The sequence below is a fragment of the Longitalea luteola genome, from assembly GCF_017356035.1.
GTDB classification, from domain to species: domain Bacteria; phylum Bacteroidota; class Bacteroidia; order Chitinophagales; family Chitinophagaceae; genus Niastella; species Niastella luteola.
Genome location: NZ_JAFIQX010000018.1, coordinates 1 through 57,181, shown reverse-complemented (window position 1 = coordinate 57,181; position 57,181 = coordinate 1). Strand labels below are relative to the sequence as shown.

At 42.8% G+C, this 57,181-nt stretch carries 46 protein-coding genes; 18 read left to right on the top strand and 28 right to left on the bottom strand.

What is annotated here, in order from left to right; genetic code table 11:
* Positions 1–258 (top strand): hypothetical protein (locus JUB15_RS27515; protein WP_207515887.1); only part of this gene is annotated, 258 nt, incomplete at its 5' end.
* A 324-nt stretch (positions 259–582) separates the two neighbouring features.
* On the opposite strand, the gene JUB15_RS27510 is transcribed toward JUB15_RS27515, so the two are convergent.
* The gene (locus tag JUB15_RS27510) at positions 583–1,734 is read right to left on the bottom strand and encodes a hypothetical protein (protein ID WP_207515885.1); all 1,152 of its coding nucleotides are present in this window, start codon (positions 1,732–1,734) and stop codon (positions 583–585) included.
* A gap of 107 nt (positions 1,735–1,841) precedes the next feature.
* A complete protein-coding gene (locus JUB15_RS27505) occupies positions 1,842–2,336 on the bottom strand; it encodes a hypothetical protein (protein ID WP_207515883.1) in 495 nt (164 codons plus the stop codon).
* Positions 2,337–3,009: 673 nt separating this feature from the next.
* Between JUB15_RS27505 and JUB15_RS27500 the strand changes: the two genes are divergently transcribed.
* Positions 3,010–5,952 carry an SBBP repeat-containing protein gene (locus JUB15_RS27500; RefSeq protein WP_207515882.1) on the top strand — a complete coding sequence of 981 codons (2,943 nt, stop codon included), beginning with the start codon at positions 3,010–3,012 and terminating at the stop codon, positions 5,950–5,952.
* A gap of 95 nt (positions 5,953–6,047) precedes the next feature.
* On the opposite strand, the gene JUB15_RS27495 is transcribed toward JUB15_RS27500, so the two are convergent.
* Positions 6,048–8,510: an ABC transporter permease gene (locus JUB15_RS27495; RefSeq protein ID WP_207515881.1), complete on the bottom strand. Its 2,463-nt coding sequence runs from the start codon at positions 8,508–8,510 to the stop codon at positions 6,048–6,050.
* Positions 8,511–8,953: 443 nt separating this feature from the next.
* Between JUB15_RS27495 and JUB15_RS27490 the strand changes: the two genes are divergently transcribed.
* The 3 genes from JUB15_RS27490 (at position 8,954) to JUB15_RS27480 (ending at position 10,936) form a co-directional block, all read left to right on the top strand.
* Positions 8,954–9,538 carry a hypothetical protein gene (locus JUB15_RS27490; RefSeq protein ID WP_207515880.1) on the top strand — a complete coding sequence of 195 codons (585 nt, stop codon included), beginning with the start codon at positions 8,954–8,956 and terminating at the stop codon, positions 9,536–9,538.
* A gap of 367 nt (positions 9,539–9,905) precedes the next feature.
* Entirely contained in the window at positions 9,906–10,145 is a 240-nt protein-coding gene (locus tag JUB15_RS27485) for a hypothetical protein (protein WP_207515879.1), read from the top strand.
* Positions 10,146–10,429: 284 nt separating this feature from the next.
* Positions 10,430–10,936 carry a hypothetical protein gene (locus tag JUB15_RS27480; RefSeq protein ID WP_207515878.1) on the top strand — a complete coding sequence of 169 codons (507 nt, stop codon included), beginning with the start codon at positions 10,430–10,432 and terminating at the stop codon, positions 10,934–10,936.
* A gap of 44 nt (positions 10,937–10,980) precedes the next feature.
* Here the strand turns inward: JUB15_RS27480 and JUB15_RS27475 are convergent, their stop codons facing one another.
* The 3 genes from JUB15_RS27475 to JUB15_RS27465 form a co-directional block, all read right to left on the bottom strand.
* Entirely contained in the window at positions 10,981–11,769 is a 789-nt protein-coding gene (locus JUB15_RS27475; protein ID WP_207515877.1) for a sterol desaturase family protein, read from the bottom strand.
* 93 nt (positions 11,770–11,862) lie between these two features.
* Complete coding sequence (locus tag JUB15_RS27470) at positions 11,863–12,666, bottom strand: DUF72 domain-containing protein (protein ID WP_207515876.1); 804 nt, start codon at positions 12,664–12,666, stop codon at positions 11,863–11,865.
* 125 nt (positions 12,667–12,791) lie between these two features.
* Positions 12,792–14,039 (bottom strand): PQQ-dependent sugar dehydrogenase, encoded by a 1,248-nt coding sequence (locus JUB15_RS27465; RefSeq protein ID WP_207515875.1) that lies wholly within the window; start codon positions 14,037–14,039, stop codon positions 12,792–12,794.
* Positions 14,040–14,333: 294 nt separating this feature from the next.
* On the opposite strand from JUB15_RS27465, the gene JUB15_RS27460 reads away from it, so the two are divergent.
* Together JUB15_RS27460 and JUB15_RS27455 are read left to right on the top strand one after the other, a co-directional pair.
* A complete protein-coding gene (locus tag JUB15_RS27460; RefSeq protein ID WP_207515874.1) occupies positions 14,334–16,715 on the top strand; it encodes an ABC transporter permease in 2,382 nt (793 codons plus the stop codon).
* Between the two features lie 62 nt (positions 16,716–16,777).
* Positions 16,778–17,158, top strand: a complete 381-nt coding sequence (locus JUB15_RS27455) for a response regulator (protein WP_207515873.1) — start codon at positions 16,778–16,780, stop codon at positions 17,156–17,158.
* A 20-nt stretch (positions 17,159–17,178) separates the two neighbouring features.
* Here the strand turns inward: JUB15_RS27455 and JUB15_RS27450 are convergent, their stop codons facing one another.
* Together JUB15_RS27450 and JUB15_RS27445 are read right to left on the bottom strand one after the other, a co-directional pair.
* A complete protein-coding gene (locus tag JUB15_RS27450; protein WP_207515872.1) occupies positions 17,179–17,391 on the bottom strand; it encodes a YwbE family protein in 213 nt (70 codons plus the stop codon).
* Positions 17,392–17,435: 44 nt separating this feature from the next.
* Positions 17,436–18,338: an arginase family protein gene (locus JUB15_RS27445; RefSeq protein ID WP_207515871.1), complete on the bottom strand. Its 903-nt coding sequence runs from the start codon at positions 18,336–18,338 to the stop codon at positions 17,436–17,438.
* A gap of 125 nt (positions 18,339–18,463) precedes the next feature.
* Between JUB15_RS27445 and JUB15_RS27440 the strand changes: the two genes are divergently transcribed.
* On the top strand, positions 18,464–19,006 hold the full coding sequence (locus JUB15_RS27440; protein WP_207515870.1) for a GNAT family N-acetyltransferase: 543 nt from the start codon (positions 18,464–18,466) through the stop codon (positions 19,004–19,006).
* Positions 19,007–19,141: 135 nt separating this feature from the next.
* Here the strand turns inward: JUB15_RS27440 and JUB15_RS27435 are convergent, their stop codons facing one another.
* The 5 genes from JUB15_RS27435 to JUB15_RS28850 all read right to left on the bottom strand — a co-directional run bounded on the left by JUB15_RS27435 (position 19,142) and on the right by JUB15_RS28850 (position 27,871).
* The gene (locus JUB15_RS27435; RefSeq protein ID WP_207515869.1) at positions 19,142–20,584 is read right to left on the bottom strand and encodes a RagB/SusD family nutrient uptake outer membrane protein; all 1,443 of its coding nucleotides are present in this window, start codon (positions 20,582–20,584) and stop codon (positions 19,142–19,144) included.
* Between the two features lie 31 nt (positions 20,585–20,615).
* Positions 20,616–23,822, bottom strand: coding sequence for a SusC/RagA family TonB-linked outer membrane protein (locus JUB15_RS27430; protein ID WP_207515868.1), 3,207 nt, complete (start codon positions 23,820–23,822; stop codon positions 20,616–20,618).
* A gap of 163 nt (positions 23,823–23,985) precedes the next feature.
* Complete coding sequence (locus JUB15_RS27425) at positions 23,986–25,116, bottom strand: FecR family protein (protein WP_207515867.1); 1,131 nt, start codon at positions 25,114–25,116, stop codon at positions 23,986–23,988.
* A 57-nt stretch (positions 25,117–25,173) separates the two neighbouring features.
* Positions 25,174–25,782, bottom strand: coding sequence for an RNA polymerase sigma-70 factor (locus JUB15_RS27420; protein ID WP_207515866.1), 609 nt, complete (start codon positions 25,780–25,782; stop codon positions 25,174–25,176).
* A gap of 478 nt (positions 25,783–26,260) precedes the next feature.
* On the bottom strand, positions 26,261–27,871 hold the full coding sequence (locus tag JUB15_RS28850) for an OmpA family protein (protein ID WP_207515865.1): 1,611 nt from the start codon (positions 27,869–27,871) through the stop codon (positions 26,261–26,263).
* Positions 27,872–28,127: 256 nt separating this feature from the next.
* Between JUB15_RS28850 and JUB15_RS27410 the strand changes: the two genes are divergently transcribed.
* The 3 genes from JUB15_RS27410 (at position 28,128) to JUB15_RS27400 (ending at position 34,638) form a co-directional block, all read left to right on the top strand.
* Positions 28,128–29,330: an acetyltransferase domain-containing protein gene (locus JUB15_RS27410; protein WP_207515864.1), complete on the top strand. Its 1,203-nt coding sequence runs from the start codon at positions 28,128–28,130 to the stop codon at positions 29,328–29,330.
* 479 nt (positions 29,331–29,809) lie between these two features.
* Complete coding sequence (locus JUB15_RS27405; protein ID WP_207515863.1) at positions 29,810–32,989, top strand: SusC/RagA family TonB-linked outer membrane protein; 3,180 nt, start codon at positions 29,810–29,812, stop codon at positions 32,987–32,989.
* A gap of 17 nt (positions 32,990–33,006) precedes the next feature.
* Positions 33,007–34,638, top strand: coding sequence for a RagB/SusD family nutrient uptake outer membrane protein (locus JUB15_RS27400; RefSeq protein ID WP_207515862.1), 1,632 nt, complete (start codon positions 33,007–33,009; stop codon positions 34,636–34,638).
* 156 nt (positions 34,639–34,794) lie between these two features.
* On the opposite strand, the gene JUB15_RS27395 is transcribed toward JUB15_RS27400, so the two are convergent.
* Positions 34,795–35,157 carry a response regulator gene (locus JUB15_RS27395; RefSeq protein WP_207515861.1) on the bottom strand — a complete coding sequence of 121 codons (363 nt, stop codon included), beginning with the start codon at positions 35,155–35,157 and terminating at the stop codon, positions 34,795–34,797.
* A 216-nt stretch (positions 35,158–35,373) separates the two neighbouring features.
* The gene (locus JUB15_RS27390) at positions 35,374–35,988 is read right to left on the bottom strand and encodes a hypothetical protein (protein ID WP_207515860.1); all 615 of its coding nucleotides are present in this window, start codon (positions 35,986–35,988) and stop codon (positions 35,374–35,376) included.
* Between the two features lie 155 nt (positions 35,989–36,143).
* Here JUB15_RS27390 and JUB15_RS27385 point away from each other — a divergent pair, with 155 nt between their 5' ends.
* Positions 36,144–36,350 carry a hypothetical protein gene (locus JUB15_RS27385; RefSeq protein ID WP_205512413.1) on the top strand — a complete coding sequence of 69 codons (207 nt, stop codon included), beginning with the start codon at positions 36,144–36,146 and terminating at the stop codon, positions 36,348–36,350.
* Between the two features lie 324 nt (positions 36,351–36,674).
* Here JUB15_RS27385 and JUB15_RS27380 read toward each other — a convergent pair whose 3' ends face one another.
* Positions 36,675–37,334 (bottom strand): LexA family transcriptional regulator, encoded by a 660-nt coding sequence (locus tag JUB15_RS27380; protein WP_207515859.1) that lies wholly within the window; start codon positions 37,332–37,334, stop codon positions 36,675–36,677.
* A 200-nt stretch (positions 37,335–37,534) separates the two neighbouring features.
* On the opposite strand from JUB15_RS27380, the gene JUB15_RS27375 reads away from it, so the two are divergent.
* The 4 genes from JUB15_RS27375 (at position 37,535) to JUB15_RS27365 (ending at position 40,271) form a co-directional block, all read left to right on the top strand.
* Positions 37,535–37,729, top strand: a complete 195-nt coding sequence (locus tag JUB15_RS27375) for a hypothetical protein (protein ID WP_207515858.1) — start codon at positions 37,535–37,537, stop codon at positions 37,727–37,729.
* 307 nt (positions 37,730–38,036) lie between these two features.
* Positions 38,037–38,414, top strand: coding sequence for a helix-turn-helix transcriptional regulator (locus JUB15_RS27370; protein ID WP_207515857.1), 378 nt, complete (start codon positions 38,037–38,039; stop codon positions 38,412–38,414).
* A 947-nt stretch (positions 38,415–39,361) separates the two neighbouring features.
* Positions 39,362–39,844 (top strand): MauE/DoxX family redox-associated membrane protein, encoded by a 483-nt coding sequence (locus JUB15_RS28845; protein WP_369411606.1) that lies wholly within the window; start codon positions 39,362–39,364, stop codon positions 39,842–39,844.
* Between the two features lie 121 nt (positions 39,845–39,965).
* Positions 39,966–40,271, top strand: coding sequence for a hypothetical protein (locus JUB15_RS27365; protein ID WP_207515856.1), 306 nt, complete (start codon positions 39,966–39,968; stop codon positions 40,269–40,271).
* 42 nt (positions 40,272–40,313) lie between these two features.
* On the opposite strand, the gene JUB15_RS27360 is transcribed toward JUB15_RS27365, so the two are convergent.
* The 8 genes from JUB15_RS27360 to JUB15_RS27325 all read right to left on the bottom strand — a co-directional run bounded on the left by JUB15_RS27360 (position 40,314) and on the right by JUB15_RS27325 (position 50,906).
* A complete protein-coding gene (locus tag JUB15_RS27360) occupies positions 40,314–41,630 on the bottom strand; it encodes a TlpA family protein disulfide reductase (RefSeq protein WP_207515855.1) in 1,317 nt (438 codons plus the stop codon).
* On the bottom strand, positions 41,617–43,041 hold the full coding sequence (locus JUB15_RS27355; protein ID WP_207515854.1) for a RagB/SusD family nutrient uptake outer membrane protein: 1,425 nt from the start codon (positions 43,039–43,041) through the stop codon (positions 41,617–41,619). The genes JUB15_RS27360 and JUB15_RS27355 overlap by 14 nt, the downstream gene beginning before the upstream one ends.
* Before the next feature lie 11 nt (positions 43,042–43,052).
* Positions 43,053–46,445 carry a SusC/RagA family TonB-linked outer membrane protein gene (locus JUB15_RS27350; RefSeq protein ID WP_207515853.1) on the bottom strand — a complete coding sequence of 1,131 codons (3,393 nt, stop codon included), beginning with the start codon at positions 46,443–46,445 and terminating at the stop codon, positions 43,053–43,055.
* A 793-nt stretch (positions 46,446–47,238) separates the two neighbouring features.
* Entirely contained in the window at positions 47,239–47,805 is a 567-nt protein-coding gene (locus JUB15_RS27345; protein WP_207515852.1) for an RNA polymerase sigma factor, read from the bottom strand.
* 51 nt (positions 47,806–47,856) lie between these two features.
* Positions 47,857–49,077, bottom strand: coding sequence for a FecR family protein (locus JUB15_RS27340; protein ID WP_207515851.1), 1,221 nt, complete (start codon positions 49,075–49,077; stop codon positions 47,857–47,859).
* A gap of 148 nt (positions 49,078–49,225) precedes the next feature.
* Positions 49,226–49,822: an RNA polymerase sigma factor gene (locus JUB15_RS27335; protein WP_207515850.1), complete on the bottom strand. Its 597-nt coding sequence runs from the start codon at positions 49,820–49,822 to the stop codon at positions 49,226–49,228.
* A gap of 484 nt (positions 49,823–50,306) precedes the next feature.
* The gene (locus tag JUB15_RS27330) at positions 50,307–50,525 is read right to left on the bottom strand and encodes a hypothetical protein (RefSeq protein ID WP_207515849.1); all 219 of its coding nucleotides are present in this window, start codon (positions 50,523–50,525) and stop codon (positions 50,307–50,309) included.
* Between the two features lie 15 nt (positions 50,526–50,540).
* Entirely contained in the window at positions 50,541–50,906 is a 366-nt protein-coding gene (locus JUB15_RS27325; protein WP_207515848.1) for a hypothetical protein, read from the bottom strand.
* A 512-nt stretch (positions 50,907–51,418) separates the two neighbouring features.
* Between JUB15_RS27325 and JUB15_RS27320 the strand changes: the two genes are divergently transcribed.
* Positions 51,419–51,859 carry a hypothetical protein gene (locus JUB15_RS27320; RefSeq protein WP_207515847.1) on the top strand — a complete coding sequence of 147 codons (441 nt, stop codon included), beginning with the start codon at positions 51,419–51,421 and terminating at the stop codon, positions 51,857–51,859.
* Between the two features lie 30 nt (positions 51,860–51,889).
* On the opposite strand, the gene JUB15_RS27315 is transcribed toward JUB15_RS27320, so the two are convergent.
* The 3 genes from JUB15_RS27315 to JUB15_RS27305 form a co-directional block, all read right to left on the bottom strand.
* On the bottom strand, positions 51,890–52,207 hold the full coding sequence (locus JUB15_RS27315) for a protease inhibitor I42 family protein (protein ID WP_207515846.1): 318 nt from the start codon (positions 52,205–52,207) through the stop codon (positions 51,890–51,892).
* Positions 52,208–52,435: 228 nt separating this feature from the next.
* Entirely contained in the window at positions 52,436–52,855 is a 420-nt protein-coding gene (locus JUB15_RS27310) for a hypothetical protein (RefSeq protein ID WP_207515845.1), read from the bottom strand.
* Positions 52,856–52,878: 23 nt separating this feature from the next.
* Positions 52,879–53,991, bottom strand: a complete 1,113-nt coding sequence (locus JUB15_RS27305; protein WP_207515844.1) for a C1 family peptidase — start codon at positions 53,989–53,991, stop codon at positions 52,879–52,881.
* A gap of 568 nt (positions 53,992–54,559) precedes the next feature.
* Here JUB15_RS27305 and JUB15_RS27300 point away from each other — a divergent pair.
* Positions 54,560–56,191 (top strand): coiled-coil domain-containing protein, encoded by a 1,632-nt coding sequence (locus tag JUB15_RS27300; protein ID WP_207515843.1) that lies wholly within the window; start codon positions 54,560–54,562, stop codon positions 56,189–56,191.
* Positions 56,192–56,410: 219 nt separating this feature from the next.
* Here the strand turns inward: JUB15_RS27300 and JUB15_RS27295 are convergent.
* Positions 56,411–57,181: IS256 family transposase (locus JUB15_RS27295; RefSeq protein WP_207515842.1), on the bottom strand; the 771-nt coding region annotated here is incomplete at its 5' end.

The following is a 57,181-nucleotide window of genomic DNA, read 5'->3' as shown; positions in this document are numbered from 1 at the left end:
AGGCTTCACGAAAGTGAGGCCTTTTTTATTTGGGGTGGGATTCATATCCGCCGGCTGGCGGACCCGGGTTCAACTCCCGATCCCGCTACTAGAAAAAGGCTTCACGAAAGTGAGGCCTTTTTTATTTGGAGTTGGATTCATATCCGTCGCCAGCCTTTTAAATGCCTGCTCTTTACAGGTGCAGTAACGGAAGATGTCGGCCAGTTTCATATACATATCATAAGCATTCCGCATTGCTGGATTACAGAGTTTTACTAACAAGAGCTAGACAGGGGTTAATCATCTTAGTTCCAAACGGTGACGATTTTGATGCAACAAGACCAAAAAGTCTTTATGACCAAACTTTTCAATATCTCAGGTCTTGCGGCATACCTGAAATCTAATGTATTGTAATACTAATTCAATTTTATAACTTACTTGGAAATCAACTTCAATAATGTTGTCTTTCAGAAGTAAGCATGATATTATTCAGTTGCTTTTTGAACGTTTTCAAGCGAGCCGACATCAAAAAAATACTCTGGTCGACTGCGTCGGAGACCTTGGACACCTGCAGTGGCAGAAAAATTGAACCTGATCCTATAATTACAAACTTAGCTTATTCATGTCCAACGCTATTGCAGATGGCGTGTAGCCTCGTACTTTAAACACCTGCCTGTTGGCGGGTAGGTAATTCGCTTCGCCACCCCGACGGGTATAAACTGCAATCGCGCCGCCACCACCAAAAGCACCAGTGAAAGGTGGGGGATACGCTTTTACAATTGCAATGTCTGTCATGGGTATATTGGCGATCTGTTGGGCGGACACCCTTACTTCATCCAGAAAGAATGTTACCCCACTGCCACGCCATGTGGCAGCACCTGTTGATGCTATTTGCAACCCCGCAACCCTGCCTTGCAAGTAGTTGAAAACATTGGGAAAACCGATCGCACTGGGATCATCCATAATACTAATCAACCGCTCGTCTCCTGACCGGAACAAGCCGCTGACATGTTCTTCATTAAATTGCTGCGCCCGGGTTTTGGCGGTACTCCTTACGATCACCGCCGGCAGCGTAGTACCGCGGTCTGCAAAAAGCGCTTCCGGGGTTTCAACAGGCTTGTTCAGGATTGGCCGCACCACTGCTGGCGGGTTACCTATGTAAAATGTCCTGCCTGCAACGGCCAGGGGTTCATAGCTGGAATCAAGTTGACTGCTGATGCTGATATTCAGCGGCTGGTTATTGTCTTTTGTTCGCTGGAAAGCTAACAATGCATTGTTTTCAAACAGCCAGTTACGGATAGCGAAGGTGCCGTCCGGCGCCACAGTTACTTTCTGCTCGTCCCAATCGCCAGTTTTGGTGAGAAGCATCGCTTGTATACTGCCGATGTTTCCGGCGTCTTTTATCTGGCCAATTACCTCGAAAAATCGTTGCTGCAAGCCCGCCAGCAACGTGTATTTGCCAAGGGGCAACGAATCGGGTAAGAAAATTTTACCAGAAGCTCGCCCTTCGATCACCGGCCAGCGGAGGCGGGTGCGCCGGCCCTCTTCGTTCTCAATCACCAGCTCCATTGTTGCCAGAGATTGGTTCAGTAGTTGGCCACCGCCATCTTTATAATCCACTGTTACAAGTAATGAATCGCCGGGTTGAAAGATGTTTTTGTTGAGTTTTATATCTAATCGGCCGGTCGCCTGCTGAGCCTGTACGGTAGCCGGCAGCAGCAAGGCGATAAGGGGCAATAAAAGGATGCTTTTCATACATATACCCAATCAATATTGAAGCCAGCAGCCCATATTAAAATAAAAAATAAAGATAAAATTGACGAGGTCTACGCTTAACCAATTGAAGCTTGCGAACCCAAGTATCAAATCTGGAAACGTCCTTTGTCTGCCAGTGTTGAATTAATCTCGTTTATATCTATCTCGATCTGGCCCCATAAACCTCTGTCGAATCTCCAGCCTGTGAACGCCTTGTTATTCAACAATTGCGTTTTATGATTGATCAGGGATGTTCTGATAGACGGAAGCAAATCCGATACAGGTATTTCAAACTTTAAGGCGCCTGCTTTAAATTGAAAAAGGTATGACTTAATCAGCCGGATGGTCCACCAACACCCTTCAGGACTGTTCAGGAGAATTAGTATGGCAGCATTTATTTGCATTTTTAGTACAGCAGGATCATGATTTAATACATATTGATTGAATCCCGAAATGAATATGGATGCAATATCTGTTGGCTCTTCCACAAATGGGTTGACGAATTTATAGGCACCCTCACCTATTAAATATCTATGCAGCTCATTTTTCTGCAAGGCCGTAATCAACCTGGTATAAGCACCATCAGCTATTTGACTATCCATAAAGAAGCGGTTTACTACCTTAAATTATTTATTCCTTGTAATTTATTACTCTATAAGTATTTTGACCTCCTGGAACCGATCCATTACATCAGCTCTGATGGTTGTGTTATGTCACCAAAAGACCGGAAAGCTTCCTTGTTTTCAAGATCGTAAATATAATCAATGCGTGTTGATTCACTATCGTTCATGTCCAGGCAATACAAAAGTTCTCCATTAGCGTTATACTCGAAGGCATACATTCACGGGTCGTCCAATTCCTGTGAAAAAGCTATTAAATCCTTAATTAGTTGGTTAGACTTTTTGCCCGAAGGTTATCATGAAAAGGTTTCTGAACAACCAGAGCTTTGGGGAATGGGCGACGATTGGATTATGTGGATTGACAGGGATTTTATTTGATCACACGAAAAGAAAACCAATTTTCCAAATTTTGAGCCGCAGCCGCTCGATCATACCCTGACTAACTCTCAATAGCAATCGAATATCAATTGCCTTAAAAGAAAAATCTCCAAAAGCCATTGGGATTATCAAATTTAGTGTAACTTAAAGTAAGTATTTAACAGCTTCTATTTCCTCCCTCCCCCTCTATCTAAATTCTCCAAATTTCCTATGTACTGAGTTTTTTAATACATAATTCTGAATTTGATTATTTAACACTCAAATACATACATAGGTTATGAAGAAAATGCTACTCTTCAGGAAATTACTATTTCTTGCCGGCTATCTTTTTACTACAACTGTAGGTTTTACCCAGGTTACTGAAAAATGGGTAAAACGTCAAAATGGAGACGCGAATGTTATGGACAAGGCAAATGGGTTGATAGTGGACGATAATGGGAATGTTATTGTAACCGGTCTTGGCGATGGCGATATCAAATCTTCCGGCACTAACTGGGCCACTATTAAATATGACGATAATGGTGATATACAATGGGTAAAAAGGTATAACGGCCCCGCTAATGGTAGCGATGTAGCAAAGGCCATAACAACAGACAGCAGTGGCAATATCTATATAACAGGCTGGAGTACAGGGATCGGAACTGACAAAGACATAACTACTATAAAATACGATGCTGACGGTAATCAGGAATGGGTAAACCGGTACAATGGGCCCGACAGTTCCATAGATGATGCATCTGCCATAACTGTTGATAAAAACGGAAATGTATATGTAACAGGATATAGCACCGGAAGCGGTACAGGCAGCGACATTACTATCATTAAATACGATAAAGATGGACTTACAAAATGGGTAAGAAGGTATAACGGCCCCGGGAACTCTTTCGATGAGGCAAATGCCATTGCAGTAGATAAAAACGAAAATGTATATGTAACAGGATCCAGTACAGGAATCGGAACACGTGGAGATTTTACTACCATTAAATACAACGCTGATGGTAATCAGGAATGGATAAACCGGTATAACGGGCCTGTAAATAGTTATGACGGGGGAAAAGCCGTGGCCCTCGATCATAGTGGTAATGTGTATGTAACAGGCATCGCTAACATTGGCGAATTTGACGAAACCGATGTCCTCACCATTAAATACAATCCATCGGGCCAGCAGCAATGGGCAGCGTTTTATAACCAGGCATGGTACGACGACGCAAATGCTTTTGCCTTAGATACTTCAGGTAATGTGTATATAACCGTGAAAAGCGGACCTCCTGATGATGATCCTGACAATGTCTATGTAACCATTAAATATAATACAGCAGGCATACTGCAGTGGGAATCCATATATGATGGCCCCGGCAATCCGCTGGGCGGAGCAGCCAGTGACCTTGTGGTAGACGCAGCCGGCAATGTATATATCACAGGCGGTATCTCCATGCGACGTTCACCATACCAGGATGAAATAGATTATGCTACCATCAAATACAATACAAACGGAGTGCAGCAATGGGTAGCAACCTACAACGACCCCGGAAACGGTTTAGACAGGGCAAGCGCCATAGGTGTAGATAAGAATGGCAACGTATATATCACCGGCATGAGCAAACTCGATGAGTCTGGTTATTATGATTATGCCACTATTAAGTACGACGCTGATGGCATGCAAAAATGGGTACAAAGATTTAACGGCGTAAACGACCAGATAAAAGGAGGCGCCGATGCCGCATATGCCCTTGCATTGGATACGGCCGGCAACGTGTATGTAACAGGTGGTATCTCCAGGCTCAATACCGGGCTGGATTATACCACTTATAAGTATGACGAAAATGCAAACAGGATCTGGAAAAAAACATTCAATGGTTTCAGCATTGGTCCCGACGTTGCCAGGGATATAGCAGTAGATACCAAAGGAAATGTGTATGTAACGGGAACCAGTGATGGGGGCGACTATGCCACCGTTAAATACGGCATAGATGGAGCCACGCAATGGGTAAAAAGGTATGATGGCCCCGGCCATTCTTTAGATGAGGCAACCGCCATTGCAGTAGATGAAAACGGTAATGTATATGTAACAGGCAGGAGTGTGAACACTCCTGGTGAATTTGAACCAACCGGCGATTACGCCACCATTAAGTACGATAAAGATGGAAATACAAAATGGGTGAAACGCTACAATGGTCCCGGTAACGGCGTTGACCGGCCAACAGCCATTGCCGTTGACAATGCTGGCAATGTATATGTAACAGGACAAAGTTTTGGTGGTGCAACAGGCGACGATTATGCAACTATTAAATACGATGCCAATGGAAATCAACTATGGGTGGTCAGGTACAACGGCCCGGGTAACGGTGCCGATCAGGCCCAGGCCATAGCTATAGATGCACGGGGTTATGTATATGTTACGGGCGCCGGCACTGGCAGCAACGGAGTAAAAGGCTTTACCACCATTAAATACAATCCTGTTGGTGCTAAGCAGTGGACAGCCAAATTCGAAGGAACCGGCTCACCCGCCAACGATATAGCCATAGATGCTTCCGGCAATGTGTTTATAACAGGGTCCAATGCGGGCAATTATGCTACGCTAAAGTACAATTCAGCGGGCGCACAACAGTGGGTGGCAACATACGACGGCGGTAACTTTGATGCAGCAAGTGCATTGGCACTCGATGCCCTGGGTAATGTGTATGTAACAGGAAACAGCAGTACCAGCATATCTCTCTTGGCAGACTTCGCCACCATTAAGTATAATGCAGCAGGTATACAGCAATGGCTGGCCAGGTACGACGGACCGGCTGCAGGAGCTGATGGAGCAACAGATATTGCTGTAGACAATGCCGGCAATGTGTATGTAACGGGAGTCAGCCAAGGCATCGGCAGCTCCAGCGATTACGCCACCATCAAATATGAACAAACACCTTCCATTATCACCATGTCTGCCATTCCTGCGGAGAAAACGCTTGTTACTACGGAACAAGGATCTGCTAAATTAAATGCGAAAGCTTTTCCAAACGCATTTACCCAATTCACCAACCTGCAATGGAATGGCACCGGTAAACCGGTTACAATTACGATTACGGATATACAGGGTAAACTGGTTGAAAAAGGAACTGGTCTTGCCTCCAGTGGCAATATAAAAATCGGCCATAACTTTAAGCCGGGTGTTTACTTTGCAGAAATAGTGCAGGGCGCTGAAAGAGTAATAGTGAAACTGATAAAAAATTAAGGACATTGCAAGAAGGGTCTCACGAAAGTGAGACCTTTTTTGTTTATACGGGTTCAACTCCCGATCCCGCTATCAATCGACCAGACAATTCTCTCCTACTCCACCCTCAAACTTTTCACCGGATTGGCCAACGCCGCTTTTATTGCCTGGAAACTTATGGTTGCCAGTGCAATCAGTATTGCCACAAGTCCGCCTGCGGCAAACACCCACCAACCAATATCAACGCGATAAGCATAGTTCTGCAACCATTGGTGCATATAATACCATGCAATGGGTGTTGCAATCATAAAAGCAATTGCGATCAGGATGATAAATTCTTTTGAAAACAAATAAACAATAATGCCTGACGTAGCACCAAGTACTTTACGAATACCAACTTCTTTTATTCGCTGCACTGCCATGAATGACGCCAAACCATACAATCCAAGACAACTAAGGAAGATCGCAATGGCCGCAAATATTTTATACAGCTGCGCTAACTGATTTTCCTGTTTGTAAAAACCCTCAATTTTATCATCAAGGAACCTGTATTCATACACAAAATCGGGAAATGTTTGCTCCCATACCTTTTTAACAGCCTGCATGGTGGAGGCAATGTTTGTCGTCGCCAGTTTTATTCCGATCTGGCGGTACATAGTTACGTTCGTGGTTATGATCAGTGGAGCAAGCCCATGGTGAAAAGATCTGTCATTAAAATCCTTCAATACGCCAACAACAGGTCCTTTCAATTTGTCGTTCCACATACTGATGTCTTTATTCAATATTTCTCCAGGATCCTTAATTCCCAAACTCCTAAGGAGCGATTCGTTTACTAAAAATTCCTTAACCATATCCGATGGCTGTAAATTTCTTCCTGCAACCAGTGATAATTTATAAGTCGGTGCATACTCATGGTCTGCGTATTTGAGAATAGCATCAAAATCTGTTTCTTTGGTTGCATTATTAAATCTGAATTTGCTCAACATATTATTATCATCATCAACCGGGGTGTTGGAACTGAAGCTTACTGCCTGCACCCCGTTGACCGACAGGAACTGTTGCCTTAAATAATCCGTCAGCTTACCACCCGTATTATACGGGCGGAAAGGAACATTTACTATAGCATCTTTATCAAAGCCTAAAGGCTGATCCATTAGATAATTCATTTGCTTTACAATGATGAGCGTTCCAATGATCAACGCCTGTGCAATGATGAACTGAAATATCACCAATCCTCTTCGTAATGAAAATCCCTTTGTAGTATTTACTGTGAGCTTGTTTTTTAAAGCATTTACAGGATTGAAACGCGACAAAACAATTGAAGGATAGAAACCGGCAAGGGCGGTTACTATAAATACTACTGTCACAAGAAATATAATGATCGAAGGATCGTTCAGCAGGCTGAATGTCAACGAAAGTTCTAAAAGTTGATTTATAAAAGGCAATGCAAGCGTTATAATAACAACGGAAAGCACGACAGCACCTGTTACTATCAAAAATGTTTCGATGATGAACTGGATCTGCAATTGAGCATTATTACTTCCCAAAACCTTTCTTACACCAACTTCCTTTGCCCGGTTAACAGCTTGTGCAGTGGATAGGTTAATAAAATTCACGCAGGCAATTGACAGAATGAATGCTGCAATCAGCCATAACACATTGAGCAGTTCCCGGCTGATCGTTTTGTGGCTGTAATTGCCTGTTTGCGTGTCATAATGCACCTCACTTAACGGTTGTACGATCTGGCAATCCTTATTGTCAGACGATGCCATCTTTCGGGAGTATGCCCGTAATTGTTGATTAAAATCGCCGGCAGGCATATTCGGCGGCAATAAAACATAACACCCAAAATCGGGTGATGACTGACCCCAATCAGGATTTTGTAAGCCGGTCAGTACATCGCCTGTAAAATCTGTTCCGAAAGCTACCACCAGTTTCAGCTGAAAATCTGTATTGGCCGGTATAGTGGCAAGAATGCCTGTAACTTTCAGCGCTATGGGTGGAAACTGAAACAATCCTGCATCTATTCTATAAGAACCTGTTAGTTTTATGGTTTTGCCCATAGCTGTTTTCCAGTCACCGAAATAAGTGTCTGCGATCTCTTTTGTAAGCAATACATTGTTCGGATCTTTTAAGGAGGCGTATGAACCTGCAAGCAGGGGAAAATCAAATATATTGAAGAAGGAAGGCGCAGTATAAAAGACACCATTCTGTTCTTTAAAATTCTTTACAGAGCTTCCGTTGTCATCAAGTACCTGTAATTCATCATTGTGGCTTGCATAGATCGGCGCTACCTGCTCTATTTGCGGAAAAGCCGTTTTCAGATTTGCAGGCATTGGAAAAGGAATGTCTTGCCCATAATGAACATTTGCTGCATCGGCATGATGATACTCGGTTAACACCCGATTGATTCGATCTTTCTTTGCGTGAAAATTATCAAAGCTTGTATGAAATTGTATAACAAAAAAGATCATCATACAAACGGCTATGCCAACTGATAACCCAGCAATGTTGAGCGCGGTGTAATTCCTGTTACGAAGTAAACTCCTGAACGCGGTTTTAAAATAATTTTTGATCATTGGAATTGATTTTATGAGCCACACAACAGCCCGGGAAACGGCGCAATGACAACTTGCAAAAATCAATGCAAATGCCGTTTAATTATTGACATTCAAATCAATGCGTTATAAAATCCAGGGAAAAGATATTGTACGCTTTTGATACACCAGCTGTTCATTTCCAGAACAGCGATCATAGATCCCAGATAACGCTTTCTTTAAAAATGTAATCAATTCCAATTTGCCAGGCACTCATATAACCATTAGTCTTCATTTGATGTACCTTATTACAAGTAAACCAAAGCAACGCTTCGATCTGCTTTTCTTACAGCTACTCTTCTCACCAGGTTGTATTTCAAATGAGGTAAATCTTTCGCATCGTCAAAGCCAGACCAGCATAGAGTTTTCATGATCCATTATAATGTTACGGGTATGATTTTTTTGGTTTGTATCTAAAATGGTCTATGAAAAAAATAATTACACTACTAATAGCTTTTCAGCTTGCTATTACTGGCACAAGAGCACAGATCCAACAAGGGAATATAATGGTGGGAGCTGATATCGCCGACTTTGATCTCAGCCTCAATGAAGGAGGCAATTTCGCCATATTCCTGAACCCAAAATTAGCCTATTTCTTTACCGACAATCTTGCGTTGGGCGGCTACCTGAACTTCGGATTGGTTACCTCAAAAGGTGGTGGCGAAAGTATTGATTACGGCCTTGGCTTATTGGGGCGTTACTACCTCAGCCGGGATATCAATGTTGTTCGCAATTCCCGCTTCTTCCTGGAAGCAACGGCAGGTATCGAAGGTACCAACCCAGCTTCCGGCGAAAATACAAACGGACTTGGACTGGGTTTTGGTCCCGGATGGACGTACTTCCTTACCTCAAATGTAGGTCTGGAAGCATTGCTGAAGTATAACGGTATTATCGGCTTTGGTGAAAGAGTTACCTCCAGTGACCTGCTCCTGTCTGTGGGATTCCAGATATACCTTCCTTCCGCCCAATTACAAAGACGTCTGAAATCTTCAGGTTCAGGAAATCAATGATGGCGTAATGTCCGAAGTATTGTGTAAAACGAAACTGTGCCGTGTTACATGAGCGACATGTGCATACTGCCCTGTTTGCCTGTTCTTCTTCAATCCTGAGGTAGTTTTGGAAATGCTCATTAAAATTGGCAAGGTCATTAAAGTCCGCCGCATTGCGGGCGCTGGCTACGCATACATACTTTTTTAGTAAGAGCTTGCACGAATAATGATGTGATGAAGGGCAAGGCCTTCGACTTTAATGGCCAGCCCGGCAAGAGCTCTAAACTAACGCTTTGGTTCATCCCGGGCAATGGATACCTAAGGACTGCCCCGTCACAGCGGCCGGCCTGGTCCCGCATTTGCATAATTGACTGTAAACTTACGTGCCATGATCGAGCATCATAAGATAAATGGAAAAGACGTTTGGGTAGAAGTGATTGAACAACCCGCCGGCCGGGAAAATCCCAATACCATTCCAACTGAATATTTTAAAGCGCGCTACTATCTTTCAGAGCCGCCGGAAGCCAATGCAGAATGGATCAATGATGAGGAAGGACAACCACAATTATTTGAATCGCCTGTTGCGGCCCTGACCTTTGCCACCAAAAAGTTAATGAACACGATTTAACGCCAAACAATCGCACTGCCTTTTAGACTGTCGGGGTTGCACCCACCATCCCAGGAGAGGACCTCTTAAATTAATGTTGCTAACACATTTTTTAATGGCGGAGTGCCAAAAATTAATTGGTTCCTATTTGCAACGCCGTTAACTTTAATTCAGCATTTAACTGACACCGCTCGCATAGATTATAACTGTTACACGCCTTTCTATAATAGCTTCAAACATCTATGGCTAATCAAACCTCTTTTGCAGAGGCTCCTGGTTGTTTTATTCACCTTTAAATAAACAGTATGGCACTAAAAAAATGTGTGACTTTAGGCATTGCTTTATCTGTATTCGCTGCAGCAAACGCACAGGTAACAGTAAAGACAGTTTCGCTTGATCAGGGCATTACCAATCCTTTTGCAAATCTGGATCCTGACAAAGGAGAAACCAGGATGAAAAAAAGCTTTGAGCGGGATGAAAACATGAACCCGGATAAACTTACATCAGTGTCAGTTCACTGGCAAAATGTTGCTCCCAAGTGGATAAACGTTAATTTCCATAACGTTGATCATGATTATAATTTTGATATCCCACCGGCACCAACGCACGCTAATTACACCTCAGGCACCTGGTATATTGAAGAGGGTTATTATGATATCACATTCAGTCCTTATAACACCAGTGATGGTTACCAGGATTATAATGTAGGTTGTGAAGAAGTGGCTTACGACGAATACGAACAGTATACTTTTTATAATGCGCACATTACTGATGAATGTAGCGACATCTTTATTGGTCATGGTCCCTGGTAAATAACCATGCAAGAGGTGCCGGCACCGGTACCTCTTTGCTTTTATCAGCTGTTTATTTTTTCTGTATTATGCTCGAACGTCTCTTCAAACAAAGGACTTTCGGTTTTCTTCCACTTGTCCCAGAAAGTAAAATATAACCCGAAATTGTATTTAAACTGTTTATGATGCAGTGCATGATGCGTTGCACCGATCAGCCATTTTCCCAATACATGTTTATGAAACCGGTGTGGATACACCTCTATATCAAGATGATTGATCACACTGCTGAAGGTCATAATGGTTAGCTGTAATAATATCATAACAGGATGCATGGGAAGGATGATAAGGATAACTGGCAGCGAAACAGACAATAGTAATCCTTCCAGGGGATGAAAAGAGAAAGCCGTCCAGGGAGAAGTTATGTTACTTTGATGATGTACCCTATGTATTAATTTAAACAGCTTTGGTTTATGCAGTTGCCTGTGGATCCAGTAATAATACGTTTCATCGAGCAGCATAGAGATGAGAAGACTTACCGGCAGCCACCACCATCCGAATTCACTGATACTGGTATAGATCTTTGTATATCCCTTTTGCCATAACAATATCATCGCGGTGCCGATAAACGCAAAGATCACAGCAGTGACCAAACTCTGGCTTATTTCTCTTTGTAATTGATTTCGTGAGAACTCCTTTTTACTGATCTTTCTTTGTTGCCATTTCGCGGGGAACCAGATGTAGAACACCAGATAAAACAAACCTGACACCAGAAAGTACCTGCCTGCAATGATGGCGAAGAACACGACAAGCGTTATCGTGAACCAGAATGGCTGCGATACGTCAGGAATGAACATAAAACAAAGATACGTATTACGGCTCATTGATATTACTGTGCTCAACTTACGGCACGCAGGCTTTTACTTCACCCTGAGAATACCCTGCCCTCGCTATTTTGACGCTCTTTTCGCACCTCTTTCCACTCTTTTGATGGCTGTTTTTTCTTTCTTTGGGGCCGCTAACTTACTTACCATTTCTTTTAAAGTAACAGCGTTAAATGCTGCATACCCATGCTGATCATTATCGAAGTATACATAAACGTTCTTTTTCTGGCTTTGCCATTCCAGGCATAACCTCGCCCATTTATTCAGCGTAGCTTTGCTGTAACTGTCCTGGTATTTGTTGGCGGAAGGTCCATGCAGCCGGACGTATACAAAATCTGCTGTGATCTGTAAAGGCGATAAATGGCCTCCCAGTTCATAAATGCAAAATGCACAGTTATGCGCCTCCAACAATTTATACACTTCCTCCTTGTACCAGGTGTCATTCCTGAATTCAAAAACATAACTGTAGCCCACCGGTAATGCTTTCAGAAATTCATGGAGCCGTTCGGCATTCACTTTCCATTTAGGAGGTAACTGAAATAATATGGGACCCAATTTTTCTTTCAACGGAAGAATACTGTTGAATAGCCTTGTCAATGGTTCTTGTGGCCTTGTTAATTTTAAGTTGTGCGTAATGAAACGGTTCGCTTTTATTACATAGAGAAACTTTTTGGGAGAATTTTGATACCATCCTTCAAAAACTTCCGGGGGCGGCAATTTGTAGAATGAATTATTTATTTCAACCGTGTCGAAAAACTTTGTGTAGTAATCAAACTGCTGCTTTGCCGTTGTGCCTGCGGGGTAAAACGTTCCCAGCCAATGTTTGTAATGCCATCCGGAAGTTCCTATAAATATTCTTGCCCTGGCCATACTAAAAAATGAAAAAAACTATGCCATGAGGGCCTGGCGTAGTTCTGGAACACCGCAAAAAAAACAGGCGATCACCGGTTTTGTAAGCCGGGTGATCGCCTGTTATGTATTCAGTGACCATTACATTACTTTTTTGCTATCCGGTACATTTTGCCGGCATCAGTAACGGCATACAGGGCGCCATTTTTTCCAACAGCCACATCTCTGAAGCGCTGGTTCTCCTGTTCCAATAAACGTTCTTCACCGGTCACTTTGTTGTTTTCAATAACCAGCCGAATAAGGTGCGGTTTATTCAGCGCAGCAATAAACAAATTGTTCTTCCACTCAGGCATGTTGTCGCCAGTGTAAAAAGTCATACCACTTGGCGATACTACGGGATCCCAATAATAAACCGGTTGTTCCAGTCCTTCTTTTTGCGTATTACCTTCACCCACTTTTCCGCCGCTGTACTCTTCGCCATAGCTGATCGTTGGCCAGCCGTAATTTTTGCCCGGACGAATAAGATTTACTTCATCGCCTCCCTGTGGACCGTATTCATTTTCCCACAGATCACCGGTTTCAGGATGCCAGGCCAGGCCTTGCACATTGCGGTGTCCGTAAGAATAAATTTCCGGCCGCACATTGCTTTGACCTGAAAACGGATTTCCGCTCGCAGGTTTTCCGTCGGGGGTTATACGAACCAGTTTGCCGAGGCCTGAATTTAAAGACTGCGCCTGGGGCCTCGTCTCTTTATCGGAGCGCTCGCCGGTGCTCACGATCAGGTTACCTGTTTTGTCGAAAAGAATTCTGCCACCGTAATGGAGGTTACCGTTGTACGCCGGTGTAGCCCGATATATGACGGTAGCATTTTCAATACGTTTTTCATCGCTCGACAGTTTGCCTTTTGCTACACTTGTGAGTGTGCCATTGTCAACATTTTCAGAAAACACCCAATACACCATTTTATTACTTGCAAACGACGGATCGAGTGTTAGTCCGAGCAAACCGCCCTGGCCCCGGCTGTTCACTGCCGGCAGGCCGGTAATAGGGCTGCTTACTTTACCCTCTGCAGTTACAATGCACATGGTGCCTTGCTTCTGGGTGATCAGGAAGCGGCCGTCGGGCAATACGGCTATCCCCCACGGGTTCTTAAGCTCGGAAGTGATCACAACAGCTTCATAGGGCGTTTTTGTTGTTACACGGCCGATCCGTGTCTGCCCCGGGAAAGCCGGTTTATAAGAAGTATTGGGAGCGCGCGTTTCCACCGAGTTTCCCGAAGTATCACCGGCGTTTTCGGCGGTTGCATCTGCTGCGCCCGCGGCAGCATGATTGCCGTCGTTACAGGCTATGAAAACGGTTGCAACATAAATCGTTATACTGAGTATCTTATTCATGGTAAATTGCTTATAGCGGTTATTACTTTAAAGTAACGAAATAATTACCATTTGCATGCCACCCACTTCCTTTACTTCCGTTTTGGCTACTATAAGCCCCGATCGGCAGCATAAGGTAATTGCAGAGCCGGACACTAACTGTACGAATCCGTACAGATATCGTATGAAGCAGCTGTCTTAACTTCCTGATTGGCAAATCATTTTAATTTTGGCATGTACGTTGGCCCTGTCATTCGTGGCCATACGTATGCCCATCGCTCGTGGTAACCGGTTGATCATACATACTAACATCCAATGTTAAAAAACTATCTATTGCTGGTGATAAAGCGTTGCAGGAAACAAAAAAGCTTTTCGCTGATCAATGTCCTGGGCTTAACCGGAGGCATTTTATGCTGCCTCATGATCTTTATTTTTGTACTGAACGAATTCAGTTACGACACCTTTCATAAAAATGGGGATAACATTTATCGCGTAATGCGCAGAAGCGAAAATGAAGGGGTTTTTAGAGATATCCCCTATGTTGCGCCTCCTTATGCAAAAGCGCTCCTGAATGATTATCCGGATGCTATACAAAAAACGGTCAGGGTATTTCCCGATAATGACCTTATAACATATAACAATAGCTCTTATAACGAGAAGAAGGTATTACTTGCAGACAGTAACTTTTTTCAGTTTTTCAGCTTCCGGCTGCTCAAGGGCAATCCCGCCACGGTGCTCGCTGATCCGCTAAGTATAGTGATGACAGCATCTACCGCCAAAAAATATTTTGGTAATGAAGATCCGATTGGCAAAGTAGTGGATTTTAATAAAAAGATGCAATTGAAGGTGACCGGTATTGCCGCAGATGTGCCTGCGAATTCGCATCTCGAATTCGACATAATTGTTCCTGTTGCCAACTGGGAAAAGGAACCTTTCTTCAATCAGTGGACTGCAAACGGCATAATGGTGTATGTGCAACTAAACCCAGCAGTTAAACCTGACCAATTAATGAAATTATTCCCGGCCTTTATGGAAAAGTACCTCGGGAACTACTACCGGAAAACCGGATTCAAAAGTCAATTGATCATCCGGTCGCTACGCCACATTTATTTTGAGTCACAAACACCACACGACGATGTAAAGCATGGCAATAAAAAGATGGTGTATATATTCATGAGTATTGCTATTCTGATACTCTTCATTGCCTGCATTAACTTCATGAACCTAGCTACAGCCCGGGCAACAGACCGCGCTAAAGAAGTAGGGCTGCGTAAAGTGCTGGGAGCTGTTCGGAAGCAGCTGGCCTGTCAATTCATTTTTGAATCCTTGCTGTTTGCCACTGTAGCCGCCATCAGCGCTTTGCTGCTGTTACAACTGATCATGCCGGCTTATTGCGGCTTCCTGGGCTATCAGTTGCCGTCATACTGGCTAAATCCCTGGATATATGTTTTTACCATTGGCGTTATTATTGTCGTGGGCTTACTGGCGGGCAGTTATCCGGCCTTTATGTTATCCTCGTTCACCCCTATTGAATCTTTGAAAGGAAAACTAAAGACTGGCAAACAAGGCTCCTTTTTCCGGAAAGCACTCGTGGTTTTCCAGTTTGGTATATCGGTGTTGCTCATCGTTTGTGTAGCCATTGTGATGAAGCAAATGAATTACGTGAGGAATACCGATATGGGATTCAACAAGGAGCAATCCATGATCGTACGGCTTGATAACGGTTCAATATGGAATAAAAAGATCCAGTTTAAAAATATTTTACAGGCAGATCCTGCAGTGGCATCGGTTTCATTAATGAGCGGCGAACCCGGTGGTTTTTATGATACCCATGGTTTTGAAACAGAAGGCCGACCCGGAGAAAAATTTATGTTCAATACCGAGTTTGCCGATTTCGAATATGTAAAAACACTGGGTCTTACGATTATTGCCGGCCGCGATTTCGATCCGGTATTCATTACTGATTCCGTCAATTCGGTATTGATCAACCGCACGGCTGCTACCCGGTTGGGCTATACACCCCGGCAGGCTGTTGGTAAATGGATCAAAAATTTGCATGATAGTCTGCCGCGTACTATCGTAGGTGTGGTAGAAGATTATCATTTCACTTCTTTGAAAAAAGCAATAGCCCCGTTGGTAATTTCAACAGACAGCTATGACCGGCGGCTGGCGTTGATACGGTTGAAAGCAGGTAATGTGCAGGCAGCCATCAATCGTATTAAAAAGATGTATAGTAATGCTGCGCCTGACTATCCGTTTGAATACGATTTTCTTGACGAACAGTTTAATAAATTGTACAGGGCCGAGATCAAACAGGAAACTTTATTAAGCGTTTTCTCCTGTATCGCCATCGGCATTGCCTGCCTTGGTTTATTCGGACTTGCATCTTATACGGCGGTAAAAAGAACAAAAGAAATTGGGGTCAGAAAAGTGCTGGGGTCATCGGTTGAAAATATTGTGCTGCTCTTATCAAAAGACCTGCTGAAACCGGTATTGATAGGCACCATGATGGCCCTTCCCGCCGGGTATTTCATTATGCAAAACTGGCTGCAGGAATTTGCTTACCGAACCAGCATTCAATGGTATTTATTTCTCGCTGCAGCCATGGTGGCCCTGCTCATTGCTTTGCTTACCGTAAGCGTTCAGGCAGTAAAAGCGGCCCTCGCCAACCCGGTAAAAAGTCTGAGAACAGAATAGCTTTTCTCATCAGCTATGTTGGCACGCTTTTTTAATAGCTGAAGCACAAAACACTTTTTTGCATGAAAGCTAAAGCCGCAAAGCCTGCTCCCAAAAAAGTATTGATCATAGAAGATGAGGGAGATCTCTGTTTATTGTTGAACATCTTATTAGAGGGAAAAGATATGGAAGTGGAGCATGTTCAAAGCCTCGCCAAAGCTGAGGAATACCTTCTACAGGAGCAACCCGCTTTAATTTTATTAGACAACCGTTTACCAGATGGTTTTGGTATAGACTTCATCAGCTTTATTAAAAAGCAACACCCTGCCACAAAAGTGATCATGATCACGGGTGTAGACGCTGCCGCATCAGACGTGGCTATTGAAAATGGCGCCGATGTCTTTCTCAAAAAACCGTTCACCAGAGCTGAATTGTTCAAATCTGTCAACGACGTATTGAATTAAATTATCAGATGGTAATACATCTATTCCCCTTCCGGGTCCACAACATCTATCTGCGCTACCCGGCCAACCTGCCCATCTTCTAACCGTACCTTTATGCCTCTTGAATGATAGGCAGCCGAAGTGAGCAGGTCTTTTACAATACCATAGGTAAGTTTGCCCGTGCGTTGGTCTTTCTTGAGGATAATAGCTACTTCCTGCCCGGGATAAATATCTTTTCTGTATTGACCATCCATAGATCTTTCTTTGATTACCGGCAAAAATATATCATTTCAAAATCTTATTTATCGAACACGCTGCCAATGCTTTCAACAATATTGCGGGCAATGCTTTTATCGGGGGCAAGCCTGGGATTGAAGCAGGTAACGCTGATGCCTGCAATGCTCACCGCTTGAAAGATGTTCCGTAAAACATATTCCACCTGCGCAAATGAAAGTCCGCCGGGTAACCGGTAATCCACGGCCGGATTTATTTCGTCAGCCAAAACATCCGTATCAAAATGTATCCAGCATGATTCAACGGATAATTCCAGGATGTAAGGCAAAGCTTCAGCCATTACCTGTTCTATTCCCCGGTCGTTTATTTCTACCATGCTGAAACACCTTATGTTTGACTTTCTTATATCGCGGCTGCCAAACTTAACGGTTTCTTCTATGTCCCTTTGCCCGAGGTGAACGACATTTTCATCTTTTACATACGGTTGCAGATCGTCTATATTTGTCAGGATGGCTGGCCCGCGCCCCGTTACAATGGCAAGGTCCATATCTGCAACTTCGCCGGTTGAAGATCTTTCAGGTTCATAAAAATCGGCATGCGCATCGAGAAAGATCAAACCATAGGAACCGCTGCGCTTAAGAGCCGACATTATTCCGATAAGAATACTGCAGTCGCCGCCTAAAACCATAGGGAAACGGCCCTCTTTTATTACGCTTATTATCACATTTCCTAATGTGATAGAAAAATCGCGGATCAGTTGCGGATTCAGGCAATGGGTTGCGGTATCTCTTACTTCATTGTACAAAGCATTAAGTGTTTCTACATGCCTTACAGGATGCCTTACCTGTAAGCGTTGCGCCAGCCCGGCTGCCAGCAGGCTGTCCGCAAGGTCCTGTACGCCCGACAGGGTTAATCCCAATATCGAGGGAGCTGCAATAATTTCTATGTCATTCCTTTTAACTGACATATAAAAAATTTTACATAACGTACGCAACAAGTGAGCCACTTAAAAGGCTAACGCAGCTTTACGACCGGCGCAAAGAACAACCTCCTCGCCCTTGCATAGTCAGTCGTTATATTTGCTGAACTATTATGAAAATATTCGCCGAAACAAACCGATTGATCTTACGAGAGATCCTTCCGACAGATGTTGACGGATACTTTGAGCTGGATGCTGACCCGGACGTTCACCGGTATTTAACCAGTCAACCTGTTCAAAGCAAACAGCAGGTTGCCGATTCCATACAGTTTATCAGACAACAGTATATTGATAACGGCATCGGTCGTTGGGCGGTGATCGACAAAAAAACAAATGTATTTATGGGTTGGGCAGGCTTAAAGCTCATTACCGAATCAATTAATGGTCACATCAACTTCCTGGACCTCGGCTACCGGTTGATCAAAAAATACTGGGGACAAGGCATAGCTACCGAAGCTGCGCATGCATCGCTGGCATATGCCTTTGATGTCTTAAAAGCCGATGAAGTATTTGCCCATGCCCATGCAGAAAATATTGGCTCTAATAAGGTGCTTACGAAAGCCGGACTAACCTTAACCGGATCATTTGTTCATCATGAAATAAAATGTAATTGGTACAGTATTGACAGCAAAGATCACAAACCGGTGCTGACTTAGCCAGGATGCCTTTTTTAACTATATTGCCTTTCTCCGCCCCTGCACTGTCAGCTGCTGTTGCATAATAATTGAAGTTGATAAAGTTGTTCAGGCCACCCTGTTCACAAGGCGAATTCGGCTCAGCGAAATGTATTTTTAATAGCCATCGTTCTGCCCCAGGTCGGGGTTTTGATCCCTTGCAAACTGGGGTATGGGTAATAACAATTTATTTTCATTCACGGCTTTGCCTTTGGCAGACAATACGGTCAACGCGCGGCCGGTTCTTTTCAGGTCGAACCAACGATGAAATTCCATGGCAAACTCCATCCGTCGTTCATGTTCTATGGCTAAATCAAGCGTGGGAAATTTAGCTGAAGGATAGCCCGGCGTGCCATATAACGGCAAGCCCGCGCGGCTTCTTACTTTATTCAGGTATTGCACATCGCCGGTAGCTTCAGTTAGCATTAACAGAACATCGGCATACCGCAGCACCATGAAATTGTTATTGCACGATTCGGCGGCATTCACGATCGGGGCATTACTGTCTTTCCATTTCTTCTGGAATTTAATGGCTATCCAGTTACCGCCTTTAAAATACCCAAGCTCAAAAGAAGTGTCGCGCCTTTTATCACCTGGTTCATATTCGTTGTACAGATCGTCTGTAACCTGGTTCATTCCACCGCCAAAACGCGTAATGGCAAAGTTCTCAAATGGCGCAAAGGCCGGCCAGTAAATGCTGGATGGATTGTTGGCGCCGCCTTTATACTGCACTTCAAAGATCGATTCCCTGGTATTCTTGTTTGCCAGCGTAGGTCCCCATAAAGATCCAAATTCAGGTAACAGGTCATATACATTGCCATTATATGTATTATATACCTGCAGCAGCACCTGTGCAGCCGCGCCTTTGTTACCCATGGTCAGATGCACCTTGCCCAACAGCGTCTGCGCGGCGCCTTTCGATGCCCTGCCAGGCGCAGGTACTTTATCGGGCGCCGTTAAGTGATCGGCCGCATACGTAAGATCGTCGATCACCTGTTTATATACTTCCGCCTTTGGTGTGCGGCCTGTAGTAAATGCTTCTGCCGAGGAAATGGGTTTTGTCACCAGGGGTACATCGCCCCAGGCCTGTACCATGTAGAAGTAATATAATCCGCGCAAAAAACGCATTTCGGCAGTTACCTGGTTAATATAGGCATCATCCAGCGAGGCGCCCTGGATCTTATCCAGTACAATGTTCACATTATACATCGAGGTATACGAATCCATCCAAAGCTGGTTTACGACGTTATTGGCGGCATTGATGGTATAGTCCCGGAAAGCCCACCGGTCGCCTACCGTTATACTACCCGAGCCGGCCACCTGGTAAATGGTAGCATTGTCAGACATTAACTCACCGCAATAGGAAACCAGGCCTGTTGGTCCATACATAGTATATAAAGTGCTGTAGGCATTGTTCACTGCCAGGTCAAAATCACCTTTCGTCTTATAAAAATTATTGGCATTGCTATTTGATACCGGCGCCAGCTCCAGGAAAGATTTTTTGCAGCTGGTGACGATCGTTGCCAGGAAGAATATGCTGATAAATATTTTCAGTTTCATAATTACTTTTTTGAAAAAGTTTAAAAGCGGGTTACAGATCTGCCTTAACTCCAAAAGTTACCGTAATGGGGATGGGATAACTTCCGTAATCGGCCCCAACCATTAATCCCGGTGGAAATGGGGTAAGGCTGGTAGCGGCATCAGTACCTGTTGAGTAAATACTGTTTTCAGGATCGAACCCAACGTATTTGCTGAACACATGCACGTTCTCGGCATTTACGTATACCCGCATGGTGCGGAAAGACAATTTAGAAGTAACTGCCCTGGGTAAAGTATATGATAAACGAATATTCTTGATCCTGACGAAAGTGCCATCTTCGATCCAGTAACTGGAGAACTGGGTTTGCATGCCTTTGTATTCTGCATTTGGTTTGAAAGTTTTTCCATCACCGGGCTCCTGTTCCGATCTCCAGTAATTGCCAATGGAAGCATAGGCATTGCGGCTATCGTTCCAGTATTTGTTATACCGCGTTTGCTGATTCACGATCTCGTTGCCAAATACACCATGCAACATAAAAGAGAATTCAAAATTTTTATAGTTAATAGTATTTACCAGGCCGGCGGTAAAATTCGGTTGGGCATTACCTAATGTCGTTCGATCGTCTGCATCTATCTTTCCATCGCCTGTAACATCCCTTACAATGGGATCGCCGGGTGTTACTATTACGCCTGACGGATATTTGGGCCCCTTGTTAATTTCATCCTGGTTATTGTACACCCCATCAAATATGTAACCTACATAATTACTGATGGGCTTTCCAACCTCTGTCACAAACCGGCTGCCCCATTCTTCCACAATGACGGGCGCATTGTTAGGTCCCAGTTGCAATACTTCGTTGCGGTTAGCTGATATATTAAAGTCGGTTGACCATTTAAATTCGCTGTTCACCAGGTTCTTTGAAGAGATGGCCAGCTCCACGCCGCGGTTACGCACTTTACCAATATTGGTTAACTGCGTGGCAAAACCGGTGAGAATGGGCACCGGGACATTTAACAACAGATCATTGGTTGTGGAGTTATAGAACTCTGCAGTAAGATTAATGCGATTGTTGAAAGCGGCTACATCGAGCCCTATGTTAAACTGGGTGGTCTTTTCCCATTTCAGGTCTGGATTGGGAATAGTGGTAACCCGAATGCCGTTGACCATATTATCGCTGTACGCATATTTGGAACCATCGAGTAAACTGATGGGTCCATAGTTAGGTATCTGGTTATTTCCGGTGGTTCCGTAGCTTACCCGAAGCTTCAAATTATTGAGCGCTGAAATCGATTGCATAAAGGGTTCATCCGAGATCAGCCAGCCCAATGACAGGGAAGGGAAATAACCCCAGCGGGAGGCCTGCCCAAAGCGGGAGCTGCCGTCGCGCCTGATAGTACCGTTCACAAAATATTTGTTCTTATAGCTATAACTTACCCGCGACAACCAGGACAATAACGCCCACTCACCCGCAGTAGTGGTGCTTAAGCTATAGGTACCTGCTGCATTTAATGTTTGTACCAGGTCGTTCGGGTAATTGGTTGAGCGTTGTTGCGAAGTATCTCCGCGCTGTTTCTGCGCCGTATACGCTACGAGTGCTCCAATGGTATGCTCCCCAACCGTTTTATCATACGAGAGCGAGTTCTCTGTAAGCCAGTTCAGGTTATTATAGGTGTTGTACCTGCCTTCGGCCGGCAGCAGGGTGCTATACCCGTAACCGGCATTCGTGCGCCAGAACCAGTTATAATTCCGCTGTGTAAGTATTGCGTTGGCGCTGCTTTTGAAAGTAAGGTCTTTAACAGGTTTGTACTCTATGTAAGCGCCGGCAATGGTGTTATACACCTTGTTCAGTTTATCGGCATACCTGATCATCGAATAAGGATGCCACAATTGCACACCATAGGCCGTGAAGCGATTCCAGGTTGAGTTGGGATCCAGAAAGCCCAGGTTTCCATTCTCATTGTACACCGGAAATATCGGATCGCTCTGCAGGGCCAGGCTCACCACATCTGATTTTCCCTCTACCCCATCGATGCGGCTGTGCATACCGGTAAAAGAGAAGTTCAAACCCACCGTTACTTTTTCTGTGATCTTCTGGCGGATATTCATCCGCAGGGCAAGCCGTTTGTAGAAATTATCTATTACTACGGCATCCTGGTCGAGGAAGCCGGCAGAGAACAGGTATTGCGCGCGGTCTGTACCGCCGCTTACAGATGCCTGTATGTTCTGCGACCGGGCGGTTCTGAACAATACATCCTGCCAGTCGGTTCCCTTCCCAAACTGTTCAGGATTGGTTAAGAATTCAGGCGGTATCAGATAAGTTTTGCTGCCCCCGCGTGCACTGTTGGGATCGCTGGCCGAACGGCCCGGCCCCGAGGCAACCCATGCATTGTTACGTGCATCGATATAATACTTTATCCATTGTTGCGCATCCATGAGGTCTACCTTCCTGATCACTTTTTGCAAGCCGTGTTCATAATTCAGGTTCACCTGCGGTTTTCCGGCTTTTCCCAGTTTGGTGGTTACAATGATCACTCCATTGGCGCCTCTTGATCCATAAATAGCCGCAGAAGCTGCATCTTTCAGGATCTCTATCGATTGAATGTCCTGGGCGTTGATAATATTCAGGTCGAAGTTTTCCATGGCCATGCCATCTACCACATATAACGGGTTCGTACCGGCGGTAATGGAATTGATCCCCCGCACTCTTATGGTAGGACCAAAGCCCGGCGCGCCCTGCGTTGTAGTGATATTCACGCCCGGCACCAGGCCTTCAATTGATTGCGCCACATTGCTCGATGAACGGTCTTTGAACTGTTCAGCACTCAATGACACCACCGAACCGGTTACCGCCCGCTTGCGTTGCGAACCATAACCGATCACGATCACCTGGTCCAGCGATCCGGCCATATCTTTCATTTTAACCACCAAGGAAAGCGTAATGTCATTTTTAATATTGTAACCCGAGAGGGTCTGGCTCTCATACCCTACTATTGAGAAAGTAAACTTATACGGACCACCGGCAGGTATCCGCGAAAAAGTAAAAACGCCGGCGCTGTCGGTGCTGGTTCCTGAAGTAAAATTGTTGGCGGTATTCCGGATGATCACCGACACTCCTGCTAACGGGTCGCCGTTATTGTTTTGAACAACACCTTTTACAATACTTGACGTTTCCTGCGCATGCAGCAGTGGAGAAATCAGGAGATGTAGCAGCAAGGTAAGGGCATAGCAGGGCCCCGACTTAAGTACATTAAATCTCATATGGCGTGTTTTAAAGCTTAATGCGAAACGCTTAACGCGGAACGCTTAATACAGAACTTGGAACTCTAAAGCGGAATGCAAGCCGCCCCAACTTTATAACGCTGAATATTTAATTTGATAGCTACATTTTGGAAGCTTGCGTTAAGCGTTCGGCGTTTGGCGTTTAGCGGCTTATTATATATGTATTATTCTGTTTGTTTATCGTCAGATTATTAAGGGTTGCAATCTGTTTCAGAATATGACCTACAGAATCACTTTTGCTGAACTTTCCAATGAAGTATATCTTCTCTACGTCTTTTTCAGCGTATACGATCTGTACGCCGTATAGCTCTTCCAACTGCCTGAACACCTGTGCCAGTGGCTGGTTATTGAACATATACCACGATCCTTTATCGCCCACCGGTAACAATGGCTGATCAGCCGGTTGGTGCGTTTCATTCAACCTGCGTTTAGCGGTTGCATTATCATTTGTAAACCGGCGAACCCGCGCGTTATGCTGCTTATTACTATACAAAAGTTCTTCTCCTGGCTGGAGGTAATAATCTCTTTTCAGTTGGGGTTGCATACTGCCGGCCGGTTTTACCACCACTCTTCCCTCAAATAATTGTATGGTAATAAGATCGTCCTCCTCAAAGGCCGTAACCGAAAACCGGGTGCCAAGGGCAGTAGTTGCTATGTGACCACTGATCACCGTAAAAGGCCTGGTTTGATCTTTTGCAACCTGAAATGTTGCCTTTCCTTTCAATACAATATCGCGCCTGTTATTGGTAAAAGGTTCATTCCATGTTGCAGCACTCAACGGCTCCAATATTATAACCGAGCTATCGGCTAATACAAACTGTTCAGCTTTATCCGTTCTGTTCTCTTCGTGCCGCACTGTAACCGCTGGCTCATTTTGTTTTTTCTCTTCTGCAGCCACCGGCGCTTTGTCCGGCGTTTGACTGCCGAACCAGTTGTACCCTAGCGCAATGATGAACAGCACCGTTGCAGCGATAGCCGTAGCGATCACTATTCTTCGAACGATGCCGCTTTTACCGGTTGCTGCTGCCGAATCATTCCGCCCGCCCTCCTGTTCCAGGCATTCCTGGAAATAAACCCACTCTTTGTCTGCATTGATCTCATCCCGTGTTTTTGCTTCCTTCATCAACTGCCAGGTGTTTTTCAATTCTTCGTAATATTGCCTGTTTTCTTCACTGGCACTTACCCATTGCTGCAGCAAAGCCTGTTCATCGCTGTTCAGCTCATTACAAAAATGTCGCGTGATCAAATCGTCCAGTTGCTCGCTGTTCTTCATGTTCTGATAGTATTACGTTTTAAACAACCCCTGCCGTGACAAGTCACCAAACTTTTTTTAAAAAAATATTCTATTGATTATCATAACTATAAAGCATACGGTGAGGTATGCCGCCAGTTTTAAACGCAGTTTTTTCAGGGCGCGCACCATTTGGGTTTCCACGGTATTCACAGAAATATTCAGCTGCCGGGCAATTTCTGCATACTTCAGTCCCTCGTACCGGCTCAGTTCAAAAATGGTACGCATTTGTTCAGGCAGCTCTGAAACGGCATTATCAATATCGATGCGTAGTTTCTTTGCATCGTAGTTTTCCTGCGGCGAATGGGCGCCCTCCCTTTCATTACGGCGCAGTACATACTGTCGAAACCGCTCGCGCACTTTTGAATGGCGCATTATATCCAGACTGGTATTATTGATCACTTTATGCAGAAAGGCCTTTACCGCCATCTCCCGCGGTAATGCGGCACGGTTCTTCCACAGTTTGATAAAAGCGGTATGCACCACTTCTTTGGCAAGATCGGTGTCGAAATCATATTTATGCTGGCACCATTTGCATAATGCCGCGAAATGTTGTTTGAAGAATTGTTCAAAGGCAGCATCATCGTCCATTACGGCAAACATGGAGGCATCATGGCAATCGGGATGTATTGTCGGGTCAGCGTGCATGTACACTCCTCACTTTTAGCAGTTAGGTTCTAAACAGTTGTGTTACTGGTACTCAAATTAAAGATAATAATGTATAACTATTTAAGTGACCCGGTCCATCCGGTAGATACGCTGCCAGCTAATTTCACCCTATTTCCAGTTGGAAACGATACGCCAAGGGTTTGTAGCATACCGTTAATAGTTTTAAATGGTACGCTAAAAACTATTAACGACCTGTTTCCAGCCATAAACCATACGCTAGAAACTTTTAGGGTACCATTTGTAGCTATAAACCATACGCTGGAAACCTTTGGGGTACCATTTGTAGCTATAAATGATACGCTAAAAACTATTAACGCCCCATTTCCAGCTGTAAATTATACGCCACAAACTTTTATCGCCTCACTCTTTAATTGATTAACAAGCGATTGCGTGAAAAAGAAAAAGGCAGGCCCTCCGTGAAGGAGGACCCGCCTTTTATCTGTAATTATTTTGTTATTTAGTTTTTCAAGATTTTAAATTCAACGCGACGGTTCAGCTGACGGCCCTCATCAGTTTCGTTTTCTGACACCGGCATGCTTTCACCATATCCTTTCGATACAATCCTGCTCGCAGGAATACCTTTAGAGATAATATATTCCACGCACGATTTGGCACGGTTATCAGAGAGCCTGAAGTTGTATTCGTCTGAACCCTTGCTATCCGTGTGTGCACTCAGTTCAATTTCAATGGCCGGGTTTTCTTTCAACAGTTTTACAACACGATCCAGTTCAACATTCGATTCCGGACGCAGATCCCATTTATCAAAGTCGAAGAAGACGTTGTTCAACCGAACCACCTGGCCGATCTCTATAGGCACCAGGTACAGGTCTTTGTGAATTTCTTTGAAACCTGCTTTCACCATGGAGTCGAGGTTCAGGTTCTCTGAAATGGCGAAGAATTTATCGGCACTGGCCCTGATACTATAGTTTTTATCGTAGGGCAATACAATTTTGAAAGCGCCATCGGTAGGGCTCGAGATCCCGCTGCCGGCCTCTACTCCATCGGGCAGTGTTTCGTAAATAAGCGAAGCACTGAGTGGTTGTTTCGTTTTGGCGTTATACACATTGCCGCTTACCAGTATCACCGGGTTTGGCTTTTCACGCTCTAACAGTTTCACGCGTACAATGTCGCTTTCGCCATACGTATCTTTATTGCTTGTCAGGTACGCATATTCACCACCGGCATCCAGGGTAAAGAACGCATCCCAGCCTTCAGTATTGATGGGGCTTCCCAGGTTCACCGGGGTGCTCCATTTGGTCCAGGTTTTATCAAGCCGTTTGGTCATCCAGATATCGTTATCCCCCAAACCACCTGGCCGGTTGCTGCTGAAATACATGGTTACCCCGTCAGCCGCGATATAAGGCGTCATTTCATCACCGGGTAAATTGATTTGTTTGCCCAGGCTCTTGGGTTCCGTCCAGCTACCGTCGGGTTCCCGGAAGCAAACAAAGAGGTCGTTGTCTGAGCTGCCGGGCTGAGGCGACATATACAACACCAATGCTTTCATGTCTGGCGTAAGGGTAGCGCCCGAAACGAGGCCACGGTCGTATTTGTCATATTTTTTTATATACAGCATTTCCGGTTCGCCCCAGCGGCCATCGGCCTGGCGGGTGCAAAGGCTCACGCCTTTTCCAAAGTAGGCGCCCCCGTTACCAAACGCACCGCGGATCAAAATGCGGTTTTTGTCGGGGGAGATCCAATACACAGCATTGTATTGGGACGTGTTGAGGGGATATTTTAAATGGCGGGCTTCCTGCCATACACCGTTTGAATCACGTTCAGAATACCAAATGTCCTGTGAATTGGGAACTGAATTGTATTTGGTATTGGCCGGATGATTTTCACAAATAAAAAACAACAGATTTCCATCTGCCGACACGGTTGGCCGCAATTCACCCAGATCGGAGTTTATATTTATGCCTAAATTCTCGATCTTGATAATGGTGTTGGCAGTAATGATATTATCTTTTTGGGCTATCAGTTTGCCCGTATCACTTGGGTTCGCCATTTGGGCAACCGCCTGTTGCAGGCCCAGGGCCAGGATCAAAAAGGGTACAACTCTTCTCACTAGGTATGGATTTAATTACTTAATAACGTACAATTTAGCGCCGGATTGCCCTGTTTTTTACAGATAATGAAATTCTTGACGAGAGTGAAGTCTTTTGCCGGTCTGCTTGCTGTAAACAAACACTATCCAGAATAATATTCTAAAGTGAATAAATTTTACTGAATTTTATTCTTTTTACAATTATCTTTACAGAACATTGTACTTACAGGATAACCTGATGCTGCCCTTGCCCTAACCTACAACATATCAACATTTTATGGACATCCAACCAACAGCTTTACCGGCAACACCGGTGACAAGCAAGCGCATATATTCCATCGATCTGCTGCGCGGCACCGTTATGATCATCATGGCGCTGGATCATGTGCGTGATTATTTTCATGCAGATGCTTTTGTGTATGATCCAACCGACCTTTCGCGCACCGATGTGCCCCTGTTCTTTACCCGGTGGATCACCCATTTCTGCGCCCCCGTGTTTACTTTTCTGGCCGGCACTTCTGCATTTTTAAATGGCGTGAAAAGAACGAGAAAAGAAATGTCATTTTTCCTTTTTACCCGAGGTCTCTGGCTGGTGATCGCTGAAATATTGATCGTAACATTCGGCTGGACGTTCAATCCCCAATTCCCTGTCCTTATCCTGCAGGTCATTTGGGCAATAGGTATAAGTATGATGGTGCTTTCGGTGATGATCTATCTGCCGCTGCGTATTATACTGATCACTGGCCTCGTCTTAATAGGTGCCCATAATTTACTCGATGGGGCCGATAAAGCAGATCCATCCTCCTTTCTTTTATCATTTCTGCATCACCAGCATTTTTTTCCGGGCGAACCGTTTTCGGTTATGCTTGGTTATCCCATTTTACCCTGGATCGGCATAATGCTCACCGGTTATGTTTTTGGCCAGCTGTACCTGCCAACTGTTGATGCAGCAAAAAGACGGAAATCATTGATCTGGCTTGGCCTGGGCGCCATTGCCCTCTTCATAGTCATCCGGTTTGTGAATGCTTACGGCGATCCTCATCATTGGTCTACGCAGGCATCACCGGTGTTTACGTTCTTGTCGTTTCTCAATGTGACCAAGTATCCACCGTCCTTATTATATATTTTAATGACGCTGGGTCCGGCCCTGCTCTTCCTTGCCTTTGCAGAAAAGCCATTGAACCGGCTTACCGAAAAAATGGTTGTGTTTGGCCGGGTGCCCATGTTCTTTTACCTGGTGCACATTTACCTGATCCATGCGCTGGCCGTAGTGGCAGCCAGTGTGTCAGGATATAAATGGAGCGATATGATCCTGACCGGCTGGGTAAGCATGAATGCACAATTGCAGGGCTATGGGTACAGTTTAATTTTTGTATATGTATTGTGGATCATTTTAATGATCGCGGTATTTCCATTATGCAAATGGTTCGACGAATATAAAAGGGTGAACAGGTCAAAATGGTGGTTGAATTATATATAAACTGTTTCAGGTTACAGGTTTCAGTTTACCGGTTACCAGTTTCCAGGACTCAGGTTTCAGGATTCCTGCCAGTAATCAGAATGCTTTTGATTCGTGCCCGGTAACTGGGAACCCGGTAACTGCAGAACATTAATATTGAAATACTTGTAAAACTGATCATTTCTTCCGTAAAGCACCTGCAGAAAAAATACCCCTCCTGAGCTCCCGTTTTTTGTGACCATGATCATTACAACTGCCATAAATGCAGCAGTTGCGAACAACTGTTTGTCTAAATAACGAGAACCTTCGCACAACAAGCAGCTTTTACTGGTCTTTCATGTATCCTGATGTATAGGATTCGAACATATCCAAACAACTTCAAGTCGTAATCCGGCCCACGGCATTCATACCCGGAAAATAGCATTGATCAGGTAATGAGCAAGCAGCCCCTGCTTTTCATTACCAGGGATTCCTTTTTTATCAAACCAAAACATGAGACTATGAAAAAACTCATTTTTCTAGTTTTTACAACCTGCATGCTGTTTACGGCCTACTCGCAAACCAAAACAGTAACCGGAAAGATCACTGAAACCAGCGGCGCACCGCTGCAAGGTATATCAGTAACCATCAAGGGCACTTTATCGGGCACCACGACAGATGCCGATGGAACGTTCAAGCTTACAGTACCCGAATCGGCTACCCTGGTGTTTACGGGCGTTGGCTTTGAAACAACAGAAATGGCTGTACGAAACCGATCGAATTTTGATCTGCAATTAAAACCCGATGTAAAAGCGCTTAGTGAAATAGTAGTGACTGGTACCGGGGTGGCTACAGAAAAGAAGAAACTGTCCATCGATGTGGCGAGTGTAAGCAACAGAGACCTGGCCAAATCGGCCATCGTATCTATTGACCAGGCGCTGATCGGCAAAGTGGCCGGGGCACAAATACAAATGACTTCCGGTGAGCCCGGTCAAAAAGCCAATATTATTTTACGGGGTATTAACTCCCTGGGTTCCTCCACTCCTATTATACTGGTCGATGGGGTGCAGGTAACCGATATCAACGGCCTGGATGTTTCGAATGTTGACAAGGTTGAAATTGCCAAAGGCCCCGCTGCCGGTATGCTGTATGGCGCACAAGGCGCAAATGGCGTTATTCAGATCTTTACGAGGAAAGGTGCGCGGAATAAAGCACTCAGCATAAATCTGATGTCGAAAGTAAGTATTGACAAGGTCATATTGGGCAAAGATGAAACCCTCAGTGCAAAATTCCATCACTTTACCCAGGACGCCAATGGCAATATCCTCGATCGCAATGGCGATATATTGAGACCAGACAGCAATGGCATGTGGCCCGAGCCGGCGGAAGATGATTTTAATACAAACTTCAACTTAAAGAATGATAAGACCTACCCGGCTAACCTGCCGCTGTACAATCACCTTGAGCAGGCCTACCAGACAGCCGTTTCTACAACCAACTCTGTAGGCATTTCAGGCGGTGGTAATAAAACAGATTATGCGTTTACATTGTCGCACCTGAACCAGGAAAATGTACTGGCCAATCGTTTCAGGCGCACCAACCTGTCGGCCAACCTGGGCTTTGAATTATTCAAAGGATTTACCGCCCGCAATTCCACCCAGGTGATACTCCAGGATGAAAACCTGGTTTCAGGAACGTATAATGTCACTTCCCGCATTAAATACAATATCGATCAGCTGTTTGAAGGAACCAACAACAACAGGTTCGAATTGATCAACTCCTATCCCTGGATAGATTTTACTGCAAAATATCCCGGTACCAATTTAACCGTTGTTCGCCCCAGGGATGAGAACCAGGTGAATGTATTGTCGGAAGCAGACTGGCATTCGCGCTCGGGAAAAGATACGCGGATCATAAACAACAGCAACCTGAATTATAAATTCCCCCGTTTCATTGAACTGGACTTTAAATACGGTATTGAATTATGGAACTCGGAATTCAACGACATTTATCAGAACCAGGAAAATGCCCCACAGGTTGCACTGGGCTTCTGGGGAAATACTGCGCAGGGCTCAGTGCGTAGCGACTATGCAAAATCTACCTATCAAAACGCCCTGTCAACTATTTACTTCAGAACCGATTTCAGGAATGATTTTAAAATAAATATACCGATCACTACCACCACCCAGTTCTCGTACGACTGGCGTAAGCTGGAATACAATTCCTTTTATGCACAGGGGCTGAACCTGCCGCAGTACCCGCCTGCAAACATTTCAGCAACCGCTTTAAAGACCAGCGGCGACGGCAGATTTGAATACATTACATTCGGCTATCTGGTAAATCAAACCATCGACTTTGGTAGTTTATTCGGCGTTACCGGCGGCTTCCGCTCCGACTACAACTCACAATTTGGCGACCAGAAAAAACCATTCACTTTTGGCCGCGGAACCGCCTATTTCAGACCCTCCGAAATACTTACTATCCCCATGCTCACCGACTGGAAATTACGGGCGGCTTATGGTGCGGCCGGTATTCCACCCAATGAGTTTGATGAGGAATATTATTCGCGGCAAACAACACTCGGTTCTATACAATTAGGCGAAGGCGTTGGCTTGTATTTGCCCAATATACTTGGTAACAGGAACCTGCGTGTACAGGTAGTACGGGAACTGGAAGTAGGAACTGATCTTGTAATTACGCCCAGTCAAAAAGATTGGTTTAACCGCATCGCTTTGTCGTTCACCTACTGGAACAAGAACAACAGGGACAATATTCAGTATGTTGACCTGCCGCCATCCAGCGGTGCACAACAAATAAGGGATAACCTGATAGAACTTACGGTAAAAGGTGCGGATATCAGTCTCGACGCAGGTGTATTTACCAGTAAAGCGGTTGACTGGCAGTTCGGCGCCCGCTTTGGCACCTTCAAAACCAAAGTAGATAAAGTGGCCAACGGCCGTGATTTTGTGAATGGATTATTTATTGTTAAGGAAGGCGAATCGCTCGGCAACTTCTATACATCAAATCCGCTCACAAGCATCGACCAAACCCGCGCTGCCGATAAAACCAGGTATATACCCGAAAACCAGGCCGATCAGTATGAGATCGTTAATGGCATTGTGGTGAACAAACGAACCAAGCGCGTCATTCTCACCGATGCTACAGACCAGGCTATTTCCGGCAATGCCTATCCCAAGTTCACCATGTCGTTCATCAATAATCTTACGTTATGGCAAAAGTTGAATATCTCCATGCAGTGGGATTGGTACCATGGCAATGATATCTATAACCTCACCAGACAATGGATGTACCGCGACAGGCTGCAAAAGGACTTTGACAAGGAGATCACGGTTGACGGAGAAACCGGCGCATTTGTCAACTTCTATAATAGTTTGTACAACAGCGTTCAGCGTACCGGCTGGTTTGTTGAAGATGGCTCCTTCTGGCGGCTAAGAGATCTCACGTTTACATATCAGTTGGGTAGTGCACTGAATGTGCCCTGGATAAGAGGCATAGCCCTTACTGCTTCAGGCCGTAATCTGTTTACAATTACAGATTATTCCGGCCTTGACCCCGAAGCCACATCGGCCCAGGACAGCCAGGGAAACCGTTCAGTAGGCGCAGGATCGAATATAGGAGCCGATTATTTTTCTATTCCTAACCTGCGTTCATTCCAGTTCGGCATTAACCTTCAATTCTAACAGAAAAGCTGATTATTATGAAACGATACTTCATATATATACTGATCGCCACTATAATGATAGGAGGAGGCTGTAAAAAGTCGACCCTCGAATTAAACGATCCCAACAATCCCACGCCAGAACAATCACTGACAACAGAAGCCGGGCTGAAGAATTTTTCATTAGGCATTCTGCAAAAAATGATGGCGAACGTTCCGGACGAAGGGAATACCAATATTTTCCATATTGCCCTCACCAACCACAGCATTATGGGCGATGAAGCTTATTGCCCTTATGGTAACTATGGGTTCCGGTGGGTTGACCAGGTGTTCAGAATCACCCTGCCCAGCGGCCGGGTAATTACGAATCCCAATGGCGTTGATCAAAAAACACAATTGCAGGGCTTCGATAGCCGGGGTGCAGGCGAGCTGAACGCATTTCAATATGAATGGGCTGTTAACTATTATATCATTGCACAGGCTAATCAATTACTGACAGCACTGGTGAACCCGGCGCTTAGCCTGACCGGCGACGTTACCAATAAGAAAAATATTTTCAAAGCCTGGGCCCTGTGGTGGAAAGGCTATGCATACTCACGCATTGGCTCTATGTATTTGGCCGGCATCATTACCAACACAGCCGGTGAAACGAATGGTGATTTTGTTGATCACACCGCTATAATGGCCGAAGCCGATAAAATATTGAATGAATGTTTGACTACATTAAATGGCGTTTCCCAAACGGCTGATTACAATTCCATCATGCAGGCGATCATTGCTTCATTCAACGATAATAAAAGTATCGTAACGCCCGATATGTGGAAGCGGCAGGTTTATTCTTTACAGGCCCGCAACCTGATGGCCAATAAAAAGATCGATGAAATGACGACGACCGACTGGCAGCGGGTGATAACGCTTACCGATCAGGGCATACAGGCAACAGATGTTGTCTTCCGATTTGGTATGGACCCCAGCGGGAACAATGACGTTTCCCTGGGCTTTTTTCACCCCTACTCATTTATTGGTGAAGCCGACCAATTTACGTTCGTAAGTGAGCGATTCATCCAGGAATTTAAACCCGGCGACAACCGGTTCACAAAAGGCTTTGTACCGTTTTCTGTTCCTAAAGTAAATGAAAGAGGGCGTGGCTTGCAATTTGGAACCCGCTGGAACCCGGTGTACATTGAAGATGGCGGATTGTATGCCACCGGCGATAACCGGGGACTGGTTCCCTTTGCATGCAGTTATGAGGAAAATCAGTTGAGCAAAGCAGAAGCGCTGATCCGTACCGGTAGTATTGAAGCCGGTTTACAGCTGGTAGATGAAGTGCGTGATTTTCAAAATTCCGGTTTGGCGCATGTAGCAGGGACAGGATTGAGTGCAGCTCAGGCACTGGAAGAATTCAGGCGCGAAAGAAGAGTGGCGCTCTTTCTTTGGGGCACTGCCTTTTATGATGCCCGCCGATGGGGTGTAACCGAGCCGGCTTCAGAGGGAGGCGGCAGGGCCAATGCCATTGTTATCATTCCGGGAGACCTGTTAACTCCGGCGCAGCCAGGCTCAGTACCTACGCCTTGTTTTATGGAATATAATTATATGGATTACTGGGATGTGCCACAAAATGAACTTGACTTTAATACCCCGGGCGATGTATCAATTCCGCTGAAGAATTGATGCGGGGGTGTGCCACCCTTACACTTGATCTCACGATCGAAGTGTGGCACACCTCAACGGTTGTTTGCGAAGGCCGGCTCTCCTGCCCTCCTGCGAAGGAATTTTGGTGGGAGAGCTTTTTTTGCGGTTATGCCTCATGCCTGCCAACGGTTGCCGCTAACCGATTATGTATTTTACGGTGGAAATCAGCGTTTCACCCATTTTGTCTTTCGACAGGAGTGCCGTAGCACCGGATCGTTCCAGGTAAGCAGCGTCATGGGTATTATTTGAATCGAACAAGACAATGGGCATATCTTGATAGGCTGCATTCAACCGTACCCACCTGATGAGCTCCAAACCATCTACAACAGGCATATGCAGGTCGGTGATCATAAGGTCTATGGGTTGGCCATCAAAATGTTTTAATGCATCCCGGCCATCGATGCCAGCAAGGATAGTATAACCTTCCTGTTCGAGGGTAAACCTGAGCATTTGCACTACAAAGTCAGAATCATCAACTATGAGTACGGTCTTGTTCATAAGGATAATTTTAAATGACACCAGGCGCCAGCACCTGGTAGCGTATAACGTTATGGAAGGCGGATGACCTGTTGTTATTGCATCGAAAATTGCGATGTTAGTGGTTTATATGTAACACGTAGATGAGTAAGCACTCAGGCAGGACGATGGAGTGCATTGGGTTTTAAATAAATGATGTGTGACGAAGGAAGAACAATAAAAATATCAAGGAAAGAATTACTTGGTGATCACCGCTTCAATACTGAAAATGGCCAGGATGTCGTCCATATTGCGCGTGATCTCATTATGTTCATTGTCAGCAAAGAGCGTTATGCTGTTATTCTCCACGGAAGGGCGAACCTTACCGAGAATTCCCTGCAGGTTTTTATCAATAACATAATAATAAAAGCCGCCATTGAGGATCTTTGTGAATCTGAGTTTTTTCACGGCGATCCAGGCGCCACTGGTATAACGGGGGTCGATGCTATCGCCATTAACCTGTATCAATCCATCAACAGATCCAATAATGGAAGAGTCGTTGCGTCTGGCAATGAGAACAGGTTTATCATTCAGGGTTATAATGTTGCCGGGAACTCCCAGTTCATCAGTAAGGGCCAATGCTTCTTCATCTTCGGCGATGAAAATGCCGGTCAACAGCGATCTCGGATTGGGGTTGCTTTTCTTTGAACCATTCAGTTTTGCGTCCTCCATGATGTGGTTAAAGCCCCTTTCCATTTTATCGAGGTAATCATTCAATTTATTGTAAAGCTCGACATCGCTGGGTTTAGTACCTTTTTCCCATTTGTATAGGTTTTCTTTGGAAATGCCGGTAGCAGCAGCTATTGCTGGCATTTTAATTTTTGTCTTTTCGCGAAACGCTTTTAACCTGTTACCTATTTCCATTGACATTAATCAATTAAGTAAGAAATTACACTTTAAGGACGCACATATTGGAATTATTTCCACTATCTTTGTAAAGCAAATTTACTGTATCAAATTAATAAATAATGAAACTCAGCCAAAAAGCATTAAAGGCAATCAATAATCCGGTTACTCGCCGCCGATTAATGGATGTACTTGGCTGTACGGAGTTTACAATAGCCAGGTATATTCAGAAAAACAGTGACAATCTTACTAAAGCAGCTGCTTTACAAATAATTCGGGAGGTAACAGGATTACCGGATGAAGAGATACTTGAAACAGAAAAAAACTAGAACGATCTTAAAATCAAGTCAATAGCTAACAGTACCCTGGTTCGTACGCTATTACAATCGTTCCTGCACCCTGATCAAGTTAAACAAAACAGGTTCAATTTTCATTGAACCTGTTTTTACTCTTATTACCTATTATTGTAATAAGTAAGCACGCGTTTACACTTTACCACAGAGCAAAATGGTAAAAAATAAACCATAGCGGAATTATTTCACTAATTAAAACAATTAAGCATACTTGCTGTACTAAAGGGGCGCGAAAAAAATTACAGCGTTTTTGCTAAGGAGTTGAAAAGGAAGGCAATATGGGCGTACTATTTACATGCATTAAAATCTTAATATTCTTGCCATGATCTTGAAAACGGCTTCTACCTGTTCCCATTGAAGCTGAATAGGCGGAAATCGTGCCTGGTTTGGGTTATCGGCAACCAATTTAATACTGTCATCAGTATCGCCCTGGTAGACGCGGCGTACAATACCCTGCCAGTTTGTATCAATCACATAGTAATAAAGCCCCCAATAAAGGCGCCGGTGATCGTGCAGGCGGGCGATAGCTATGCGCGAACCGTTGCTGAAAGTGGGTTCCATACTTTCGCCGGTTACTTCTACCACTCCTTCCACTGCACCCAGGAAAGGAGCGGTTATCCGGTCTACAATAAGTTCAGGCTCATTATCGTATACGGTTACGGTACCTGCTGCAGCTTTACCATCGGTTTGCGGAACGGCCAGTTTATTCCGGGTAAAAGGAAGGCGTAAGGTAGCAGGTTTCTGGTCTTCCAGGTCCAACCGGTCGGTCTCCAGTTGAAGTTCCATTTTATCCAGGTATACTTTCAATTTAAAATAATCATTGAGATTACTGGGCCTGGTACCCTTCTCCCATTTATATAATGTTTCCTTTGCAAGGCCGGTAGCGGCTGCAATAGCAGGCATTTTAATATTTGATCGTTGCCTGAATGCCCTAAGTCTTTCTCCGATTTGATAGTTCATTTGAGTACGATTCTAAAGTTTCCACTTATTATAATTGATTACAATCAAATTCCACAAAAAACACTCGTCAAAGTACGTTTTTATACCAATTTCTATTAATTTCACTTTCATTACTAATTTATACATATTTCCATATTTATTACTGGAAACAGTTAATTTATTGATCCTAATTAACAGGTATTAACTTACAACATGCTATTATGAAAGAGATTGAGATCTTTATTGTAAGGTTGAAAAAGAAGAAGGGTGTATTCACAACCGCCCAGGTGAACAAGCTGGTAAAGGGGATCTGTTCCACTCAGCAAATGGAAGAACCGGAAGTGAGCATTAATGAACGCGCAGGCAGCAGAGCCGGCCACCGGAAGAGAAAAGTAAAAGTGGCGCTGCAATATTGAGTGATCGATTTTGGCCTAGAGGATTACCCGCTATTCTATCGAGCATACCGTTGATAATGAAAAAATTAAGTATACCGGTGAAGCATAGGCAGGAATCACACGTTCTTGTTTTACCATTTTATTTAAAAAATGACCTTTACCGTTAGGATAAAAAAAACTACATTTGATCTGTAGCGACTCCTCCCTGCACAATTCTGTCCGTCCTTATTAGTATAGTTTTCGTTGGTATTTACAGGTATAGTGACTGGATCATATATGCATTCGTGTACAATATGCAATAAATAAACCTTTATCTTAAAACTATCTTATGAATCAGAAACGTTTGAGGAGAACATTCCTTGAGGCCATTCACTCCATTAAAGACTACATTGATCAACATCCACTTGAAATTAAAACGATCTCAGCGCTGATTCTCAAAACACATTCACAAATTGGTATCAATCTGCTTCACCGGGGATTCCGTCAGTTGTACGGAACCAGTATTAAAGAGTACGAGATCAGGAAACGTTTGGAAGCCGCAGCACAGTTACTGCAGCAGGATGAATTAACCATGCAGGAAATAACCGCCAGGTGCGGCTACAGCTCACAAAGTTCGTTTGTGCGGGCATTTAAGGATGTGTTTGGTATTACGCCGGGGCAATGGCGTAACCAGCATGTGCCGTTGATCTATAAGGAAGCATGTTAGCGACCAACGATCCCTACACTAATCACGGTTGAGTTTATAATACTGTTGCAGGAAGGAAGTAACTGCCTGTAACAGTTATTATTTTCAAATTTGCAAACCCGGATAATCACGTGGTTAAATTAAGCGGTCATAAAATGCGCAATTGATGAACTGGCAAACTAAATTTGTATAACGGGCGGAGCCGAAAACCTGTAAAAAGAGTAGGCATATCATTAACTATTAACCTTGTCATTATGAATTATTGCAAACGGGCAAACACATCTTCGCCATTATTTTATAGTCCATCACTACTTACAGGTCACTCAACTTTGATCTGTGCAAACAGAATAAATGATAGTGTGATTTTGTATAAAAAAAATGCAAACAGCGGAAATAAGGTGCTGTAAATTGCATACAGTTAATTACTCGCAGCGAATGAACAGCGGAAGGACAAATAACCAGGAAATCATCATCAGGAGCATTATAAAATCAACGACGGCCTTTCTTGATCTATTATAGAAGGTTTTTAACAGTGGCTTGCTGTGCTGCCTTTTTTGTCTAATTAAGGCACCCTGCAGTAAGCAATATTGCAACAGATCTTTTGAAATGATAACGGCACATGTACACAAACGTGATAAAATGGTAAAAAATGTTGCAAATACGATAAGCATAGGAAGCTATCTTGCACATGGATTAATAGCAGTGTTCCTTTCTAAGAATATAAGACCATTAAAAAAATTAGCCAACCGCTATTCTTTCAAACCAATCACCCTACCCAACGAAAGCTGAAAATTAAGTACACGTATTTAATACATCCAGGCTAACTTAAATGTATGCAATAACTCTTATAGAAAATCATTTAATCTCTTAGTGGCTTGTAATGCCTTTAAGTATAATTGATTGCCACATTCAATAGAAGGCAACCGTTAATATGTAAATATTTAAACGAATTTAAAATATATTTTGCAATGAGACATTCGGCCTATCCAAGAGTTGCAAATGCAAAGCGCAATGGTATTCGGAATTACCTATTAGAGAAGAAGATAATCATAGTTGAAATCGTCTCTGGCCTATTAATCCTCTTATTCCTTTATACAGGATTAAGCAAATTGTTTGATCATGATGTATTTGCATTTCAGTTAGGAAGATCGCCTTTATTACAATCCGCTGCACCGATATTATCTTATGCGCTGCCTATAATAGAATTAATAACCGCAATTTTACTATTCACTAAACAATATCAAGCTAAAGCTTTGAATTTTTCATTCATACTTCTTTCATCGTTCACTGTTTACCTAATTTTCATGGTTGCATTTTATAAAGATCTGCCATGTACCTGTGGTGGGGTAATCTCAAAAATGAGTTGGCAACAACACATTGTCTTCAATTTAATCATAACATTTCTTACATTTTTGGCAATCCGCCTTAACAGGAAAATGAATATAGCATAAATATGCTTCAAAATATTGCGCAATATGTCAATCTGGTTGCAAACAAGGTTGGCGAAACAGGGGTAACCGAAAACCTGAAAAAGAGTAGGCACTTTTTTTAACGACCTTTAAATTTTCTCTTATGAAAAGTATTAAAATCACAGCCGCATTATTAGCTATTGTTTTTGCTACTGCAAGCGCTTTTACAGCTAAACCAAGTGCTAAATTTGACAATTTATACTGGTATACAACTAATAACTCTGGTACTCAAATCTTAGGCCGTGTTGATGCCAGCAATAATGCAATTTCTAAAGAAATGGCTTTAGAGACCACTTTGTGCCATGAGTCAGCAAGCAACTCTTGTGCAAAAGCATATTCTTCTCCTTACACTGGCAATTTCCCGGCAGCTGCTCCAAGTAGCCCAGTAGATCAAATTTTCAAAAACTAATATTTGCCGGTCTTTATAAAAGAAATGGAATAGTTAAGTTAACTATTCCATTTCTTTTATAACTAATACATTTGTCAAACATTCACGTTCAACCAGGTCCAGATTACATTTTCTCAACTCCTTGCGTAATTGATCTAAAGTTGCCCTCTTTTCAATAGCCTCCGTACTTATTTTAATATCCAGAGAGTCCTCTGTGGTGCCAGTATAGTTAATTATAGGAGGAAAGTAAGAGCTTCTGTTCCAGTTAAGTTCCCTGGTCAGATAAGAAGGGAAAAGTTTAAGAGGAATATTATACCTGTTATATTCAACAGAATCATTAAACGAATTTACATTATTTTTAATCTTCTTTTTGGGATCTAATTTCACCAAAGCCAAACACTTCATTTTGCGTTTTTTCACAGAAACATCGAGGTTGAAATATCGCATTAATTCCTGCTGCATAAACTTAAAGATGTCTTTCGATCTCTCCATTGGCACCATGACTTCATAGAAGTACCCATAATTTTCCCACCAGTATTCTCTTTTTTGCAGATCAGCAGGAATTACATACTGGAATTTATCTTTCACTTGAAGATCGATTGCTAACGGAGACTCGAAGTTTAAGTCAATTAACTCTTCGTCACCGTTATTGGTGAAAGCTATCTTAAGTAAATCAACAATAGAACCATTTCGTCTAAAATGATTAGGCTTTATCAAACCTCCACCAGCTTGCAATCCTGGCAACCCATGTAATAAACTAGAATAATATATTGCCTTATTGGCCCATCTGCCATTTCCTTCTGCAACAATCAACTTGCTATTATCGAAATCAATTACATCCTTTTTTGATTTCAATTGAGCCAATTGGTTTTCAAAATATCTGGCAAGATTCTCTTTTGAAGTGTTATTGTCATTTGTAATAAACCTGACCCGGTTAGAAGAATCAATCCAAACATGATGCGGTACGAATTTATGTGGAAACAATTTACTGATAAGGGTATCTTGTGTAATAAATGGGATCTTTGGTAGTTTAATCCTCTTATGTTTTTGTAAAAACTTTAATGTCGAGTCTTTACTTTCCTGGTTTATTGCGATAATTTGAATTTTATCTTTGAATTCCTCCTGTAGTGAATCAATTTTAGGAAAAGCTTTTATACATGCAGTACACCCAGTGCCCCAGAAATCAAGAATTATCATTTTTCCCTTATAATCTGAGAAACTCAGCTCACTGTTGTCTGAATTTATTACATGCGAGGCTTTAATATCGGGAACTTTATCTCCTATAGTGAAACTTTGGGCAATTAAAATATCCGGTACAAAGGCAAGAGTACCAATTAATAATAATATGTATGTAGTTAATCGCATATTAAAAATATCCATCGTTTTGTTTTAGGAATGGATTTGCCTGAATCTCTGAAAATGGGATCGGAAACAAAGTATCGGTAGATTGCCAGTAAGGGCTTTTTGCAACGCCTAAAATTAAATCAGCACGATTTGTTCGCTTTAAGTCAAACCACCTATGTCCCCATTCTGCAAATAATTCCAGTTGCCTTTCATTTTCAATAGCAATCAACAACGTTTCCCTGGCATCCGCAGGTGTATTTATTAACCCTGCTCTCTTCCTTATCATATTTAAATCAGCTTGAGCTTCGGTTATCTTGCTTTGCTGAGCTCTTGCTTCCGCACGTATTAAATACTGCTCAGCCAATCTAAATACAATGTTATACTCAGATACTGTAGATGAACGCACTTTATACTTAAAAGGATAATAGTAAGGTACAGTAGCAACAGTATTGCTTTTAAGCCAACTAATTTTACGTTGGTCGCCTGTTGTAAATGAATTGAACAAATGGGTTGTTAATGCAAACGCCGGCTTGGAAGTTGTAGAAGTAGGTATAAAAGTTATTCCTTCCTGAGTATTTTGATTAACGGGGGGAATTAACTCCCAAATAGTTTCCGTGCAATTTATTTTATACACTTTAGTCAGGTCATTCTCTAAAACATAATTTGAAGATGTTAAAATTAACGAAGCCTGATCTTCTGCATTTACCCAATCACCAGTATATAGATAAGCTCTTGCCAATAAAGCAGTCGCTGCCCATTTATTGGGCCTTACCTTTCCTGTAGAAGGGTATGATTCTGTAAGAAGTTCCTGCGCACTTTTCAAATCATTTATAACCTGTTTATATACTTCAGTCGCCTCAGTTCTTGGTATACTACTGTTTTCTCTATAATCAGTAGTGGTTATCAATGGTACATTGCCATACAAATTCACTAAATAAAAATAATAGAACGCTCTCAGGAATTTTGCTTCTCCCAAAACCTGATCTCTTACTAATGAACTCAACCTTGTCGACTTATCAACGCCTTCTATCACAGAATTTACCTGATAAATAAGCGTATATGCCCGGCCCCAAAATCTACTAAAGTTTGTTGTTTGTTCATTTACAGGAACTGAGTTTTTGGCAAAAGGATCATAAATGGTACTTGTGGTTGTATTATAAATTTCATCTGAAGAAAGGCCACAAAAAACACTTAACCCACCGTAAGAAAACAACAATGACGCATTACTCATTTGAACATATAGTCCAGACAATGCAGAAATTGCAGTATTATCATTTTCAAAAACATCTTCTGTTTGTATTTCGTTATCAGGATTAGGAACTTCTACAAACTTTTTACAAGATGCAATTAGTACTATTATGCTAAAACCAATTGCCAATTTCCTAACCATTGTGACGATCCCTTTACAGGGCAGAATACTAATATTCGCTTTATTATTTGCTTTCATGATTTCTATATTTAAAGAGTCAGTTGAATACCGGCTACAATTGTTCTAAGCGGTGGTAACCTATAAAAATTTTGAGTTTCCGGGTCTGAGCCTGTATAATTTGTTATAGTAAACAAATTCTGAGCGTTTAAATATAGTCGTAGATTATCCAGTCGAATTTTTTGCAGAACTGAATTTGGTAAATTATAAGACAGTGAAACATTTTTAAACCGGATAAAAGAAGCGTCACAGTAAACGCCATTTGAGTTATTTAGATTAAACACTGCATCATAAGCTGCTCCATAATCCTGTGTAAATTTCTGAATACTGCTGCCATCTCCTGCTTTTTGCCATCTGCCCAAAACTTCAGTGGGTTGGTTCCTCATAAATCCTGGAGGTCCGCCATAATTTGTAATGTTGGCTAAATAATTAACTCCAATTTGTTTTCTAAAATCTAAAAAAACGTCTAGCTGAACCCCTTTGTACCTAAAAGTATTGGAAAAACCGCCGTAGAATTTTGGATCACGATTCATTAATTCCACCCAATCATTAGGATAATTAAGATTTCCATCGGCATTAAGGTCATCATATTTATAAATTCCGGTAGAAGGATCGACTTCTATATATCTGTAACCTTTAAGCGTGTTTAATGATTTTCCCACCACCAGCCATTGTCCATAATTTGACAACTCCAGGTCAGGGAAGGATATCAATTTGTTTTTGGGGATTGTGAGATTTATTGAACTTTCCCAGCTGAATAGTTTCGATACAATATTCTTGGTTGCCAATACAAACTCAAATCCTGAGTTTTTAACTTGTGCAGGAAAATTTCTGAATACGTTTGGAAATCCGGTCTGTAAGGGTAAAGTATATTTTATTAATTGATTGCTGCTTCGGTTTATGTAATGACTCAATGAAAATAAAATCCGATCATTCAAAAATCCCAAGTCAATTGCAGCCTCAAATTTTCTCGTAATCTCCCAATTGTAATCAGGATTATATAAACGAGACGGACGCAAACCTGGTATATTTTGGTATGTATTTGTACTTGCCAGAGCAACCCAACTATCTAAATATTGATAGTTTTGCGTTGGCTCTACACCTGTGGTACCATAGCTCGATCTGATTTTCCCAAAGCTTAAGAATCGGAAAGCATTCGTGACAAATTTCTCATTTGTAAATATCCAGGCTACGCCTGTGGATGCAAAATTTGCAAATTGCTTATCTGGTCCAAAACGACTGGAACCGTCTCGTCTGCCTGTAACGTTTAAAAGATATTTGTTTTTCCAATTGTAAGACAATCTTCCAAAAACGGATTGGTAGCGATACCTTGAATTATCATTAGTTGCTGTAATGTTCCCTGCTCCACTTAAAGACCCAATAAGTAAGTCATTGGTATAATTGGTTCCTGTAGTCACAGTTCCTTTAGCACCTGTATGATTAAAAGTTGCGCCAGCTAAAAATGTAAGTTTTCCTCTTGAAATATAGGATTCATATTCAAGCTGCGGCTCAACGTTCCAGCTTTGCATAGAGCTGTTTGCAAATTTAGAAGACCCTAAAACCCCTAATTGCGGATCTAATGAAGCATTCGGCATAGTTGATGTTTCATCCGACACCAATAGATTATATCCTAAGGTAGTTTTAAAAGCCAGGTAAGGTAGAATCTTATAGTTGAGTAATACACTACTGATTAGATTGTTACTCCTCGAATTATATTTCTGAAATAAAAATGTATATGGATTGGGAATATTCAAATCACTATATCTGATTCCATTTTCCTCCCATTTTAATTTCCCATCTTCAGTTAGCAAAGACGGAAAATTTGGCGGCAGGTTGATATAAGCTGCCATATCGAAGGTGGGCAGCATGTTCACGTTTGAACTAAAATTTGTAAGGAAAGACAAATTCAACCGCTTGTCTGAATTGCTATGGTTCAAACTAAAATGGGCTGAAGCTCGACTGTTGGGAAAATTACCGGGGAAAACAGTTGTTTCCCGATGGTAATCACCGGACACTAAAAATTGCGTTAAATTGTTTCCGCCTGATATCGAAATTTGTGCATTCTGCATGTGTGCAGAATTCGCAATAACTTCTTTCTGCCAATCGACATATCGTGTCGTGTCCCATACTTTTAAATCGGGCGCATTCGATTGATCTGGTGTAATTCCGTCATTTGCAAAAGCCTCATATCGCATTTGTAAATATTGTTCAGTATTCATCATTTCCATTGTGCGCGTTGCTTTACTTACTCCATAATAATACCCCCCGGTGATTCTTGTTTTTCCCGCTTTACCCTTTTTGGTTGTAATAATTACCACACCATTTGCACCGCGGGAACCGTATATTGCAGTAGCATCTGCATCCTTTAAAATTTCTATACTTTCAATATCGGAGGGGTTTATACTATTTAAAGCGCTTATTCCTCCCTGGGAAACAAATCCAGGATTATTAGCAGCAGATACCAACCTACTTATCACCGAGTTTCCAGGTGCATAAGGTATTCCATCAACGATAAATAAAGGATCAGTGGGGGGTAAACTGCCCGGAGATATTCCAATAGATGATTGACCACGCAATTGAACTTTAAAAGAAGCGCCTGGTACGCCAGTGGTTGTAGAAACTATTAAACCAGGGACCCGGCCCTCTAGAGCTGCGAGTGGGTTTGAAACAGGTTGCTTTTCAATTTCTGTTGATTTCACCGAGGCCACATTGCCTGTGTTAAGACGCTTGGTTGTAGTGCCATACGCTATTACCTGCAATTCGTCCAATGCACTTACTTTAGACTTCAGGCTTACAGTAAGCTCGGTTCTTCCACTTATTTTCAACTCAAACGACTCCAGTCCAATATGAGTAAATATAAGGACTGCATCCTGTTCAACCGTTACGATAGAAAATTCACCATTAGAATCAGTCATTGTAATTTTATTGCTCCCTTTAACCTTTACAGTAACGCCTTCAACAGGCTGGCCACTCTCATTAACTACCCGCCCTTTTACATCAATTAAAGGTGGCATCCCTCCCGATATTGAAGTATTAATTTGTTTAAGTTTAATAGCCACACTTTTCCCCACTATCTTATACGACAGGTCCTGGCCTTTCAGGCATATTTCAAGCGTTTGAACCAGTGAAGCATTCGTAACTTCTATGTTAACCTTCTTATCCCTGATAGTTTCATTCTTGTAAATGAACACAAACCCCGTCTGGCTCTCTATCCTTTCAAACACCTTATCCAGAGAGGCATTGCTCATGGAAAGGGTAATCTTCTCCTGCGCCAAACCTTTGGCGGCGACCTGTAAAGCAGCAATAAACAAAAAGATAGCAGTTAACTTCATGATCCGCAATGTTTTTGTCAATTCCCTTGTAAGTTCTCTTTGCCCGGGATTATCCCCGGCAACAGCAGCTTTGCCAGATATAAAATCTGTCATAGTTTTGTTGTGTTAGGTTAATTAATAATACGCTCCAACGTTTAAAATTTAGTTAACCTAAATAGCCGGTTGTGGTAACGACACAATCGGCATTTTTTTGCTTATCTGTGGCGGTTAACTAATTGCGGATTTGGTTATGGTTACAGATTACGATGGCAATGATTCGTAGGAGAAGGTATAGAAGTGGGTTAATGATATTGGAAGCAGTATTGTTGACAATACCCGGCTGATCAGCTTATTAAAGGGGACAAATAAATTTGCCTGACCCTCGTTAAGAGTTTACAATTTGTATTTTCAAAAAATAAAACACTTTCAATAAACGGAAAGACGATCGTAAAACTTTGGGATAAGAATATAATTCCAGACCCGGAATTACTTGGATTGTATATGGAAGAAGATATAAATCGGAATGTGGTTGAAATTCTCTTTGCACGATCAAGAGAAAAAATAGTAGCATTGTGAAGTATGGTCATACCAATAACCAAACACAGGCTCATGAATTGCCTTGTTGCTTTCATGTTCGTAGCGGTTTTTAACAGTTTAAAGTACATGGTCGTAACGCTTCAGGCCCAATTACAACCTTTCCCTGACTTTCATAGTTTCAGATAGCTTTCGATATAACTGCAGTTGCACCAGATCTGCGCCGTCATATCCAACTTTTATCCGGAAAAAACGGTGCTGCCGTCATCATTACATAAAGCGTTATCCAAATACTTTTACGCAATTCGTTCGGCAGCACGGTCTTTCAGCTCGTATAGAAACAGCCTAACCAGGCACTAATGGATAAGGTTTCTTAAGCAGCCGTTGGCAAATTCAATTCACGGCTTACATACTGTTGCACTTTTTTCATGGCTATAGTAATATTGGCATCAATTGTATTAACAGATACCTTCAATATGGCTGCAATCTCCTTCCTTCCTAATCCCAGATCCCGGTATATAAAAACCTTTTTTTGTTTTTCCGGTAACCGTTGCACCGCCCTCATAGCAATGCGGTTAATTTCCTTTTCAACGATCTCATCATGCACCCAGGCCTCAGCTTGCGCCCGGCAATATCTTTTATACCTTAATTGCTTTCGTTGCTCTTTCTTGTAATGATTATGACAGCTGTTCCTGGCCATTATGAAAAGGTAACCTTCTGCATTCTTCAATTGACCACTGATCCGATCAATATGTTGCCATAATTTCAGGAACACTTCCTGCGCCATATCTTCCGCTTCCTGCTTCGAACCTGTATACTCATACGAATGGCGGAATACTTTGTACCAGTAATGTGTATAAAGGTCACTAAAATACTTTTCATTGTTCAACGCCAGCAAATCGTTCTTTGCTCCTATATCGTATGTACAATCCTGCTTCATATTGCATGCTACGTTTCATTCATGCCGCATGCAAGTATGCTACATGAATTGTTAACCTTTAATAATTAACTTCTTTCCTTCAATTGTAAATTTTACATCCAGCTCACTTAAAACCTTCAATACTTCTGACAAATTTGCATTTCGGTATATTTTACCGCTGATCCCTTCCTCGCTTATTTTGCCTTCATATATTACATCTACATCGTACCATCTCGAGATCTGACGCATTATCGTTCTCAAATTCTCATTCTTGAAATAGAACAATCCATTCTTCCAGGCTACTTCCTTGCTTATATTTACATCCTTCCTAACGCTGATAGTACTTTTAGTCACCTCCGCCTGCTCGCCCGGCTTTATCATCACCTGCTGATCGCCCTGCTTCACTTTTACAGCTCCCTTCAATAATGTTGTTTTCATTGACCCCTCATCCGCATACGAATTAATGTTAAATACGGTACCCACTACCTGCACATCTACTCCGTTAACACGAACCGTAAACGGCTTTCGATCGTTATGCGCAATTTCAAAATACGCCTCTCCGGTAATTTCAACTCTTCTTTCCTGTTCAATAAATGCTACAGGAAAACGGATTGAAGAGGAAGAGTTGAGCCAAACAGCGCTACCATCAGATAGCTTTACCGGGTACATTTGCCCCCGGGCTGTCTTTAATGTATTGTAAAGAACTTTTGTTGCTGCTGCGGTGCCTTTCTCATAAACAAGTTGGCCATCGCTATTCACCACCTGCATATTCCCCTGCTGCGCCAGCTTGCCGGCACCTGCACTATCGAGCACAATGGCCGATCCGTCATCCAATATTAATTGCGCCCTGTACCCGCCTGGTGCTACATCCTGTTGCATTACTTTCGCTGTTGGTTGAACTGAGTCAACCTGTTCAGGTTTCTCTTTCTTCAATAAGTACCAGGCGCCCGTTCCTACAACAGCTGTTACAACAACCGCAGCGGCAACTGTTTTCCAGCTGCTGTAAGTGGCGCGTTTTATAGGTGTTACTATTGTGGCGGGGAAAAGCATTTCCATCACCCGATGCCTGGCTTCTTCCCTGGTTCCTTCTATTTCATGAAGCTGGTTCAGCTTGGCCTGTAATGCTTCGTTATTCGTTAAAGTTGCAAAGAGCTGTTGATTGTCTGCTGAGGCATTGATCCAATTATCCAGTATTGTTTTTTCTTCTTCGGTGATCTCTCCCTGGTTGTACTTGAGAACAAGGCTTCCTATTTCGAACAACTCATTAGAAAGATTATAGGATTCTTCAGCCATTCATAACGCTTTTAAAAATGTGATCTGATTAAGTTTGCTTGCCCTGCCTTAACCGAAAAAATAACAATTTGGTAACCGTTACATAATAGAAACGGATGGCAGCGGCAGTTTGTCCAAATAATTTTAAAATATTTTTTTTTGAGATACCTTACACGTCTAGGGAGGCCAGCACCAGGCAAAAGAATACATATCCCTCCTGCGAAAAAGCGTGCTTCAAGTATTTGATGGCCAACGATCTTTGGGTAGTTACTGCACTCTCGGAGATCTGCAGCGCCGATGCTATTTCTTTCGTTTTAAGTCCCTTGAAATAGGTAAGAATGAAAATCTCGCGGCACCGGTTAGGAAGCTTTTGTACCTCTTTATAGATCTTGTTAATGAGGTCTGATTCAATGATAAGATGTTCCGACTGCTTTAATTCATCTGCCGTTAGCAGGTGTGACTCATATTCCTTTTTTACTTCATTCAGCCGCTGTCTGTACCGCAAAAAATCTAAACACTGGTTACGGACAGTTATATAGAAAAAGGCCTTTATATTATTGAGGGTTTGAAAATTGTCTTTTATACTCCAGAACTTACGAAAGACGGTTATAACAATATCCTGCGCTTCTTCGCGGTTGCTAACCAGCCGCTCAGCGAAGTATTGCAGTTGGGTATAGTATTCGTTAAACAAATGATCGAATACCCGGCTGTCGTTGCTTTTTAAGCCGTCAATAATTTGAATCTCAGTAAATTGGCTAGATTTCATTGATTACTCCTGCGGCATTCATAGTTCAATTGAACAAATAATTTATTTACTGAAAGACAAAACAATCGATCGCAATGGAATGCTTCTCATCCATTGTAAAGGCGGCGCATAATGCGTCAGATGGTCTTGGTTAATGATTAGTTGTGTGTGAGAATAAGGCGGATAGGTTATATGGAAGATAACAGATACCCATACGGCACGAATTTAAGGTGAAAAAACGTTTCATCCAATGGAGCCAGAAAACAAGAATTTCCACATTCCTCAAATCACCCTGGATATTAAGTTACAAAAAAACATTATTCTTTTTAATAAGTACTTCGAATTTCCTTTCTCCGAACCCATTAACTTCCTCCATTATATCTGACTATCTTACTGTTCTGTCTTAAAAATCCATGCCCGCACCCCGGCACCTTGCAGGTATAGAAATAAAAAAGCCATCCCACCCCACGTGGAACGGCCCCTTTCATGGTAAAACAAAACACTATTATTTTACTACCCGCATGGATGATGATTTATCGGCACTCCTTTTCGCCTTCCTTACCCTGCGTCCTTCATGCCTTTGAATAACATGGCGGGGTACAAAGTCTGCATAAAACTCCTTATCCGTGCACCATTTCTTTTTCTTCTTCTTTGCCCGTGGCACTATCACTCTTTTCTTTTTGTAGCCATAGGTCTTGATCTTCTTCATTCTTGATTTTCGCATAACAATCGTATTTCTTTATGATAAAATGCGTTCTTTCACTGTCAAACTCAACAGGTACACATATATTCGCTCCTCTAAAACACCGGTATACCTGCTCAACTCCTTTATAAAAACCCAGCGGCCATTTACCGTATTCTCTTTCCTGCGTATCTGGGTAATCAGCCGGTTGGCTTCGTCAGGTTCAATGCCGAACAAATAGATAATATCCTCTTTATAAAGCACCAGCCGGGGCAGTATCCTGTCCGCCTTCAGCAGTTGTTTTAAAAGCGCTTCGGGGTTCTGCGTGAATAATCCTTTTGAAACTGCATACAGTTTCACGGGGCTAACTTGTGCTCCCTTCTTTTTCTTTCCATTGCCTTTCTTTTTAGGCGATTTAGCCATAGCCACCAATTTTAATTGTAAACCAATAAGAGCAGCTAACAAATCAATCAACCTAACCTGGTGAAACTGTACTGAAAGAATAAAAATGCTGGTTATATAGTTAACCTGGGTAACAGTGCTTTATGAAATGACCCGGTCTGTCTTTGAAATTACAGGTATTTTTGAACACCTGCAAATTTGTTAGTACGGCTTCATCCGGATAAATGTATTTTTTTTTGCTCTTTTTAGTATAAATAATGACCTCCGTTAGGAAATGACTCCGATCTTGTTGATTTATAACTCATCTTTTTTTCTTATTTTTATTTATCCTTCTTCCTGAAAAACCACCGGTTAATGGCATTGCCGGTTCGTAGCGGCTTATTCCTTTCTGTAGTTTGATTGCATCTGATGCGGTTCCTCATGCCAGCTGCAGTGGCAGGCTTATAACCATCCCTCACTCAAACCATAGCAAATGCAGCGGCTTCGTTATAACAACGAGCCGGTTCTTCATTAATCAAACCCTGGTTATACGCATGATGCATTTCGTACCAAACTGCGTTAACGCACAAAGCACGTTGACTGCCATTGCCTGGATGGCATTCCTGACCATATGTTTTACTGCCTGCAAAAAAGATGAAGAAAAAGGCCTAACGGAAAAGATAATGAACAAGTGGAGTCTTGTTCAGATCCTTGACACGGCATATACTGAAACCGCCGCACCCGTTGCTAACAGTTATGACGGCAAAACCGGCGAGTATATGGATTTCCGAACGGATGGTAAACTGTATTCTTTCATAAATAATACATACGATACTGCCAACTATACCTATTCGGAAAAGAACCGAAAAATGAATGTGAAGGCATTCAAATATGACATCGTTGTACTGACTGATAATTCCATGGTGCTGCACGAGCCTCGCCATGCCACTTCAACCGTCGATTACAAAACTTACAAGATCACATTGAAACGGTAACCGTCGGGGTAGATGAACCCTGGTTTGGCGCTACTGGATCTGGTAACTGAAACCAAACTGCTTACCGGCCTTTGAAGTATCTTCCCAGGCCCGGCGGTATAAAAACCGTATGGAACCATTTTGCACCGGGGTTTGCGGATTCAACTCAAAGATATCCATGCCGCCCGAGCCTATGCCAGCATCAGCCTGCATCTTAAATTGATGAGACACCCTGAAATGATTATTGGGCTGCAGTTCCCAGTTATAGCCGGTACCCGGACTGGCGGGCAGCTTGATCACGACATGATCATCCATTTTCAACTGTAACTTTTTTCCGTTATCAGCTTCGCTTAATTGATACTCCTGCATACATTGCATATTTAAAGAACCAACAAAAACTAAGAATATAAATACTACTTTGACAGGCATAAAAGAGGTCAGAAGTCTGAGGTCAGAATATCCCGAAATTTATATCCTCGCCACTCATTGCAACTTGTATTTCCGGCTTCAGACTTCCGACTTCAGACTTCCGACTTCCGACATCTGGCTTCCGTAAAATATAACCTGCCAAAGTAGTATTGATTTTAGCCATCAAACTTACCAGGCATACATTTCAATGATCTGGTCGTTCTCTATCAACACATTTACCGGAGTCTGCTTTTCCAACGCACTTCCGGTTATTATATTAAATGCTACGATCGAAGAATCTGATCCGCTGTAAAATTTCTTCCAGCCCAGATCAGTCAGATTCACCCACGCATTCCTGGTTTGGGCAATGGTCCATACACCTACCACCTTTTTATTGGTATGCCACACACCTGCGCCAAATCCTTCTTCGGCTTTTCCTTTTTCAAATTCTTTAATAGAATCAAATGGTGTAGCTGCCAGCGAACCGCCTGTTTTACCATTGTCTGCCTTTGAAGGCACCAGCGGTTGTGCTTCCGGTGCAAAGCTTTCGCTCACTGATGATGCTGTTGCTGCAGAAGGCATCTCAGTTGGGATATTCTTTTTGGACATGTTATAGTTTTTTTAGTTAATAGTTAAGCATACACTTCGGTAATGATACCATTTTCAACATGCGCTGAAATATTGCGTCCGGCAGTTTTAGCCGTAGCCAGGTCATTTAACATCATGTAGAAATTAACATCATTGCTATTGGTGATCCTTTTCCAGCCTTCATTCCCCAGATATGCGTAGGCATTGCGGTCTGACTTATTATTCCACAAACCTCTTACACTGATATTATTCAACCAGGCTGTGTCAACAATAGCATCTACGCCTTGCATGGCGCTGTCGATACCGCATTCACCATAACCAATACGGAAATATCCGCTTTCGCCCCAACCTGCACCCCAGCTGTTCTTACAGATCCAGAACTGTTGCGCATCGTTATACCCTACGCAGCAAACACAGTGGCCGCCCCGGAATTGTGCATTGGCCGATTTACGGTATATTCCATTACTATAAGCGAAGAAATCGGAGTACACCGAGAAACAGGCGATCATCGGGCCGTTGGTGGCCAACCATTCCTTGATGGATGCGATGTCTGTTTTGTTTGAATAGGACTGTATTTTGGTTACCCTGTTTTGCCAATCAGCGCAACGGCCTGTGCAGTTTTGATCACCGGCTACATACGGGTAGCAGGCTTCATCTGTAACTCCTGTTGTTTTATAATTTTCCAGAGCTCGGTCGGGCCACCAGCCGTTGCTGCAGTTACGGCTTTCAGCCCTTGCCAGGCAATAGAACAAATGACCTTCTGAATGGTCAACAGCATAAGCCGGATTGTTCTTCAATATCTTTATCCTGCTTTCTACAGAAGCAATGGTACCAAAAGCCACACAGGAACCACAACTTCCCTGGTCTTTTACAGGGGTCAGGAAGTTCTGTCCGCCTTTGTTGCGCCAGTCGAATGATGCAGGTGCACCAAACTCATTGCCATAAGCGCTTTTACGTACATTGAAATTGAGCAGATTCGCCTGAGCTATGGCTTCCTGTTCATTAAGGCTCGGCTCACCCGGACCAGGCGTATACCCGAGCCGTTTGTTCTGCTCTTCCTCAGAAAGTTCGAAAATCATGTTAGTTCCGGCATTCCAGCTGCCGTCATTTTGTAGCAGGGTGCTGCGGAGCGCATTCAGTTCTTCTGACTTGTTCATAAGCGCATGATTTTAAAGGTTAAAGAAAAAAATAGAAATGAATTGCCATTCGATATTATTGACATCGACCATCGATCACCGTAATGTATGAAGGCGTACAGATGCAAATACCCTGGCTGATGCAAGGCATACAGGGATCCTTAACCAATTGTTTCAATTGCTTACTTACAGAGCTGGTAAACCAAAGAGAATTTTAATTGCAAATCACAATAGGGGATATACGGAACTGTTATAAATTTCCTGCCTAAGCTACATTAAAAAAATTTAATAATCAATACCTCGAACCGGTTATGTCGTGTTCTCTTTAGATTAATTGTTGTAAATCAAACAGGCCATCTTATTAAATGCCTACAGCGTAATCAACGACAGGCAGAGCGTATCAATAACGCGAACTATTCCATACCATGTTGACTGAACTAAATGAGCAACCTATTTTCCACATTATTAATGAATTACAATCTTTTTATATACCAAAAATGCATAATAAACGTTATTATAACAACATCCTCGTGGTATTATACAACCTGTTGATGCACAGGAGGAAGTTCACCCTTAAAAACTGTACCTCATGAATTACCAGCAAGTCTTTTCGGTATGTACCTATACCGGATTAGTAATTTTACTAGCAGCGTGCCACCCTACGCACACAACGGTTTATAGTACCGCACAACCGGAAACCAGGGTTATTGTTGTTAAACAACCTCCTCAGGTAATTGAAAAGGTGGTTGTGGTAAAGGAACAACAACCGGTTCAGCAACAGCAGGTAGTTATAGTTAATAACAACACAAGACCGCCCAGAACCGGAAACACGGATAAGTATCCTTCAGCCAGAGAACGTGAAGAAAGAGAACGTTTGGAAAGAGAACGTATAGAAAGGGAGCGCCTGGAAAGGGAACGTTATGCCAAGGAACGCGGAGCAAAAGAACGGCTGGAAAGAGAAAGATTGGAAAAAGAGCGTTTGGATAGAGAGCGCCTGGCTAAAGAACAAAAAGAACGTGAAGAGCGCGAGCGCCTGGAAAGAGAAAAAAGGGGCTATGGTCCCGGTGGTCGCTTCGGCCAAAAAGATGATGTGACCAAAGGTGGCTTTGGTCCTGGCGGCAGGTTCAATCAAAAAGAACGTGAAGAAAGAGAGCGTCTGGAAAAAGAACAAAAAGAAAAAGCAGAAAAAGAACGTTTAGCCAAAGAACAAAAGGACAAAGAAGATAAAGAACGTGCTGAAAAAGATCGCATGGCTAAAGAACAAAAAGAGAAGGAAGAAAAAGACCGCTTAGCTAAAGAACACAAAGACAAAGAAGATAAAGAACGTGCTGAAAAAGATCGCATGGCTAAAGAGCAAAAAGAAAAGGAGGAAAAAGACCGTTTAGCCAAAGAACAAAAGGACAAAGAAGATAAAGAACGTGCTGAGAAAGATCGCATGGCTAAAGAGCAAAAAGAAAAGGAAGAAAAAGACCGTTTAGCCAAAGAGCACAAAGACAAAGAAGATAAAGAACGTGCTGAGAAAGATCGCCTGGCTAAAGAGCAAAAAGAGAAGGAAGAAAAAGAACGCATAGCTAAAGAACACAAAGACAAAGAAGATAAAGAACGTGCTGAAAAAGATCGCCTGGCTAAAGAACAAAAAGACAAGGAAGAAAAAGACCGCTTAGCCAAAGAACAAAAAGACAAAGAAGATAAAGAGCGTGCCGAGAAAGATCGCCTGGCTAAAGAGCAAAAAGACAAAGAAGATAAAGAACGTGCTGAGAAAGAACGTTTAGCCAAAGAACAAAAAGAGAAAGAAGAAAATGACCGCTTAGCCAAAGAGCAAAAAGACAAAGAAGATAAAGAACGCGCCGATAAAGAACGCTTAGCTAAAGAGCAAAAAGAAAAGGAAGAAAAAGAACGTTTAGCCAAAGAACAGAAAGAAAAAGAAGATAAAGAACGTGCTGAGAAAGAACGCTTAGCCAAAGAGCAAAAAGAAAAGGAAGAAAAAGAACGTTTAGCCAAAGAACAGAAAGAAAAAGAAGATAAAGAACGTGCTGAGAAAGAACGTTTAGCCAAAGAACAAAAAGAGAAAGAAGAAAAAGAGGGCCTGGCTAAAGAGCAACAGGCAAAAGAAGAGAAAGAAAAAAAGCCGCAGGAAGTAAAGAGCCAACCGGTAAAAGAAGGTGGCGCTAATGAGAAAGGTGGTCTTGGTGGTCGCTTTGGGCCCAAACCCCGCGGTTAAAAATAAGTAGCCATAAAAGAAGGATTAGTAACCCCAAAAAGAAGCCCCGGCAGTACGCCGGGGCTTTCTTATTAATAAGTTTATAGGGAGTGTAAAATAAACTGTGTCATTTAATAATTCAAAGAACAGATGTCATCTCGTTGGGAATTGATGTTTTTACTTGATGCAGCTTGGCTATGTACAAAAGATCCTAAAAACATCAGTTACCAACGAGACTTTTTATAGTCTCAGTTTTAGCCGATCGCCAAATTTAATGGATAGTTGTGATACGGTCAGACTCCAGTTTTGTAAAGGTTGCGTCCATTTCTTCTGGATGTTTTGTGTTGCCAGGTAAATAAGCTTCAGCAATGCCATATCAGAGGTAAAAGAGCCCTTTGTTTTGGTTACCTTACGTACTTGCCGGTGGAACCCTTCGATAGTATTGGTGGTATAGATCAACTTGCGGATAGCATCCGAATATTGGAAATAGGTAGTAAGCTTATCCCAGTTGCGACGCCAGGAATCAATCACTACAGGGTACTTCTTACCCCACTTTTCCTCCAGTTGCTCCAGGTTATATTCAGCTTCATCTTTACTTACAGCCTGATATACGGGTTTTAAATCAGCCATAAAGACCTTCTGATCTTTGCTGGCAACATACTTGATGGAATGGCGTATCTGATGAACAATACAGGCCTGTACTTCGGTGGCCGGATAAATACTGGCAATGGCCTCAGGAAAACCTTTTAAGCCATCTATACAGGCAATCAGTATATCTGTTACACCACGTTGCTGCAGGTTGGTCAATACGCCCAGCCAGAAGTTGGCTCCTTCACTCTCGGATATATACGTACCCAACAGATCTTTCCGTCCTTCAGCGTTTATCCCAAGGATATTGTAAACGCAACGACTAACAACCTTACCTTCCTCTTTAACCTTATAGAACATGGCGTCCAGCCACACGATGCAGTATAGCGGTTCTAATGGCCGGGCCTGCCATTCTTTTACCAG

Bases quoted from the DNA above. Each gene is read 5' to 3' on its own strand.
- JUB15_RS27510 (WP_207515885.1), bottom strand. From the start codon at position 1,734: ATGAAAAGCATCCTTTTATTGCCCCTTATCGCCTTGCTGCTGCCGGCT.
- JUB15_RS27505 (WP_207515883.1), bottom strand. From the start codon at position 2,336: ATGGATAGTCAAATAGCTGATGGTGCTTATACCAGGTTGATTACGGCC.
- JUB15_RS27500 (WP_207515882.1), top strand. From the start codon at position 3,010: ATGAAGAAAATGCTACTCTTCAGGAAATTACTATTTCTTGCCGGCTAT.
- JUB15_RS27495 (WP_207515881.1), bottom strand. From the start codon at position 8,510: ATGATCAAAAATTATTTTAAAACCGCGTTCAGGAGTTTACTTCGTAAC.
- JUB15_RS27490 (WP_207515880.1), top strand. From the start codon at position 8,954: ATGAAAAAAATAATTACACTACTAATAGCTTTTCAGCTTGCTATTACT.
- JUB15_RS27485 (WP_207515879.1), top strand. From the start codon at position 9,906: ATGATCGAGCATCATAAGATAAATGGAAAAGACGTTTGGGTAGAAGTG.
- JUB15_RS27480 (WP_207515878.1), top strand. From the start codon at position 10,430: ATGGCACTAAAAAAATGTGTGACTTTAGGCATTGCTTTATCTGTATTC.
- JUB15_RS27475 (WP_207515877.1), bottom strand. From the start codon at position 11,769: ATGTTCATTCCTGACGTATCGCAGCCATTCTGGTTCACGATAACGCTT.
- JUB15_RS27470 (WP_207515876.1), bottom strand. From the start codon at position 12,666: ATGGCCAGGGCAAGAATATTTATAGGAACTTCCGGATGGCATTACAAA.
- JUB15_RS27465 (WP_207515875.1), bottom strand. From the start codon at position 14,039: ATGAATAAGATACTCAGTATAACGATTTATGTTGCAACCGTTTTCATA.
- JUB15_RS27460 (WP_207515874.1), top strand. From the start codon at position 14,334: ATGTTAAAAAACTATCTATTGCTGGTGATAAAGCGTTGCAGGAAACAA.
- JUB15_RS27455 (WP_207515873.1), top strand. From the start codon at position 16,778: ATGAAAGCTAAAGCCGCAAAGCCTGCTCCCAAAAAAGTATTGATCATA.
- JUB15_RS27450 (WP_207515872.1), bottom strand. From the start codon at position 17,391: ATGGATGGTCAATACAGAAAAGATATTTATCCCGGGCAGGAAGTAGCT.
- JUB15_RS27445 (WP_207515871.1), bottom strand. From the start codon at position 18,338: ATGTCAGTTAAAAGGAATGACATAGAAATTATTGCAGCTCCCTCGATA.
- JUB15_RS27440 (WP_207515870.1), top strand. From the start codon at position 18,464: ATGAAAATATTCGCCGAAACAAACCGATTGATCTTACGAGAGATCCTT.
- JUB15_RS27435 (WP_207515869.1), bottom strand. From the start codon at position 20,584: ATGAAACTGAAAATATTTATCAGCATATTCTTCCTGGCAACGATCGTC.
- JUB15_RS27430 (WP_207515868.1), bottom strand. From the start codon at position 23,822: ATGAGATTTAATGTACTTAAGTCGGGGCCCTGCTATGCCCTTACCTTG.
- JUB15_RS27425 (WP_207515867.1), bottom strand. From the start codon at position 25,116: ATGAAGAACAGCGAGCAACTGGACGATTTGATCACGCGACATTTTTGT.
- JUB15_RS27420 (WP_207515866.1), bottom strand. From the start codon at position 25,782: ATGCACGCTGACCCGACAATACATCCCGATTGCCATGATGCCTCCATG.
- JUB15_RS27410 (WP_207515864.1), top strand. From the start codon at position 28,128: ATGGACATCCAACCAACAGCTTTACCGGCAACACCGGTGACAAGCAAG.
- JUB15_RS27405 (WP_207515863.1), top strand. From the start codon at position 29,810: ATGAAAAAACTCATTTTTCTAGTTTTTACAACCTGCATGCTGTTTACG.
- JUB15_RS27400 (WP_207515862.1), top strand. From the start codon at position 33,007: ATGAAACGATACTTCATATATATACTGATCGCCACTATAATGATAGGA.
- JUB15_RS27395 (WP_207515861.1), bottom strand. From the start codon at position 35,157: ATGAACAAGACCGTACTCATAGTTGATGATTCTGACTTTGTAGTGCAA.
- JUB15_RS27390 (WP_207515860.1), bottom strand. From the start codon at position 35,988: ATGCCAGCAATAGCTGCTGCTACCGGCATTTCCAAAGAAAACCTATAC.
- JUB15_RS27385 (WP_205512413.1), top strand. From the start codon at position 36,144: ATGAAACTCAGCCAAAAAGCATTAAAGGCAATCAATAATCCGGTTACT.
- JUB15_RS27380 (WP_207515859.1), bottom strand. From the start codon at position 37,334: ATGAACTATCAAATCGGAGAAAGACTTAGGGCATTCAGGCAACGATCA.
- JUB15_RS27375 (WP_207515858.1), top strand. From the start codon at position 37,535: ATGAAAGAGATTGAGATCTTTATTGTAAGGTTGAAAAAGAAGAAGGGT.
- JUB15_RS27370 (WP_207515857.1), top strand. From the start codon at position 38,037: ATGAATCAGAAACGTTTGAGGAGAACATTCCTTGAGGCCATTCACTCC.
- JUB15_RS28845 (WP_369411606.1), top strand. From the start codon at position 39,362: ATGAGACATTCGGCCTATCCAAGAGTTGCAAATGCAAAGCGCAATGGT.
- JUB15_RS27365 (WP_207515856.1), top strand. From the start codon at position 39,966: ATGAAAAGTATTAAAATCACAGCCGCATTATTAGCTATTGTTTTTGCT.
- JUB15_RS27360 (WP_207515855.1), bottom strand. From the start codon at position 41,630: ATGGATATTTTTAATATGCGATTAACTACATACATATTATTATTAATT.
- JUB15_RS27355 (WP_207515854.1), bottom strand. From the start codon at position 43,041: ATGAAAGCAAATAATAAAGCGAATATTAGTATTCTGCCCTGTAAAGGG.
- JUB15_RS27350 (WP_207515853.1), bottom strand. From the start codon at position 46,445: ATGACAGATTTTATATCTGGCAAAGCTGCTGTTGCCGGGGATAATCCC.
- JUB15_RS27345 (WP_207515852.1), bottom strand. From the start codon at position 47,805: ATGAAGCAGGATTGTACATACGATATAGGAGCAAAGAACGATTTGCTG.
- JUB15_RS27340 (WP_207515851.1), bottom strand. From the start codon at position 49,077: ATGGCTGAAGAATCCTATAATCTTTCTAATGAGTTGTTCGAAATAGGA.
- JUB15_RS27335 (WP_207515850.1), bottom strand. From the start codon at position 49,822: ATGAAATCTAGCCAATTTACTGAGATTCAAATTATTGACGGCTTAAAA.
- JUB15_RS27330 (WP_207515849.1), bottom strand. From the start codon at position 50,525: ATGCGAAAATCAAGAATGAAGAAGATCAAGACCTATGGCTACAAAAAG.
- JUB15_RS27325 (WP_207515848.1), bottom strand. From the start codon at position 50,906: ATGGCTAAATCGCCTAAAAAGAAAGGCAATGGAAAGAAAAAGAAGGGA.
- JUB15_RS27320 (WP_207515847.1), top strand. From the start codon at position 51,419: ATGATGCATTTCGTACCAAACTGCGTTAACGCACAAAGCACGTTGACT.
- JUB15_RS27315 (WP_207515846.1), bottom strand. From the start codon at position 52,207: ATGCAGGAGTATCAATTAAGCGAAGCTGATAACGGAAAAAAGTTACAG.
- JUB15_RS27310 (WP_207515845.1), bottom strand. From the start codon at position 52,855: ATGTCCAAAAAGAATATCCCAACTGAGATGCCTTCTGCAGCAACAGCA.
- JUB15_RS27305 (WP_207515844.1), bottom strand. From the start codon at position 53,991: ATGAACAAGTCAGAAGAACTGAATGCGCTCCGCAGCACCCTGCTACAA.
- JUB15_RS27300 (WP_207515843.1), top strand. From the start codon at position 54,560: ATGAATTACCAGCAAGTCTTTTCGGTATGTACCTATACCGGATTAGTA.